General features: G+C 66.1%; 54 protein-coding genes (2 of these 54 only partly in view). 32 read left to right on the forward strand and 22 right to left on the reverse strand.

Annotated elements, in window-relative coordinates; all coding sequences use genetic code 11:
• From AC5P74_RS10140 to AC5P74_RS10160, 5 genes are all read left to right on the forward strand, one after another.
• Positions 1-689 carry the 3' portion of a DUF1295 domain-containing protein gene (locus AC5P74_RS10140; RefSeq protein WP_346607206.1) on the forward strand. The gene continues 97 nt to the left of window position 1, outside the view, so the window shows 689 of its 786 coding nt (coding positions 98-786); the start codon falls outside the window, past its left edge; the stop codon is at positions 687-689.
• Positions 686-1,759 (forward strand): SAM-dependent methyltransferase, encoded by a 1,074-nt coding sequence (locus AC5P74_RS10145; protein ID WP_346607205.1) that lies wholly within the window; start codon positions 686-688, stop codon positions 1,757-1,759. The genes AC5P74_RS10140 and AC5P74_RS10145 overlap by 4 nt, the downstream gene beginning before the upstream one ends.
• Positions 1,760-1,767: 8 nt before the next feature.
• The gene (locus AC5P74_RS10150; RefSeq protein WP_346607204.1) at positions 1,768-2,301 is read left to right on the forward strand and encodes a lipocalin family protein; all 534 of its coding nucleotides are present in this window, start codon (positions 1,768-1,770) and stop codon (positions 2,299-2,301) included.
• Positions 2,302-2,609: 308 nt separating this feature from the next.
• A complete protein-coding gene (locus AC5P74_RS10155) occupies positions 2,610-3,236 on the forward strand; it encodes a response regulator transcription factor (protein ID WP_053496660.1) in 627 nt (208 codons plus the stop codon).
• A complete protein-coding gene (locus AC5P74_RS10160) occupies positions 3,233-5,602 on the forward strand; it encodes an ATP-binding protein (RefSeq protein ID WP_495204910.1) in 2,370 nt (789 codons plus the stop codon). The genes AC5P74_RS10155 and AC5P74_RS10160 overlap by 4 nt, the downstream gene beginning before the upstream one ends.
• Here AC5P74_RS10160 and AC5P74_RS10165 read toward each other — a convergent pair.
• The 9 genes from AC5P74_RS10165 to AC5P74_RS10205 form a co-directional block, all read right to left on the reverse strand.
• Positions 5,559-6,314 carry a SapC family protein gene (locus AC5P74_RS10165; protein ID WP_346607203.1) on the reverse strand — a complete coding sequence of 252 codons (756 nt, stop codon included), beginning with the start codon at positions 6,312-6,314 and terminating at the stop codon, positions 5,559-5,561. The genes AC5P74_RS10160 and AC5P74_RS10165 overlap by 44 nt on opposite strands.
• 110 nt (positions 6,315-6,424) lie before the next feature.
• Positions 6,425-6,697 carry a hypothetical protein gene (locus tag AC5P74_RS10170; RefSeq protein ID WP_005409616.1) on the reverse strand — a complete coding sequence of 91 codons (273 nt, stop codon included), beginning with the start codon at positions 6,695-6,697 and terminating at the stop codon, positions 6,425-6,427.
• 252 nt (positions 6,698-6,949) lie between these two features.
• Positions 6,950-8,986 (reverse strand): elongation factor G, encoded by a 2,037-nt coding sequence (fusA, locus tag AC5P74_RS10175; protein ID WP_053496663.1) that lies wholly within the window; start codon positions 8,984-8,986, stop codon positions 6,950-6,952.
• Between the two features lie 416 nt (positions 8,987-9,402).
• Positions 9,403-10,152, reverse strand: coding sequence for a hypothetical protein (locus AC5P74_RS10180; protein ID WP_053496664.1), 750 nt, complete (start codon positions 10,150-10,152; stop codon positions 9,403-9,405).
• Positions 10,153-10,216: 64 nt separating this feature from the next.
• A complete protein-coding gene (locus AC5P74_RS10185; RefSeq protein WP_346607202.1) occupies positions 10,217-10,978 on the reverse strand; it encodes a heme ABC transporter ATP-binding protein in 762 nt (253 codons plus the stop codon).
• On the reverse strand, positions 10,975-12,018 hold the full coding sequence (locus AC5P74_RS10190) for a FecCD family ABC transporter permease (RefSeq protein WP_053496666.1): 1,044 nt from the start codon (positions 12,016-12,018) through the stop codon (positions 10,975-10,977). Before AC5P74_RS10190 ends, AC5P74_RS10185 begins: the two co-directional genes overlap by 4 nt.
• A complete protein-coding gene (locus AC5P74_RS10195) occupies positions 12,015-13,061 on the reverse strand; it encodes a heme/hemin ABC transporter substrate-binding protein (RefSeq protein ID WP_495204911.1) in 1,047 nt (348 codons plus the stop codon). Before AC5P74_RS10195 ends, AC5P74_RS10190 begins: the two co-directional genes overlap by 4 nt.
• A gap of 51 nt (positions 13,062-13,112) precedes the next feature.
• A complete protein-coding gene (locus tag AC5P74_RS10200; protein ID WP_346607200.1) occupies positions 13,113-14,489 on the reverse strand; it encodes a YncE family protein in 1,377 nt (458 codons plus the stop codon).
• A 122-nt stretch (positions 14,490-14,611) separates the two neighbouring features.
• The gene (locus AC5P74_RS10205; protein ID WP_346607199.1) at positions 14,612-15,640 is read right to left on the reverse strand and encodes an alpha/beta hydrolase; all 1,029 of its coding nucleotides are present in this window, start codon (positions 15,638-15,640) and stop codon (positions 14,612-14,614) included.
• Positions 15,641-15,961: 321 nt separating this feature from the next.
• On the opposite strand from AC5P74_RS10205, the gene AC5P74_RS10210 reads away from it, so the two are divergent.
• Positions 15,962-16,336 carry a hypothetical protein gene (locus AC5P74_RS10210; protein ID WP_005416493.1) on the forward strand — a complete coding sequence of 125 codons (375 nt, stop codon included), beginning with the start codon at positions 15,962-15,964 and terminating at the stop codon, positions 16,334-16,336.
• A gap of 73 nt (positions 16,337-16,409) precedes the next feature.
• Here AC5P74_RS10210 and AC5P74_RS10215 read toward each other — a convergent pair whose 3' ends face one another.
• Entirely contained in the window at positions 16,410-16,781 is a 372-nt protein-coding gene (locus tag AC5P74_RS10215; RefSeq protein WP_026346975.1) for a DUF805 domain-containing protein, read from the reverse strand.
• A gap of 115 nt (positions 16,782-16,896) precedes the next feature.
• Positions 16,897-18,174 (reverse strand): replication-associated recombination protein A, encoded by a 1,278-nt coding sequence (locus AC5P74_RS10220; protein ID WP_227836677.1) that lies wholly within the window; start codon positions 18,172-18,174, stop codon positions 16,897-16,899.
• Between the two features lie 362 nt (positions 18,175-18,536).
• Here AC5P74_RS10220 and AC5P74_RS10225 point away from each other — a divergent pair, with 362 nt between their 5' ends.
• The gene (locus tag AC5P74_RS10225; RefSeq protein WP_206627241.1) at positions 18,537-19,709 is read left to right on the forward strand and encodes a hypothetical protein; all 1,173 of its coding nucleotides are present in this window, start codon (positions 18,537-18,539) and stop codon (positions 19,707-19,709) included.
• 91 nt (positions 19,710-19,800) lie between these two features.
• Here the strand turns inward: AC5P74_RS10225 and lolA are convergent, their stop codons facing one another.
• From lolA to AC5P74_RS10240, 3 genes are all read right to left on the reverse strand, one after another.
• Complete coding sequence (lolA, locus tag AC5P74_RS10230; protein WP_206620603.1) at positions 19,801-20,439, reverse strand: outer membrane lipoprotein periplasmic chaperone LolA; 639 nt, start codon at positions 20,437-20,439, stop codon at positions 19,801-19,803.
• 111 nt (positions 20,440-20,550) lie between these two features.
• Complete coding sequence (locus AC5P74_RS10235) at positions 20,551-22,500, reverse strand: DUF3857 domain-containing protein (RefSeq protein WP_495204912.1); 1,950 nt, start codon at positions 22,498-22,500, stop codon at positions 20,551-20,553.
• Positions 22,501-22,539: 39 nt separating this feature from the next.
• Positions 22,540-24,900 (reverse strand): DNA translocase FtsK, encoded by a 2,361-nt coding sequence (locus tag AC5P74_RS10240; RefSeq protein WP_005416487.1) that lies wholly within the window; start codon positions 24,898-24,900, stop codon positions 22,540-22,542.
• A 233-nt stretch (positions 24,901-25,133) separates the two neighbouring features.
• On the opposite strand from AC5P74_RS10240, the gene trxB reads away from it, so the two are divergent.
• The gene (gene trxB / locus AC5P74_RS10245) at positions 25,134-26,105 is read left to right on the forward strand and encodes a thioredoxin-disulfide reductase (protein WP_005409600.1); all 972 of its coding nucleotides are present in this window, start codon (positions 25,134-25,136) and stop codon (positions 26,103-26,105) included.
• 119 nt (positions 26,106-26,224) lie between these two features.
• Here the strand turns inward: trxB and AC5P74_RS10250 are convergent, their stop codons facing one another.
• The gene (locus AC5P74_RS10250) at positions 26,225-27,733 is read right to left on the reverse strand and encodes an N-acetylmuramoyl-L-alanine amidase family protein (RefSeq protein ID WP_329842979.1); all 1,509 of its coding nucleotides are present in this window, start codon (positions 27,731-27,733) and stop codon (positions 26,225-26,227) included.
• Positions 27,734-27,924: 191 nt separating this feature from the next.
• Between AC5P74_RS10250 and AC5P74_RS10255 the strand changes: the two genes are divergently transcribed.
• The 4 genes from AC5P74_RS10255 to AC5P74_RS10270 all read left to right on the forward strand — a co-directional run bounded on the left by AC5P74_RS10255 (position 27,925) and on the right by AC5P74_RS10270 (position 30,744).
• Positions 27,925-29,049, forward strand: a complete 1,125-nt coding sequence (locus AC5P74_RS10255) for a GNAT family N-acetyltransferase (protein ID WP_049460779.1) — start codon at positions 27,925-27,927, stop codon at positions 29,047-29,049.
• 65 nt (positions 29,050-29,114) lie between these two features.
• Entirely contained in the window at positions 29,115-29,855 is a 741-nt protein-coding gene (gene aat, locus AC5P74_RS10260; protein ID WP_346607198.1) for a leucyl/phenylalanyl-tRNA--protein transferase, read from the forward strand.
• Between the two features lie 86 nt (positions 29,856-29,941).
• Positions 29,942-30,160, forward strand: coding sequence for a translation initiation factor IF-1 (gene infA, locus AC5P74_RS10265; RefSeq protein WP_005409596.1), 219 nt, complete (start codon positions 29,942-29,944; stop codon positions 30,158-30,160).
• Positions 30,161-30,249: 89 nt separating this feature from the next.
• Positions 30,250-30,744 carry a hypothetical protein gene (locus AC5P74_RS10270; protein WP_329842983.1) on the forward strand — a complete coding sequence of 165 codons (495 nt, stop codon included), beginning with the start codon at positions 30,250-30,252 and terminating at the stop codon, positions 30,742-30,744.
• Between the two features lie 72 nt (positions 30,745-30,816).
• Here the strand turns inward: AC5P74_RS10270 and clpA are convergent, their stop codons facing one another.
• Positions 30,817-33,102, reverse strand: coding sequence for an ATP-dependent Clp protease ATP-binding subunit ClpA (gene clpA / locus AC5P74_RS10275; RefSeq protein WP_049460782.1), 2,286 nt, complete (start codon positions 33,100-33,102; stop codon positions 30,817-30,819).
• A gap of 138 nt (positions 33,103-33,240) precedes the next feature.
• On the opposite strand from clpA, the gene AC5P74_RS10280 reads away from it, so the two are divergent.
• On the forward strand, positions 33,241-34,053 hold the full coding sequence (locus AC5P74_RS10280; RefSeq protein WP_346607197.1) for an APH(6) family putative aminoglycoside O-phosphotransferase: 813 nt from the start codon (positions 33,241-33,243) through the stop codon (positions 34,051-34,053).
• 104 nt (positions 34,054-34,157) lie between these two features.
• On the opposite strand, the gene clpS is transcribed toward AC5P74_RS10280, so the two are convergent.
• Positions 34,158-34,484, reverse strand: coding sequence for an ATP-dependent Clp protease adapter ClpS (gene clpS / locus AC5P74_RS10285; protein ID WP_005416477.1), 327 nt, complete (start codon positions 34,482-34,484; stop codon positions 34,158-34,160).
• A gap of 112 nt (positions 34,485-34,596) precedes the next feature.
• Here clpS and AC5P74_RS10290 point away from each other — a divergent pair, with 112 nt between their 5' ends.
• From AC5P74_RS10290 to AC5P74_RS10325, 8 genes are all read left to right on the forward strand, one after another.
• Positions 34,597-35,070 (forward strand): hypothetical protein, encoded by a 474-nt coding sequence (locus tag AC5P74_RS10290; protein WP_005416476.1) that lies wholly within the window; start codon positions 34,597-34,599, stop codon positions 35,068-35,070.
• A gap of 1 nt (position 35,071) precedes the next feature.
• Entirely contained in the window at positions 35,072-35,533 is a 462-nt protein-coding gene (locus AC5P74_RS10295) for an NUDIX hydrolase (protein ID WP_346607196.1), read from the forward strand.
• A complete protein-coding gene (gene mnmA, locus AC5P74_RS10300) occupies positions 35,530-36,672 on the forward strand; it encodes a tRNA 2-thiouridine(34) synthase MnmA (protein ID WP_495204913.1) in 1,143 nt (380 codons plus the stop codon). The genes AC5P74_RS10295 and mnmA overlap by 4 nt, the downstream gene beginning before the upstream one ends.
• Positions 36,669-37,283: a high frequency lysogenization protein HflD gene (gene hflD / locus AC5P74_RS10305; protein WP_005416473.1), complete on the forward strand. Its 615-nt coding sequence runs from the start codon at positions 36,669-36,671 to the stop codon at positions 37,281-37,283. Before mnmA ends, hflD begins: the two co-directional genes overlap by 4 nt.
• 216 nt (positions 37,284-37,499) lie before the next feature.
• Positions 37,500-38,690, forward strand: coding sequence for a methyl-accepting chemotaxis protein (locus AC5P74_RS10310; RefSeq protein WP_005416472.1), 1,191 nt, complete (start codon positions 37,500-37,502; stop codon positions 38,688-38,690).
• 98 nt (positions 38,691-38,788) lie between these two features.
• On the forward strand, positions 38,789-39,004 hold the full coding sequence (locus AC5P74_RS10315; protein WP_053496676.1) for a hypothetical protein: 216 nt from the start codon (positions 38,789-38,791) through the stop codon (positions 39,002-39,004).
• A gap of 135 nt (positions 39,005-39,139) precedes the next feature.
• Positions 39,140-39,604 carry a hypothetical protein gene (locus AC5P74_RS10320; RefSeq protein WP_346607194.1) on the forward strand — a complete coding sequence of 155 codons (465 nt, stop codon included), beginning with the start codon at positions 39,140-39,142 and terminating at the stop codon, positions 39,602-39,604.
• Positions 39,605-39,734: 130 nt separating this feature from the next.
• Positions 39,735-40,241, forward strand: coding sequence for a hypothetical protein (locus tag AC5P74_RS10325; RefSeq protein WP_346607193.1), 507 nt, complete (start codon positions 39,735-39,737; stop codon positions 40,239-40,241).
• A 132-nt stretch (positions 40,242-40,373) separates the two neighbouring features.
• Here AC5P74_RS10325 and AC5P74_RS10330 read toward each other — a convergent pair whose 3' ends face one another.
• Entirely contained in the window at positions 40,374-43,133 is a 2,760-nt protein-coding gene (locus tag AC5P74_RS10330; protein WP_049461077.1) for a bifunctional diguanylate cyclase/phosphodiesterase, read from the reverse strand.
• A 130-nt stretch (positions 43,134-43,263) separates the two neighbouring features.
• Here AC5P74_RS10330 and AC5P74_RS10335 point away from each other — a divergent pair, with 130 nt between their 5' ends.
• Together AC5P74_RS10335 and AC5P74_RS10340 are read left to right on the forward strand one after the other, a co-directional pair.
• Positions 43,264-45,366: a sensor histidine kinase gene (locus tag AC5P74_RS10335; protein WP_032954159.1), complete on the forward strand. Its 2,103-nt coding sequence runs from the start codon at positions 43,264-43,266 to the stop codon at positions 45,364-45,366.
• 3 nt (positions 45,367-45,369) lie between these two features.
• Complete coding sequence (locus AC5P74_RS10340) at positions 45,370-47,142, forward strand: EAL domain-containing protein (RefSeq protein ID WP_005416466.1); 1,773 nt, start codon at positions 45,370-45,372, stop codon at positions 47,140-47,142.
• Positions 47,143-47,235: 93 nt separating this feature from the next.
• On the opposite strand, the gene AC5P74_RS10345 is transcribed toward AC5P74_RS10340, so the two are convergent.
• The 4 genes from AC5P74_RS10345 to flgA all read right to left on the reverse strand — a co-directional run bounded on the left by AC5P74_RS10345 (position 47,236) and on the right by flgA (position 49,920).
• The gene (locus AC5P74_RS10345; protein WP_053496680.1) at positions 47,236-48,456 is read right to left on the reverse strand and encodes an ATP-binding protein; all 1,221 of its coding nucleotides are present in this window, start codon (positions 48,454-48,456) and stop codon (positions 47,236-47,238) included.
• Between the two features lie 91 nt (positions 48,457-48,547).
• Positions 48,548-48,886, reverse strand: coding sequence for a FlgN family protein (locus tag AC5P74_RS10350; RefSeq protein ID WP_014037132.1), 339 nt, complete (start codon positions 48,884-48,886; stop codon positions 48,548-48,550).
• Positions 48,883-49,188: a flagellar biosynthesis anti-sigma factor FlgM gene (flgM, locus tag AC5P74_RS10355; RefSeq protein ID WP_005409579.1), complete on the reverse strand. Its 306-nt coding sequence runs from the start codon at positions 49,186-49,188 to the stop codon at positions 48,883-48,885. The genes AC5P74_RS10350 and flgM overlap by 4 nt, the downstream gene beginning before the upstream one ends.
• Positions 49,189-49,263: 75 nt before the next feature.
• Complete coding sequence (gene flgA / locus AC5P74_RS10360; RefSeq protein WP_005416463.1) at positions 49,264-49,920, reverse strand: flagellar basal body P-ring formation chaperone FlgA; 657 nt, start codon at positions 49,918-49,920, stop codon at positions 49,264-49,266.
• A 165-nt stretch (positions 49,921-50,085) separates the two neighbouring features.
• Between flgA and AC5P74_RS10365 the strand changes: the two genes are divergently transcribed.
• From AC5P74_RS10365 to AC5P74_RS10405, 9 genes are all read left to right on the forward strand, one after another.
• Positions 50,086-51,030: a chemotaxis protein gene (locus tag AC5P74_RS10365; RefSeq protein ID WP_005416462.1), complete on the forward strand. Its 945-nt coding sequence runs from the start codon at positions 50,086-50,088 to the stop codon at positions 51,028-51,030.
• 156 nt (positions 51,031-51,186) lie between these two features.
• The gene (gene flgB / locus AC5P74_RS10370) at positions 51,187-51,582 is read left to right on the forward strand and encodes a flagellar basal body rod protein FlgB (protein ID WP_005409576.1); all 396 of its coding nucleotides are present in this window, start codon (positions 51,187-51,189) and stop codon (positions 51,580-51,582) included.
• Between the two features lie 3 nt (positions 51,583-51,585).
• Complete coding sequence (gene flgC / locus AC5P74_RS10375) at positions 51,586-51,993, forward strand: flagellar basal body rod protein FlgC (protein WP_005416461.1); 408 nt, start codon at positions 51,586-51,588, stop codon at positions 51,991-51,993.
• Between the two features lie 23 nt (positions 51,994-52,016).
• Positions 52,017-52,700, forward strand: coding sequence for a flagellar hook assembly protein FlgD (locus AC5P74_RS10380; protein ID WP_005416460.1), 684 nt, complete (start codon positions 52,017-52,019; stop codon positions 52,698-52,700).
• A 32-nt stretch (positions 52,701-52,732) separates the two neighbouring features.
• Positions 52,733-53,956 carry a flagellar hook protein FlgE gene (gene flgE / locus AC5P74_RS10385; RefSeq protein WP_053496683.1) on the forward strand — a complete coding sequence of 408 codons (1,224 nt, stop codon included), beginning with the start codon at positions 52,733-52,735 and terminating at the stop codon, positions 53,954-53,956.
• A gap of 32 nt (positions 53,957-53,988) precedes the next feature.
• Entirely contained in the window at positions 53,989-54,738 is a 750-nt protein-coding gene (locus tag AC5P74_RS10390; RefSeq protein ID WP_053496684.1) for a flagellar basal body rod protein FlgF, read from the forward strand.
• A gap of 103 nt (positions 54,739-54,841) precedes the next feature.
• On the forward strand, positions 54,842-55,627 hold the full coding sequence (gene flgG / locus AC5P74_RS10395) for a flagellar basal-body rod protein FlgG (protein WP_005416457.1): 786 nt from the start codon (positions 54,842-54,844) through the stop codon (positions 55,625-55,627).
• Between the two features lie 22 nt (positions 55,628-55,649).
• On the forward strand, positions 55,650-56,342 hold the full coding sequence (gene flgH / locus AC5P74_RS10400) for a flagellar basal body L-ring protein FlgH (RefSeq protein ID WP_171956917.1): 693 nt from the start codon (positions 55,650-55,652) through the stop codon (positions 56,340-56,342).
• Between the two features lie 8 nt (positions 56,343-56,350).
• Positions 56,351-56,784, forward strand: the 5' portion of a protein-coding gene (locus tag AC5P74_RS10405; protein ID WP_053496702.1) for a flagellar basal body P-ring protein FlgI. It continues 697 nt past the right edge of the window; only the first 434 of its 1,131 coding nucleotides appear in the window; its start codon is at positions 56,351-56,353; its stop codon lies beyond the right edge, outside the window.

Below are 56,784 nucleotides of genomic sequence, written 5' to 3' on the forward strand. Positions count from 1 at the left end.
TGCTCTGGGCCAAGGGCGTGGGTGCCTCTGCCCTGCTGCTGGCGCTGCTCGGCGATGGCGCGATGTTGCCCCGGATTGCGTTGGGCCTGCTCGGCGGCCTGTGGGGCAGCCGGTTGGCGCTGCACCTGTGGCGCCGGGTCCGTAGCGAACCCGAAGACGGGCGCTACCGCTATCTGCGCGAACACTGGCAGAGCCACCAGGGCAAGATCTTTGGCTTCTTCATGGCGCAGGCGCTGCTGGTCGTGCTGTTCGCCCTGCCCTTCGTTGCGGTGGCAGCCAATCCCCATGCTGGCCTGACACCGTGGACAGTCGCCGCAGCCCTGGCCTGGCTGCTGAGCGTCGGCGGCGAGAGCCTGGCCGACCGCCAACTCGCGCGTTTCCGCGCCGACCCGGTGAACAAGGGCCGCACTTGCCGCGAAGGGCTCTGGCGTTATTCACGCCACCCCAACTACTTCTTCGAGTGGTTGCACTGGTTCACCTATGTGCTGCTTGCCGTCGGCTCCCCCCTGTGGTGGCTGGCGTGGGCCGGGCCGCTGCTGATGTATCTGTTCCTGCGCTATCTCAGCGGTATCCCCTTCACCGAGAAGCAGGCGTTGCGCAGCCGCGGCGACGACTACCGTGCCTACCAGCGCAGCACGCCTATGTTCTTTCCCTGGTTCCCCCGTTCTTCCAAGGAGCATTCCGCATGAGCGCGATCCCGTCACTGAATCCGGCCGAAGATCCGGAAACCGGGCTGATCGCCTGGGCCGAACGCGGGCTGGTTCCCGATGCGGCGCTGCGTGCCGGCATCCGGCGCCTGTGCGCGCAACGCCTGCATGAGGAATCGGCGGGAGGTATCGAGGCACAGTCCGCGCGCTTCAGCCGTCGCATCGCAGAACTGACCGACAGTCCGCTCGCATTGCATACCGACGCGGCCAACCGCCAGCACTACGAAGTTCCCGCGGCATTCTTCCAGGCCTGCCTGGGCAAGCGGCTGAAGTACAGCAGCTGCTACTACCCCACCGGGCGCGAAACGCTGGACCAGGCCGAGGAGGCGATGCTGGAACTGTATGGCCAGCGTGCCGGACTTGCCGACGGCCAGCAGATTCTCGAACTGGGCTGTGGCTGGGGTTCGCTGACCCTGTGGATGGCCGAACGCTATCGGCAGGCCAACATCACTGCGGTGTCCAACTCGCACAGCCAGCGCCAGCACATCATGGCGCAATGCCAGGCCAGGGGCCTGCACAACGTCGAGGTACTGACTCGCGACGTCAACCAGCTTGAGCTGCCCACGGCACGCTTCGATCGCTGTGTCTCGGTGGAAATGTTCGAGCATGTGCGCAACTACCAGCGACTGCTGGCGCACATCGCGCAGTGGCTGAAGCCCGACGGTGCGCTGTTCGTGCACATCTTCGCCCATCGCACGTTGATGTACCCGTTCGAGACCGAGGGTGGCGACAACTGGATGGGGCGCCACTTCTTCACCGGCGGCCTGATGCCGGCCGCTGACACCCTGCTGCACTTCCAGCGCGACCTGCGACTCGATCAGCGCTGGCTGCTGGACGGCACCCACTACCAGCGCACCGCCGACCATTGGCTGGCCAACCAGGATGCGGCCCGCGAGGCGGTGATGCCGGTTCTGGTCGCAACCTACGGCCAGGCGGCGGCGAAGATCTGGTGGCAGCGCTGGCGCATGTTCTGGATGGCCTGCGCCGAGCTGTTCGGCTACGACGATGGCCAACAGTGGCTGGTTGCCCACTATCTGTTCCGTCCCCGTTGAGGTGTGACATGCGCATGCGCTCCCTGCTTCCCCTGCTGGCCTTGAGCCTGTTCGGTTCCGGCTGCAGTTCCAGCGATACCCGTCCCCTGCCCCGCCCGCCCTCGGTGGACGTGCCGCGCTTCATGGGCGACTGGTATGTGATCGCCCACATACCCTCATGGCCGGAGCGCGAGGCCTTCGACGCGGTTGAGAGCTATGCACTGCGGCCGGACGGGCGCATCCAGACGACCTTCACCTATCGCAAGGGCAGCTTCGACGCCCCGCAGAAGTCGATGCACCCGGTTGGGCGGGTGGAGAAGAACGGCAATGGCGCGATCTGGGGCATGCAGTTCGTCTGGCCGATCCAGGCTGAGTATGTGATTGCCTGGCTGGACGACGGCTATGGCCAGACCATCGTCGCACGCAGCAAGCGCGACTATGTCTGGTACATGGCGCGTACCCCGCACGTGTCGGACAGCGACTACCAGCACGCCGTGGAGCGCATCGCCGCCATGGGCTACGACACCGGCAGGCTCAGGCGCGTACCTCAGTCGGTGCGATAGATCGCCAACCGCCACTCGGCTCGCGGGTGACCAGGCACTTCGGCGTGACGCGTCACATTAATACCCCCTCGAAGGGTGCTGGCAGCCCTGCAACCCAGGCCACCTGTACCCAGCGAGAGCGCGCCAGGACACTGCGTCCACACGGCTTTCAACCTGACGATACGTCCAGCCCATGGATCAGCTCTTATCGATGGAGCTCATACATCGATCTTTAGGAATAGTCGTAAAAACGCAACAAATTCGATGTTCGACGCGACAGCGGCGCCAGAATGGCGGCCACGCCCACGGGCGCTGACCACCTCCCGCGCATGAATGGATTTCCTGCACCGCGCCGGCTTCGCCTGGCGCTCCTGGACGATCATGAAGTCGTCCGTCGCGGCACCGCCCTGCACCTGTCAGGCGATCTCCGGTTCGACATCGTCGCCAGCCATGGTTGCAGCGGTGCGCTGATCGACAGCCTGCACCGCTTGCCCGTGGATGTGGCCATCATCGATCTCACGCTCGCCCGTGGCGACCTGGGCGGCATCGAGCTGGTTACGCTGCTCTGTCGCGAATTCCCGCGCACACCAATGCTGGCCTTCGCCACGCTCTCTCCCACCACGAATCTCAACAGCCTGATCGATGCCGGACTCGGTGGGTTCGTCAGCAAGGCCGAACCCCTTGCGGCATTGTCCGACGCCATCGTGCGCGTCTTCCAGGGCCTGATCCGGATTCCGCCGGACGTCAGGCTGGCCGGTGATCGTGGCGAGCTCAGCCGCAACGAGCGGGAGGTACTGGAGCTGCTGCTGGAAGGCCTGACCGTATCGGAGATCGCGCTGCGCCGGCACCGCAGCATCAAGACCGTCAGCACACAGAAGGTCGCGGTGCTGCGCAAGCTGGGATTGCGCAGCGATGTGGAGATCTATGCGCTGCGTGAACGGCTGGAGTCTCCGTGAGGCGCCATGCGCCATTGCGCCCGTGCCTGCTGATCCTCGGGTTGCTGGTGCTGCTTCTCCTTCCCGCTGCGTCGGCGGAAGATATCCGGTCACCACGCTGGCTGCCGGGCAGCAGCGTGCGGGTCTCCACCGCCCCGTCCCTACGCCCCGCGCCCGCGGCGATGGCCGATCCGTCATCACCGCCGACGCTCGCCCATGGCTACGCCAACCTGGTGGCGCGTCACGCCCAACTCAGCTTCCTGGAACAGCCCTACCCGACGACCGCCGCATCAATCCTCGCTGTGTGCCATCACGAGGCCGACCTGGTCATGGTGTTTGGCGGTGCGAGACACCAGAAGCCACCCTGCCCCGACCTTGCCGCGTCCAGCCGCTTCCGGGGCGGCGCCACTCTGCTGGCAGGGCGCGCCGGCGAATGGCTGCCACGGGAGATACGCGAGCTCGACGGCCGGGTCGTAGCCGTGGTTGAAGGCGGGCCCTACGCCGGCTGGCTGCGCGCGCATCACCCTCAGATCCGGCTGCAGCCCCTGCCTGATCGGTACGCAGCATTGGCGGCAGTGCAATCCGGCGTGGCCGACGTGGCGATTGGCCTGGAATCCACGCTGCGCCCGCTGGTTCGACGCCATTTCAACGGCAGCCTGCGCCTGCAGCCATTCGACAGCGACTTCTCCACCGACCTCTACCTGCTCGTCCGCCAGGAAGACCAGCAGCTGCTTGAACGCATCGGACAGGCATTGCGGGAGATCACACTCGAGGAGCATGCGAGCCTGCTCCACCTGTGGGCAGGCCCGACCCTGCCAGCAGCGGCGGGAAACGCACTGGACTGGATGCAGGCCTCGCCCTCGCGCGGCTGGCTGTTGCTGGCCCCTCTGCTGGTCGCCCTGCTGCTGTGGCCCATGACCCGTCACCTGCGGGTACGGGGCGACCGCCGCAGCGCGCAGGCCATCGGGATGATCAGTCACGAGATGCGCAATTCTGCGCAGGCCGTACTGGCCTCGATCGAGCTGCTTGGACAATCGGCACTGCCGAAAGGCGAGCGCGATCTGCTCGCCGCTGCCAGCAGCGCCAGCCAATCCCTGCGCGGCCTGTTGAATCGCGCACTGGATTTTTCGCGTCTCGCCAGCGGCGCTTTCAGGCCGCATGCACAAGCCTGTGATGCGACCCAGCTTTGCCGGCAGGCACTGGAGGCCATTCGGCCACAGGCGCAACGGAAAGGGCTGCAACTGCATCTTGATGCCCCGGCCGAACCTTTGCCGATCATTCTGGTGGACATTGATGCGCTACGCCAGATTGCCAGCAATCTGCTGGCCAATGCGGTGAAGTTCAGTGATATCGGCGGCATCGAGCTGCGCCTGCGGCTGCTTCCAGCAGCGCGGCCGCAAGAGCTGCTGATGGAGGTGATCGACAGCGGGATCGGGATCGCGCCAGCACAGGTAGCCGAACTGTTCCAGCCTTTCCGTCAAGGCAGCGACGGGCATCAGCGTGGTGGTAGTGGCCTCGGGCTTTCCATTGCACGCGAGCTGGCGCGTGCGATGGGAGGCGATCTGACCGTGCACAGCGTCCTCGGTCGCGGCAGCCGCTTCATCCTGCGCCTGCCGGTGTGCACAGCTGACTCTGCCGAGAGTGTCCGGGACATGCCCGTGGAGGGCACGCCACTGGCCGGGCTGCAACTGCTGCTGGTGGAGGACCACGCACTCAATCGCCACGTCATTGCTGAACAGTTGCGGCGCTGGGGCGCCGAGGTATGTGCCCTGGAAGATGCGGCCAGCGCGCTGGCCGAACAGATACGCCACCCCCGCCCTGCCGCGTTGATCGACATCGGGCTGCGTGGCATCGATGGCTACGCATTGGCACGCGAACTGCGCGCCCGTAACGGGCATCCGCTCCGCCTGATCGCCTTGTCCGCCCGCACCGGGCGAGGTCACCACGCACGTTGCCGTCGCTCGGGTTTCGATGCGGTGCTGGCCAAGCCGTTGCGCGCCGCCGAACTGCTCGCTGCTCTGGGCATTCCGGCGCTGGGGAGCCTGGACGCGCTTGAGCCGGCGACTGAAATGGACGCGGCCTACAGCGCCGACATCTGCGATGAACTCAGCAGGATCGAGCGGATTGTCGATCATGCGGACGCATCGGCGCTCGGTCATCACGCGCACCGATTGCAGGGCGCACTACAGATGCTGGGTCAATGCGAGCACGCCGCCGTCGCGGCCGAGCTGGTCGATCTGGCGCAGGACGCCACGCCGGACTGGACCGACGCACGTCGCCTGCTGGGCGTACTGCAGGCCGGACAGGGCGCCCGCGTCGCGGGAACCCTGCCCAACCCCTTGATCACGCGGCCAGACGCTCGACCTGGCGACGGGTCAGGTCATTGAAGCGACCCAGCGACATCAGGTGCTGGTGGATCAGTGCCAGCCAGCCACTGCGGTGCCACTCGACCACGGTTGCTTCCGGCAGCGCCACGAACTTCTCGACGTCCACGACCAGGAAGCCGTTGAGGTTGAACTCCCGGCCATCCGGGATACGCACGGTGGCGTTGCGCTCCACCAGCAGGCCGTTGTCGACCAGGGCCTTGGAGAAGGCCTGGGTCTGTTCGTGTTCGCGGGTGTACTGGCCGCAGAATTCCAGGGCCTGCTGCACCATCTCGGTCGCCTTGCCGTCAACGAACAGCGGCTGGCCTTCCTCGCCCCCGTTGACCACGCGCGGGCTCTCTTCGTCGATGCCCAGCAGGAAATCATTCTCCGCACCGGTGTCGATGAAGATGAAGGGGTGGCGGCGCAGGTAGGCGGGAATGTAGGCCTCGTCTTCCCACAGGCCATCCTTGATGAACAGGTTCTGGTCGGACACGCCCACGGCAGCCATCGGAACCGCGCTCGGGCCGGCAAACAGGATCGGGAAGTGGTGCAGGGCCAGCGAGAACTCGCCCAGCACCAGCGGAATGGCATTGTTGCCGGCGGCGAACTCCAGCTTGCCCGGCAGGATGCGCAGATCGGCATGCACATCGGCCTGCAGCGGCACCGGGCGGGTATAGAACAGGGGGGCGCCGCTCGGCGCCGCTTCGGTGGTGGTGTCGCTGGTGGTGGTCATGTTGGGAACCGTTCGATCATGCGCGCCTGCCATCCCGGGCACGCCAGCGGGAACAACCTGAATCCCGCATTATCAACAAGCTCGATGACAACGGCCACCCCATCGGCGAACTATTTCAGCTGCAGGGGGTAGCGCTGCCAGAGTACGTGGACCAGGAAACCGGCCAGCTCGGTGTCGCGGGCACTGACCGCCGCACGGATCTTGTCCAGCAGCACCATGTCGCTGCAGGAACGCACGTCGGCATGATTGGCCTGCCCTGCCCTGCGCGCACGATAGCGCGCCGCCCGCTGCGCATCGCTCATCGCGTACCCGAACTTGGGCGGACGACCGCGCTTGCGCGGCAGGGTCAGCTCCAAGGTTCCGGGGTCTTTGTCATCACGCATGAGAGGGGTGCGGGCGGCGGCGAGCAACGGGGGGTGCGCAATTTATCGTGAGGCATCACTTTAATCCAGCATTTTCTACAGATTTGTTGCGATGCAGCGCCAATGTTGCCGTGTCGGTGCGGATCCATCCACGCATGGCGTGGATCTACTGCAGAGCTCGCGACCCGGTCACCCGGTAGATCCACGCCATGCGTGGATACGGAAACCCGAACAAAAAAATGGGAGCCCGCGAACGGGCTCCCCTCACCTTGCCTATGCCGCGCGTACTGGCTCATAGCCGTGCAGGTGCGCCTCACTGCTGGCCCGCCCCTGGCTGAGCGAACGCAGCGAGGTGGTGTAACCCACCAACTGCGCCAGTGGCGCGAAACCACTGACCTCGGCACGACCGTCCTGGTCCTCGATGCGGGCGATGCGGCCATGGCGCCGGTTGAGGTCGCCGACCACATCACCCACCGACGCCGACGGCGAATGCACCGTCACCGCCATCACCGGCTCCAGCAGCTGCGTGCCACCCTCGGCCAGCGCCGCCTTGATCGCCTCGGCGCCTGCGCGATGGAATGCCATCTCCGAAGAGTCCTTGGCATGGGTCTGGCCATCGACAAGACTGACCTCGATGCCGACCACCGGATGTCCCTGCGGACCTTCCGACAGCGCAGCACGCACGCCCTTTTCCACCGCCGCGATGAAGCTGCGCGGCACCACGCCACCGACGATGCGGTCGTTGAACACGACAAGGTCGTCGTCGCGCGGCGTCACATCCAGCACCACGTGCGCGAACTGGCCCTGGCCACCGGTCTGCTTGACCAGCCGCCCGACGACACCGGTCATCGGGCGCATCGGCGTCTCCTGGTAGGCCACGCGTGGCGCACCTACGGCCACGTCGACCTTCCATTCGCTGCGCAGGCGCTCGACCATCACTTCCAAGTGCAGCTCGCCCATGCCCCAGACCAGGGTTTCACCCGTTTCCCGGTCCGTTTCCACACGGAACGAGGGGTCTTCCTGGGCCAGGCTGGCCAGTCCCTGCGCCATCCGGATCAGGTCCGCCGCACGCGCCGGCTCCAACCGCCAGGCCAGCACCGGCGCCTGGGCCTGGATGTTCTCCAGCCGCAGCGGCTGCGCACGGCTGCTCAGCGTCTCGCCACTGACCGCATCCTTCCAGCCCAGTACCGCGACGATGTCACCGGCCACGGCCTGCTCGATGTCATGGGTCTGGTCGGCCTGCACCCGCACCAGGCGACTGACACGCCGCCCCTGCGGATGCTGCGAACTGGCCACCGCGTCGCCCACCTTCAAGGTGCCCGAGTACAGCCGCACAAAGCTCAACGCGCCGTGCTGCTGGTGGGTGATCTTGAACAGCAGGCCCGCCAGTGGACCGTCCGGATCCGGCGGCAGCATCACCTCGCCCTCATCGCTTTCGGCGCTGACAGCAGGGCGATCCAGCGGCGACGGCAGGTAATCGACCACGGCATCCAGCAGCGTCTCGATGCCCTTGTCCTTGAACGCAGCACCGGCCAGTACAGGCACGCCTGCACCTGCCAGCGTCGCCCGCCGGATCGCCGCGCGCAGCATATCGGCACCAATCACGCGACCTTCCAGCCAGGCATCGGCCAGTTCTTCGTCATGATCGGCCACAGCTTCGACCAGCGCATCGCGCTGGGCCTGCCATTGGGCGCGCGCCGCTTCGTCCCACGGGGTCACCGTGGTTGCGCCGCCCTCCTGCCACTGCAGCACGCGCTCATCGACCAGATCGACCCAGCCATTGAAGCCGCTTTCGCTGCCCAACGGCACGCCCAGCGCCCACGGCCGCGCGCGCAGCTTGTCCTGCAGCTGCTCCAGCACGCGCTCAAACGAAGCGCCTATGCGGTCCATCTTGTTGACGAAAGCGATCAGCGGCACGCGATGGCGACGCGCCTGGCGCCACACCGTCTCGGACTGCGGCTGCACGCCGTCCACGGCCGAGAAGACGGCCACGGCACCGTCGAGCACGCGCAGTGAACGTTCGACTTCGATGGCGAAATCGATGTGGCCGGGGGTATCGATCAGGGTCAATCGATGCGCCGGCAGGTCGCGCGGTGCCCACTGCGCCTGCACGGCAGCCGCGCCAATGGTGATGCCACGTTCGCGCTCGATCGCCGAGAAGTCGGTGGTCGCATTGCCGTCGTGCACTTCGCCGACGCGATGGATTTCGCCGCTTTTCCACAGCAGGCGTTCGGTCAGCGTGGTCTTGCCGGCATCGATGTGGGCAATGATGCCAAGGTTGCGACGGCGGGAAAGGACTTGGGTGTTCATGAGAAAGGTTCCTGCAAAGCCAACTTCGGGGGCCGCGCACCCCGGTTGGCGACAGGGTGCGCGGCTAGCGTTCGGTCTCGGCGATCTGGTGCATGGCACGTTCTCCTTGCGGTACATCGGGTTACGGGAAATGGAACTGCGGAAACGAAAAGAGCGCCCCGAAGGGCGCTCTGTCGAAGGTCCAGCGATGGCCGTCTCAACGGCCTCGTGGGGCTCCAGGCAGACACGCCCGTTCCGCGCTTGCGCGGGTCAGGGTGAAAAACTTCAGGAGCGGCATCCGGTTCATGGGGCGCATTCTAGACCTGCCAATCTGGCGCGCAAGTGAATATTGCAAACATAAATAGAACGATGAGACCAGCAAAGATCGGGGTCAGATCCCTTTGCCCCTGGCAAAGGGATCTGACCCCTGGCGGCCCTTACTTGCAGCCGTGCAGCTTGCGCGCCTCGGCCACTGTCGCAGCCTGGTCATCGCCCATCGAGATCCAGCCCTTCAGCGACATCGCCGGATCTACATGCGGCTGGCGCGCGCCACCGCGGACCACCACTTCGGTCCAGCTGCCCACCGGCGCCAGCTCGGACAGGCGTGCCGCCTGATCGTCCTCGGTGCTGAACATGTCATCTGGACCCGCCTGCGGCGTGGTATTCACGGTTTCCGTCTTACGGGTCCGGACCCGAAGTGCGCCGTCCGGGAGCCGCTGACTGATCACGTCGTAGCGCTCGATACCGTATGCCCAGCTGTTCTCGCCAACACTGCGGGTCTCGCTACCGTCATCGGCCACGGTTACCACCTCGCCTGCCGGCCCGACAACGCCCGCGACGGCCCCCAGGCCGGACATCAGTGCCTGATAGACGATCATCTGCCGCTGCTCGGTGGTCAATGCTCCGGCCTTGAGCTTGGCGGCAGGAATCTTCAGGTACGCCGCTTCACTGCACAGCACCAGCACCTGCTGGTCGTCCCAGCTCACCGACATTTCCTCGTTGGCAAAGTACTGCGTCTTCATCGACGTCACTGCGGCACCGTCGCCACTGGAATGCCGGGTTTCGATCAGCGAGGCATTCTCGGCCGCGTTGGTCAGCGAAACCTGGGAGGTCGAAGCTGCATGGGCTGCGCAAACGGAAGCAATCATCGCGGCAAGCAGCACGCTGCGGGTAACGGTGCGGAACATGGCATCAGTCCATTGAAGAAAACGAAGCCTCCATGATACCCGGAGCAACCTGGCGGACGTTCGCTCAGGTCACCACCACCAGCGGAACCCTGCGCCGCGGATGCTCCAGCACCACCACATCCTGCTGGTAGACGCGCTGCAGGTTGCCTTCGGTGAGCACCTGCAATGGCGTTCCGTCGGCCGCCACGCCCCCCTGCTCCAGCAGCACGATACGGTCGGCATAGCCGGCCGCCAGATTCAGGTCATGCAGTACCACGATCACGCACGCACCGGCTTGTGCACAGGCACGCACACTGCGCAGCGTGCGCTCCTGATGGCGCAGATCCAGCGCAGCAGTAGGCTCATCCAGCAGCAGCAATGGCGTGTCCTGTGCCAGCACGCGCGCGAACGTGGTCCGGGCGGACTCACCGCCGGACAGCTGCTGCACCTCGCGCAGGCGCAGCGCCTGCAGTTCGGCGGCTTCGATGGCAGCTTCCACCTGCGCGTCGTCCACACGCGGATCCGGCGGATGCGGCAATCGCCCCATCGCCACCACCTCTTCGACGCTGAAGGCAAAACGCACGCCGTGCTCCTGCGGCATCACCGCGCGCTCGCGCGCCAGCGGCCCTGCCTTGTAGCTGGCCAGCGGCCTGCCCAACAGGCTCACCTCGCCCGCATCGGCGCGCAGGTCGCCGGCCGCGACCGCCAACAGCGTGGACTTGCCCGCACCGTTCGGGCCCACCAGCGCGGTCACCGTACCCGGCTCGAACGCCAAGGAAATGCCGTGCAGGATCTCGCGTTGCTGGCGGCGCACCACCACCTCGTGCAGCTTCAACAGCACACTCATGGCACCGCCTTGCGGCGCTGCTGCAGCACCAGCCAGAGGAAGAACGGCGCACCCAGCGCCGCCGAGAACAGGCCCAGCGGAATCTCCGCGGGCGGATCCAGCGTGCGCGCCGCGGTATCCGCCACTACGATCAGCACTGCACCCAGCAGGCCGGACAACGGCAGCAACCAGCGATGGCCGGGACCCACCAGCAGGCGCGCCACGTGCGGCACCACCAGGCCGACGAAGCTGATCGAGCCCGCAAACGCCACCGCCGCCCCCACCAGCAGCGCGCTGAACGCTACCAGTCGGCGCCGCGTGCGGGTCACATCCAGCCCCAGATGCTGGGCCTGGCGCTCGCCCAGCGCCAGCATGTCCAGCGGCGTTGCCAATCGTTGCAATGCGAACACGCCAATCGCAAACAGCGGCACCACCGCCACCACATCGGCCCAGTTGGCACGTGCCAGCGAGCCCATCTGCCAGAACACCAGCGACTGCAGTTCGCTTTCGCTTGCGATATAGGTGAGAAAACCGATCAGCGCCGAACAGAACGCCGCCATCGCGATACCGACCAGCAGCAGCGTCGCATTGCCACTGCCCTTGCCCGGCCGCGCCAGCGCATAGGTCAGGCCGATGGCCAGGGCGCCACCGACAAAGGCGGCAACCGGCACCAGCCAACCGGCGGCACCGGCAGCGCCGAGAACAATGGCAGCCACTGCACCCAGCGCAGCACCCTGGCTGACACCGACGATGCCGGGGTCGGCCAGCGGGTTACCGAACAGGCCCTGCAGGCTGGCACCGGCCATCGCCAGCGACGCACCGACCATCGCGCCCAACAGGGCACGCGGAATACGCAGCTGCCAGACCACCGCCAGATCGCGGCTGCTGACCGCCTGCGGATCAAGCAGGCCCAGCTTCACCGCCAGCGCCTGCATCACCTCCAGCGGCGGCAACCGCAGCGGGCCCACGGCGAACGAGGCCAGCACCGCCCCCAGCAGGGCCAGCAAGGCCACCATCAACATCACCCGCCCGCGACGGCGGCGCTGATCCGCTGGACTCATGCCTTCGGCAACGCTGCCAGGGCCTTGGCGAGCGCCAGCGCGCCCGCACCAGAACCCACGCTGGTGTACTTCAGCTGCACATCCGGCATCACCCAGACCCGGTTGGCCTGCCCGGCCGGGGTCTGCTTCAGCGTCGGGTACGCCTTCCATAGGCCATCGGCACCGCCGAACAGCTGCAGGTCGTGCTCGGTCACCAGGATCACCTCGGGCGCTGCGGCGACCACGCCCTCGTTGCTCAGCTGCGAGTAGTTCTTCACCCCGGCCTCGGTGCCGATGTTGACGCCACCGGCCAGTGCGATCAGCTGCGCCGAGGCGCTGTCGGCACCTGCAACAGTGGGCGAACCGCCAGCACCGGTTGCCGAGACGTGGATCACTCGTGGCGCATGGCCCAGGCCCTTGCCAATCGCTGCAGCCTCGTCGAGCTGGCGCTGCACCTGCGTGGCCAGTGTTTGCCCCGCTTCGGCCAGCCCTAGTGCCGCAGCGACCTTGCGCACCTTGTCCGGCGCCGGCTGCAGGTCATCGATGACCACCGCCGGCTCGCCCACCTCGCGCAGCTTTTTCGCCAGCTCGGTGTGGCGGCGTAGGCTGTTGCCGAGGAACAGCGAGCCCTGCAGGCTCAGCACGCCTTCCACGCCCGTGGTGCGGTTGAACAGGAACTGGTGCGGGGCAGCGAGGCCGGCCTGGGTGGTGGTGTTGGTCGGTGCGGCGAACACCTGCGTGCCCAGTCCCAGCGCCTCGATCACCGCGATGACGTCGTCACCACCGGCAATGATCCGGCTGGTGTCGGATACTTCAATGTCAGCACCGTCATCGGAATGCACTTTGGCCGGCAGCACGGCCCTCTGTTCATGCACCGCTGGCATCTCGGCACCGGCCACGCGCTGCCAGCCTGCCGGCAACGCGGTTTCGGCAGCAGCTGTTGCGGCAGGCGGCTCGGCAGTCTTGTGGCCATCAGACGGCATTGACGAGCCACTGCAGGCGGCCAGCGCCAGCGAAACAGCCAACGGAAGCGCACACGGGCGCAGACGGGACGTGATGTTCATGGACGTTCTCCTTGATGGCAGGGCGACGCGCACGCCGCCCTGCCCTGTGACTTACTGCTTCGGGGTGATGCGGGTGATGCGATCACCCTTCGGATCTTCGGTGCCACGTGACTTGTTCACCGCGAACACGTTGCCCTTGCCGTCGGCACGCACATGGTTCGGAAGGGTGCCGCCATCGAGGTTGGCCACCACCTTGCCGTCGCCGTTCACCACCGTGACCGTACCGGCGCCACGATTGCTGACATAGGCCAGGCCGGAGGCAGCATCGAAGGCGACGTTCAGCGCGCCGGCGCCGACCGGCACGTCATGCAGCACCTTGCCGGATGCCACATCGACGATCAGCAGGTTGTCGGTGCCCTGCGAGGCCACGTACAGGCGGTTGCGTGCTGCGTCGAAGGCCACGCCAGAGGCGCTGATCGAATTGCCCAGGTCGATGACCTTGTCGACCTTGCCGCTGGCCACATCGATCACCGCCGCTTCCGGCGTGCCGATGCTGACGGTGAACAGCTTGCCGCCCTTCTCGTCCAGCACCAGGCTCATCGGGGTGAACTTGCCATCATCCACGCCTGACTCCAGCGTCACCTGCGGCAGTTCCTTGAACGTCTTCGCATCGAACACCGACAGGTGGTCCTCACCCGTGGCCGAAGCGAACACCTTGCCGTGGGTGCCGTCGACCACCACGTCGCGCGCATGCGGCACGGTGTCGACGGGGAACTGGTGGACCAGCGAGAGGTCCTTCTGGCGGTAGACCGCAATCGAGTTCTGCCGGGTATTGGTGACCCAGACATTGCCATTGGCGTCATCCACGCCCACACCGTAGACCGCATAGACCGCGCCGTTGGTGCTGCCCGGCACCTGCGCCGGGGTGATCGCCTTGATCACCTTCAGCGACTTCGGGTCCAGCTTCAGCAACTGCGACTGGGTCACCGGCGGACGGCCCACCGCCGAGGTCACGAACACGGCATTGCTGGCGGCGCTGTAAGCGGACTGATACAGCCCCGGCACCAGCTTGTTGGACTGGGTGGCGAACTGCGCCTGGCCGGACAGCGGCAGCTGCGGCGACACGCGCAGCTTCAGCACCGTGGCCGCAGCCGGCTGGCTGGCGCGCACCACCACCGGGTGGGTGCCCGGCACCGCATCGGCCGGAATGCTCAGCTGGGTCTTGAAGTTGCCGTCGGCATCGACCACCACCGGCTGCGTGTTGAGCACGCTATCGCCACGCAGCAGGCTGACCTTCTGGCCCGGCACGAAGCCACGACCAGCCACATCGGCAGTGCTGCCGGGGACCACGTTCTCACCGCGCGAGACGACCTCACCCTTGAAGGTGGCGTTGGCCGGCTGATCGAACACCGGCTGGGCGGTGGCGGTCACCGCCAGCAGCAGACCGGCGGCGAGAGAGGTAAGGCGGAAAGACGGATGGAACGACATGGCAGGCTCCTTGCACACGTAGGCCGCGCCACGTGGCGCGGGATTCATCGGTTGCCTGGGCCGCTGCACGCCGGCAGCCTCGCCTGGGTAGTGGGGTCGCACGGCATGGCGCGCGAAGGCATTCATTCGGCGGCGCTGTCCCCGCCATTGGGCGCGCCATCGCCGGCGCTGCGGTCGGACACGCCATACAGTTCATGCAGCGCAGCGTGGAACGATGCCGGCAGCATCGGGCCGTGGCCGAGGCCATCGAACTCGCGGTACTGCACGCTCAGGCCCGGCACCTTGCCCAGCCGCTCGGACAACTGCATCGCCGCATCCGGGGTGGCGCCACTGATCCGGCGCAGGTGCGCAACCACGCGCGGGTTGCTCATATCGCGCTTGCCGCGATCACCGACGCGCTCGGCGCCGCCCAGCATCAGCCAGAGCTTGGCCGGCTGGCCGTGCACGTTCTGCACGAACTGCTGCTCCGGATCACCCAGCGCCGCGCCCTGGCTCCACCACAGCGACGGACTGGCTGCCAGATAGGACTGGAACGCGGCAGGACGGGTGAACAGCGCATTGAGCACGAACAGGCCGCCCAGCGAGTGACCCCACAGCGCCTGCTGCTGCGTATCAATGCGTGCGCGACGCTCGACTTCCGGCTTGATGCGGCGCTCGATCACATCCAGGAAGGCCGCGGCACCACCACCGACCGCCTGGGTCGTGCCGCTCTCGTCGTCGGCACGGTCGATCCACGCGGTGTAGTCGCGGGTACGCGCCCTGGAATCGATGCGCAGGTCGTTGTCGTAGCCGATCAGCACCAGTACCGGCGGTGCCTTGCGCGCGGCCAGCTCGGCCAGCAGCGGCTGGTCCAGCACCATGGCCACGGCATTGCCATCAAGCGCGTACAGCACAGGGGATGGGGTCTTGTCGGCCCTGGCCGGAATCGCCAGGTTCACCCGCCAACGGCGCTGCTGGTCCGGGCTGTCCACCACGAAACGTTCAAAGCGATAGCTGGCCGCCGGCTCGTCCAGCACGGTGTGGCCGATCTTCTGCAGCGGATTGCGCTGCTGCGCATTGGCGTAAGGAGTGGCCAGGAGCAGACCCATCATCAAGGCAGCCAGGCCGCGGGCCAATGGGCCACGGCGCGAAGGCAGGACGAAAAGCTTCATCAGTGGCGGCAGGAGCGGCCCAAGGCCGCCGGTTATCAGGGGACCGCAGTCTACCTTAAACGCGAATGATTATCACATCGATCAAACGTCACGCTGTGTATCACGCGCGCGATGCGTTCATTTTCCCGGTTGCGCCGGAAACACCGGATCCACTATTTTGCCGGGCAGCGGGGCGCAGGAGCGCCCTTCCCTCGCAGGGCTGCGGATGGATGGGCAATCGAGCCGCCGGCCGCGCCCTGTCCTTTGCCAAACCCATCCACGCATGGCGTGGATCTACTGACCACCATCCACGGGAATGAATCCCGTGACTGCGAGAACACCTTGAAGCGCACCGCCTTGATCGCCCTTTCCCTCGGCCTGCTTGCACCGCTGGCCGCCCATGCCGCACAGGATCTGCCAACGCTCTACCAGGCCTTTGAAGAGGCCGGCAATTCGTCACTGGGCATGGAAGAACTCAACCAGACGGTGACATTCACTGCCGTTGCCCTGGGCGTCTCCAGCAACCTGGCGGGCGAGCCGCTGATCGAGGCCGGCGACGACCAGGGCAATGTCCTGGCCCGGCTGACCAGCGACGACGAGCACCAGGCGGCCAAGCTGGGCGCGCTGGAAGAAGGCGCGACTTTCACCGCAAGCTGCACGCTGCAGTTCAGCTCGGGAACGGACTACCTGTCCTTCGGCGACTGCAGCATCAAGTAAGAAAGAAGCCGGCGAAACGCCGGCTTCGTTTTCCCGCCCTGTAGAAGTCGAGCCATGCTCGACTCACGCAGTCTCACGGCCCCGCAGGCACCGGGCCGTAGACGTTCTCCTGCGGTGTACCTGGCAGCAGCGCGAACACGAAGATCACCAGGCCACCGAACGGAACGAAGGCCAGCAGGTACATCCAGCCCGACTGGTTGCAGTCGTGCAGTCGGCGCACGGTGACGGCGATGACCGGCACGAACGTGGCCAGCCAGAACACGACGAACAGGATGATCGACGCGATGCCCAGCACGTCGGACTGCATCACCAGCCCGGCGATGAGCGGCACCATCAGCACGGCGGAGACGATCAACAGGAACAGCTGGAACATCCAGTACTCGCGACGGTTGGCACGACCCTCGAACTGGGCATAACGCTTCAACGGCAGAATCATTTCCTGCACGGCATCAATCCATTACCCCTGTAGAGCCGAGCCATGCTCGGCTGCTGTTCCAGGAGGTACCTGCAAGCCCGTGCAAGAGCGGAGTCGAGCATGGCTCGACGCTGCATAAGCCGGCTCAGCGCCCCTTCGCGGCCCTCGCCGCCTCACGTTCGGCGCGCAGCCGATCAAGCTTTTCCTTCAGCTTGATCTCCAGGCCCCGCGGCACCGGGTTGTAGTACACCCGTTCGCCCATCGCATCCGGGAAACCGGTCTGGTCCAGCGCGATGCCCCCCTCGGCATCGTGGTCGTACTGGTATTCGGCGCCGTAGCCCAGCTCCTTCATCAGCTTGGTTGGCGCATTGCGCAGATGCAACGGCACCTCTTCGGTACCGCTCTGGCGCACGTCGGCCTTGGCCTGGTTGAACGCGGCATAGCCCGCGTTCGACTTGGCGGTGCTGGCCAGGTACAGCACCAGCTGGGCGAACGCGAGCTCGCCTTCCGGGCTGCCGAGCCGCTCGTAGATGTCCCAGGCTTCCAGCGCCATGCTCTGCGCGCGCGGATCGGCCAGGCCGATATCCTCGATCGCCATGCGGGTCAGTCGACGTGCCAGGTAGGATGGATCGCAACCGCCATCGAGCATGCGGGTCAGCCAGTACAGCGCGGCATCCGGATTGGAACTGCGTACCGACTTGTGCAGCGCTGAGATCTGGTCGTAGAACTGCTCGCCGCCCTTGTCGAAGCGGCGGGTACGATCGGCCAGCACCTGGGTCAGGGTCTGCGGCGTGATCCGACCGCCCTCCCCACCCGCCAGTTCGGCGGCGATTTCAAGAAGGGTCAGTGCGCGGCGCACGTCACCATCAGCGGCAGTGGCGATTTCCAGCAGCAGCTCGGGCGCAACCTCGATACCCTCCTCGCCCAGGCCGCGTTCGCGGTCGCCCAGCGCGCGCTCCAGCGCCTCGACGATATCGGTTGGCGATACCGCTTCCAGCACATGTACGCGGCAACGCGACAGCAGCGCCGAGTTCAGCTCGAACGACGGATTCTCGGTGGTGGCACCGACGAACAGGATCGTGCCGCGCTCGATGTGCGGCAGGAAGGCATCCTGCTGCGCCTTGTTGAAGCGATGCACCTCGTCCACGAACAGCACGGTGCGCCGGCCCTCGGCGAACCGTTGCGCAGCCTCGGCCAGCACCTGGCGCACTTCCGGCAAGCCGGACAGCACGGCGGAGATGGCACGGAACTCGGCATCGGAGTACTCGGCCAGCAGCAGTGACAGCGTGGTCTTGCCGCAGCCCGGCGGGCCCCACAGGATCATCGAATGCACGCGCCCGGATTCGACCGCGCGACGCAGCGCGCTGTCCGGCGCCAGCAGGCGCTTCTGCCCGACCATTTCGTCGAGGGTGCGCGGGCGCATGCGCTCGGCCAGCGGGCGCAGATGTTCCCGATCAACGCTCAGCAGATCGGGGCCGGGGAAGGAAGTTGAACGATGTCTTGCCACCCGCTCATTGTACCGCGAGAGCGTACCAGCCAAGGTTGGCACCCACCAGGGCGACGGGTCCGTGCATTGGTAGCGCCGGGCCATGCCCGGCGGATCAGGCCGCAGGGATCGGTAGTGCCGGCCGCTGGCCGGCAGCCTAGCAAGGTGTCGGAAATGAGCCGAAGCTGCCGCGGCCAATTCATCGGTAAGCCACTGATTCACATGTGGCGTTCCTTCCCGGGGGTGGTGCACCTCATCAGTAGCGGAGAATTTGGAACTCAACCATTCAGAACCCACTCATGAGAGATCCCGAATCCAATCTCCTTGAGTTCATTGCTGGCTGCGCTGTCGACGAGGACATCTACTATCTGGCTGCCGCCCTTGGCCCCGGGCATGACTACTACGACCCGGATCCAGGCCCACCCACCCGCATGTTCGTCTTTGGCCGCACCCCCAAAGAGGAGTGGTTCTACCATGACCTGCAGGACTTCCAGGTCATGTCCACAGAGCTTGTCCCAGAGGAAGAAGGCGGTCGCCCCCGTCGGGTGCTTGCCCTGGATTTCTATGGGCAGCTGGAAGATTATTCCCGTGCTGGAGCAACGATCGAGTACGTCTCGGCTGAAGGCGCCGACTTCCCCGGAGGTCTTACCTGTTTGCGACTGCTGGGCGACGACCTTTTCTGCGGGGGCACAAGAGGACAGATCCATCATCGCGGCGAAGGCGGATGGCAGCAGCTGCCAACCCAATTCGCGACTGCCTTGTGCGAGGAGGACGACGACGAGTCGGAACTGGATGACTTCGACAGGTGGCTCGACTATTTCAGCCACCTGCTCGAACTCGACGATGTCCCCGCACTTCCTCGAGATCCGATGGAACGCGACGCAGAGCTCCGCAGGAGATTCGCCGATTGGCGCGCATACATGACCGATATCCGGGAGGATGGAGGATTCAACCAGTTACTTGCTGAGTTCCACGTGGGGAGCGTGAACGACCTCTGCGGAACAGGCTTTGCTGACCTCTACGCAATCGGCTCCCATGGTCCTATTGCGCACTGGGATGGCTCGAGCTGGACCGTGCCCGAACAAGTCACCCCTGCGGAGCTGTTTCATGCCTGCAGGACTGACCAGGGCCACCTCGTCTTTGTAGGAATGCACGGCACCATCGTTACGGGCGACATCTCCACTGGATTCGAGTGCTTGCACCACGACGTCAGCGAAGGCATCAACTTCAACTCTGTGTGCCAGTACAAGCAACAGGTTTACATCGGCTCGGAGAATGGCGGCCTCTACGTCTACAGTCTAGAAACCGGCGTAGTTGAACCCTTGCTGGAAGGCATCCCCGAAGAACTGAGAGATGCAACGATTGTTGATATCAGTTCCGTCGGTAGCGTGCTGTGGGTGCTGACGCCCTGGGACCTGATTCGATTTGATGGCACCGCGTGGCGGGTGATCGTTCATCCGGACAACGGATGAGCCGGCCGCTGGCCGGCAGATCCCAAGCGTGCCAACCAACGGTTGACACCCACCGGAGCAGGTAGCGCCGGGTCATGCCCGGCATCCTCGGTCAATTACCGATGACGTCCGTGCCCTTCGGCGGGGTGAAGCTGAAGGTGCCGGCAGCAAAGCCTGGATTGCGCTTCCAGCCACTGAAGCTGATCACGGTGCGCTGTCCGACCGCGTCGGTGATCTCCATCTTGGCCAGGCCCTGTGCATTGAAGCCCAGCGCGGCGTACTGGAAGCTGGCTTCGGTCTCGCGCTTCGGCGACAGCGACAGCCACTGCAGGCCATCACGCTGCGCAGCCTCTTCACTGACGTCGTACTGCTGTTCCAGCAGCGCCGGGTTGATCAGCGCAGTCAGCGGGCTGTTCTGCTCTTCCTTGCCCTGCTCGCGCACGGTGACCTGCTCCAGGTCCGGCTCGTACATCCAGACCTTCCTGCCGTCAGCCACGATCAGCTGATCGTGCGGGCGCACGTATTCCCAGCGGAACAGGCGCGGCGCCGACAGGGCCACGCGGCCACTGGTCGATTCCTTCACCTTGCCGCGGCTGTCGAACACCTGCTGGCTGAACTGGCCATCCAGGCCCTTCAGGCCACTGGTGAAAGTCTTCAGGTCATCGCGGGCACCGGCCCAGGCACTGCCGGCAGCGGCACAGGCGACGGCCAGGGTAGTCGTGGCAAGGAAACGGCGGAAGCGGAAGTTCATGCGGAAATCCTGTGGGCGCGGGCGCCAGGAAAGGTGGTTGCCAGTGTGCCCGGGGGAAGATGAATGGGCGATCAGGGCGACATTATGCCGCCCTGATCGTCCATCGGCGATTCAGCCGCCAGATGCCGGCAGCTTGCCGTACAGCACCTGGCCGCGGAAGCCGCGACGCACTTCGCGGTACAGCGCGCGGAACGCCGGATAGTCCTGCGGCTGGCACAGCGCCTCGGGGCCACGCACCGCGTTCTGCTGCAAGCGGTGGTGCACGATCACCTCCTGGCCCTCGCGGCTCCAGTCCACCCGGTATTCGCCAGCGGCATTGGTAAAGCGCTGGCTGGCCGGAATGGCGATGATCGGCGCATTGGCCGGGAACTGCAGGCGATAGGTTTCCTCGCGCAGGCTGGCATTGCAGTAGAACGGCGTCTCGTTGGCCGGCGCCGAGGCGGTGGCGTACAAGCCACGCACCGACTCGCCACCCGGCGGGTCCGGCACGGCCATGCCACCGGCCACGCTGAAGTCGGCGTAGTCCTCGGCCTGGAAGGCCATGCGGTAGCCGAACGGCCGGGTCAGGTCGACCGGTACGCCCTGGATCTGCAGCTGCCCTCGCCCATCGAAACCTGAGGCGGCCATGATCTGCTCCTCAGCGCGCGCACGGTTCTGCGCGTTGAGCTGTGAGAACTGCGCGCGCATGCCGATCTCGGCGTTCTCGCCCAGCTTCGGAATCGTTTCGCCGCGCAGGTTGCCGTTGGCATCAAACGTAAAACGCACTTCCATCGACGTCGCATTGCGCTCCGGCGTATTGGCCGGGGTACGCGCCAGCGTAGCGTCGCGGGTACGCATCACCGGCGCACCCAGGTCACCTTCCGGCAGCTGCCCGAAGCGTGCCCACGCGGTGGTCGAATCCAGGTAAAGATCAAACTCGGGGATATAGGTGATGGCGTGGTTGAAGCGGCCCAGCACCGGAATCTTCGGCAGCGTCGGGCCGCCCCCCGCACCGATCAGCACCGGCGAGCTGGCGATACCCTTGGCCGCCAGCAGCGCCTCGAGGATCGTCACGTGGTCCTTGCAGTCACCATAGTGATTGTCGAGGATGCTCTGCGCGCTGTTCGGCTCCAGGCCGCCGTTGCCCAGGTACACCGCCACATAGCGGATGTTCTGCGCGACCCAGCGATACAGCGCATCAGCCTGTTCGCGGCGGTCGCTGATGCCGGCGGTGATCTCATCAGCGAGCGCCTGCAGCGCCGGGGTCACCTGGGCCGCCGGGCCCGCCTTGAGCTGGTAGGCGCGCCCCATCTGCGACCAGTCACGATACGTGCTGGCCATGATGTTCGGGCCGAACTCCCAGCCCGCCGCCGACCAGTTCTGCGCCGGCATCGCCTCGCGGCGCTGGTAGCGCCAGCGCCATTGCGCCTGGCCATTCTTCACTGTCGGCCGGTCACTGCCCTGCACGCCGCGGCTGTCCACGAACATCGGCAGGTGGGCCGGCGCACTCAGGGTGACCTCGGCGTCCTCGTACTCGGTGAAGACGTTGAAGGTCTCCCACAGGCCGAAATAGCCCGGGAAGTACGGCGTAGCCTGGGTGCGACGCACCTGGTAGTACAGGCGCGTGCCCGGGGCCAGGTTCGGGAACACGATCACCCGCACCTTGCGGTCGGCATACATCGCCGCCGAGGCGCTGGAGTAGCTTTCCTGGGTGTAGATGCGGTCGGCCGGCACGTCGCGGCGCTGGCCGTCGGCGGTGATGGTGTAGGCGCCAAGCACCTCCAGCGTTTCCATCTTCTCGCTGTAGCTCAGCCGCACCTGGCTGAACTGCTCGACCGAGGCCTTGGTCTTGAGCAGGACCTCGTAGGTTTCGGTCTGCACATTGCCCGCATCCGGCCGGACCTGGTAGTCGGCGCGGTAACGGACAATGCTGAAATTATTGCTGGCTTCGGTATCGCCGCTGGTGGAAGGCGGCGCCGTGGCGGGCGCGGAGGTGGCGGTTTCTGCCAGTGCCGGGCCGGCAGCCATCAGGGCAGCCAGCGCCAGCGCCAGCGCCAGCGCGCTTGGTACGGGGTGAAGCATGCGTCGGTTCCTTGGACGTCGTGGGGGATACGTCGGGTCTTACTTCGGCGGCGGCGGTGCCAGCACCGTGCGGTCGCCGTTGTGCTCGGGCGGGCTGACCACGCCGGCCGCTTCCATGGCCTCGATCAGTCGCGCTGCACGGTTGTAGCCGATCTTCAGCCGGCGCTGCACGCCGGAAATCGAGGCACGGCGGGTCTCGGTGACCACCCGCAGCGCTTCGTCATACAGCGGGTCGGACTCGTCGCCGGCCGCACTGGTCTCGGGCAGGCCAGTGGCGCCGACGACCACGCCGTCGCCCATCGTCTGCACTTCGTCCAGCACGCCGTCGACATAGTCGGCCGGGCCCATCGCCTTGAGGTGCTCGACCACGCGATGTACTTCGTCGTCGGACACGAACGCACCATGCACGCGCTCGGGCAGCGCGGTGCCCGGCGGCAGGTACAGCATGTCGCCGTGGCCCAGCAGGGTCTCCGCGCCAGACTGGTCGAGAATGGTGCGCGAGTCGATCTTGGAGCTGACCTGGAAGGCGATGCGGGTCGGGATGTTGGCCTTGATCAGGCCGGTGATCACATCCACCGACGGGCGCTGCGTGGCCAGGATCAGGTGGATGCCAGCCGCACGCGCCTTCTGTGCCAGGCGCGCGATCAGCTCTTCCACCTTCTTGCCGACGATCATCATCATGTCGGCGAATTCGTCGATGAAGATGACGATGAACGGCAGGGTTTCCAGCGGACGCGGCGCCTCGCCCAGCTCCGGGTTCGGCTTGAACAGCGGATCCATCAGCGGCTGGCCGGCGTCCTGGGCTTCCTTCACCTTCTTGTTGAAGCCAGCCAGGTTGCGCACACCCACCGCGCTCATCAGCTTGTAGCGGCGCTCCATCTCGGCCACGCACCAGCGCAGGCCGTTGGCGGCCTCCTTCATGTCGGTAACCACCGGCGCCAGCAGGTGCGGAATGCCCTGGTAGACGCTCAGCTCGAGCATCTTCGGGTCGATCATCAGCATCCGCAGGTCTTTCGGCGACGCCTTGAACAGCAGGCTCAACACCATCGCGTTGACCGCCACCGACTTGCCCGAACCGGTCGTACCGGCCACCAGCAGGTGCGGCATGCGCGCCAGGTCGGCCACGGTCGGGCGGCCGGCGATGTCCTTGCCCAGCGCCAGGGTCAGCACGCTGGCCGATTTGTCATATTCCTTCGAGCGCAGCAGCTCGGACAGAAAGATCATCTCGCGGGTGACGTTGGGAATTTCCAGGCCGATCACCGACTTGCCCGGAATGACGTCGACCACGCGCACCGACTTCACCGACAGGCCGCGCGCGATGTCCTTGTCCAGCGAACTGATCTGGCTGACCTTGATGCCCGGTGCCGGCTCGATCTCGAAGCGGGTGATCACCGGGCCAGGGTTGGCGCCGACCACCTGCGCATCGATGCGGAAGTCCTTCAGCTTGAACTCGATCTGCCGCGACAGGGTCTCCAGTGTCTCTTCGTCGTAGCCCTTCGGCTGCGGCTTGGGATCATCCAGCAGCGCCAGTGGCGGCAGGTCGGAACCATCGCCGTTGACGCCACGGAACATCGGAATCTGGGTATCGCGCTTGGCGCGATCACTCTTCTCGATCACCGGCTCAGGGCGCGGTTCGATCTTTACCGGCTCGCGCTTGGCGCGCACCTCGGCGTCGGCCTTGCGCACTTCCTGGCGCTCCTCGCGCATCACCCGGGTCTGCTTCCACTCGCTGACTTCTTCCTTCTTGCGCTCCAGCAGCGGTGCCAGCGACATCACGCCACGGCCGATCTTCTCCATCACCGTGAACCAGGACAGCCCGGTGGCCAGGGTGATCGAGGCCAGCAGCAATACCAGCACGAACAGGTTCGCCCCCAGCGCACCGAAGCCCACCGTGAGCGAATTGCCCACCAGCTTGCCGAGAATGCCGCCGGCACTGGCGACATCGCCACTGAACAGGCGCACGTGCAGGAAGCCGGTGCCGGCGATCAGGAAACCGACCAGACCGACCAGGCGCAGCGCCGGGTCCAGATCGTTCTCGCCCTTGCTCTCGCGCTTGAGGCCGAACATGGCGATCCACGCCAGTGCGCCGAGCACCACCGGCAACAGGAAAGCGATGTAGCCGAACAGCTGCAGCAGCACGTCGGCAATCCAGGCCCCGGCGCGGCCGCCGAGGTTATGCACCGGCGCGACCACGCTGCCGGTATGCGACCAGCCCGGGTCCGTGGCTGAATAGGTGAACAGACTGGCCGCCAGGTACAGCAGGGCCGGCGCGATGGCGATCAGGCCCAGATCGCGCCAGAGGCGCTGGCGGCGTGGATTGTCGGTCGTCGCCGCCGCGGCCGTGCGACGTGACGCCTTGCTGTCGTCCGACTTGGAGCGTTCAGGGACCTGCTTCGCCACCTTAGACCATACCTTTGGAATGCGCTGTTAGTGATTGATAATAAATGAGACGGCGTCAGTTTTCAGTTATGCGACGTCCGGCAAGGCAATCCGAGGCCCGGAACCACCGCTGGATGACGGCGTTCTGTTCATCGGCTTGAATCGCCCTGCCCCAGCCGCCACTCTATGAGCAGCCATGGATGCTGCGCAAACATCGCCAGCGCCTTGTCCCATCTACCTTTTCGCGAGTTTACATGAGCACCAGCCTGCCCTCCCGCCACCAGCGCCTCGTCATCCTCGGTTCCGGCCCGGCCGGTTGGACCGCCGCCGTCTACGCCGCCCGTGCCAACCTGAAGCCGGTCGTCATCACCGGCCTGCAGCAGGGTGGCCAGCTGATGACCACCACCGAGGTGGACAACTGGCCGGGTGACGCCCACGGCCTGATGGGCCCGGACCTGATGGCGCGCATGCAGGCGCACGCCGAGCGCTTCGAGACCGAGGTCATCTTCGACCATATCCACACCGCCGACCTGTCGCAGCGCCCGTTCAAGCTGATCGGCGACAGTCACGAGTACACCTGCGACGCACTGATCATCGCCACTGGCGCCACCGCCAAGTACCTGGGCATCCCGACCGAAGACGAGTTCAAGGGCCGCGGCGTGTCCGCCTGCGCCACCTGTGACGGCTTCTTCTACCGCGACCAGGACGTGGTCGTGGTCGGCGGTGGCAACACCGCCGTGGAAGAGGCCCTTTACCTGTCCAACATCGCCCGCAAGGTCTACCTGGTCCACCGCCGCGACACCCTGAAGGCGGAAAAGATCATGCAGGACAAGCTGTTCAAGAAGGTGGCCGAAGGCAAGATCGAGACCGTCTGGCATCACCAGGTGGAGGAAGTACTGGGCAACGACGCCGGCGTGACCGGCGTTCGCGTGAAGTCCACCCTGGACGGCAGCACCCGCGACATCGACGCACACGGTTTCTTCGTGGCCATCGGCCACCATCCGAACACGACCCTGTTCGACGGCCAGCTGGCGATGAACAACGGCTACCTGGAAATCCGCTCGGGCCTGGGCGGCAACGCCACCCAGACCTCGGTGGAAGGCGTGTTCGCCGCCGGCGACGTAGCCGACCAGCACTACCGCCAGGCGATCACCTCGGCCGGCTTCGGCTGCATGGCCGCGCTGGACGCCGAGCGCTACCTGGACGCACAGGGCAAGGCCAGCTGAAGCGCTGATTATGCTCTGTAGAGTCGAGCCATGCTCGACTCAGGCAAGGCCGACGCGAAAGCGCCGGCCTTTGTGCTTTCAGTAGTGCCAGGCCATGCCTGGCAGACCGAAGCCTGCTCTCACGTCCGTACGCACGCCTGCGAAAACTCGACAGGTGCCGACGCAACCCCGTCTGCGTCCCTTAGGAGCGCACTCCAGCGCGCGACGCCCGTGCCGATGCCATTGCAGGCAAGATTGATCACCACCGGCTGCATCGGATCGTCAAAAGTCTGCGTCGACGAAGAGCACGCACCCGCCTCGGAACAGGTCGTCAGCGAGAGCTCCACCGACAGCGGGTATTGGGGATTCCCGGCATAGCGGACTTCGATGTCACGGGCCGATTGAACCGGCACATTGGTATCTGGGATCGGATGCAGGACCAGCGGCTCGCAGGTCTTGCCTGCTGCCCACAGGCGATAGCCCTTCTCGACGCCTTTCATGGAGGCAGTGCGGAAGACGGGATCCTGGAGGGCCTTGGCATCATCCGGATTGGTATGAAAAGCTGTCTCAACGATGATTGACGGCATCTTTGCCTCACGATTCTCCCCTTTGTTTTCAGCGTGGGGAGCAGGGGCTACCGTAAAATCGGCATACACCGGAACCGAGTGAATCAGCTCCTTCATCGAGCACAGGACACTCTCTGCAAGAGCAGCATCCATCGGCCTACCAGGTTGCACGATCACACGAGTACCGCGCGCGGCCCCTGAGGGTTCTCCATTGCTGTGCAGATGAATCGCCACCTCAGCTCCGTGGTGGTTTGCGAGAAGCGGCCGACTGTTGATGTCTTCACGCTCCTCCCGATCCCAAAGCGTACTGCCTGCGTACGTGTTCCATATCTTTGTCTCGGCCGGATACTGCTCGGCAATCGCGTAGCGCGCAGCTATGGTCCACCACTCCTCACCACTCGGAGGATGAGTCGTTCCCGTGATCTGAACGCGCGGGCGGATGACAGGCATTTGGCTCCTTTGCTCGATCATCGCCTTCAGGTCCGCGGCGTACGACGGAGTCAACAGCCCCTCCGAGACGCCATTCCATTCATCCCTTGAGGTCACCCACCGGTTGTCCTTGTAGCTGTAGAAATACCCATGCCCGGCTGCGACAAACGCCATCCCGGACCCAGGCGTTCCACGCGTCCGCCGCAGCGCTTCCCCCGCTTCCCGCGCCGCATCGTCCGCAGCCTTTATCTCAGGAAAGTAGTATTCGATCTCTTTCCCGTCATACAGAAAAACGACACGACTGAACGGAGCCGCCTGCTCGGCCCAATGCAGTAGTCCAAAACTGATCTCGCTTCGCTGATCCTCGAACGACGGCCCGTAATCGGCAGGAAGGAAGACCCGATCCAGCGCCACGGTCACTACACCGTTGGCGATATCTGTTGATACCTCAACCCGGCGACTGCGCGCCTGGCCATCTACAAGACGAACGCGCTCCAGAATGTCGCGCGCCTTCTGGGTCAAGAGGATGTCGAGCCCAGTGTCCTGCTCCACCGCACGAGGAGCGTCAACGGCCTGCGCGGGGCTGATCAACAGTCCGCCGCCCACAAGAGACAGCAGAACAGAAAGGGATCCAAGGCGAAGCTTCTGGTTCATTTTGGCTACTCCATGCAAAGAGTGAATGCACCGCTCCAGCGGCGCAGCTCACTCTGTCCTTTCGAATTCAGGCATTCCGCAACCCAGCGCACACGGATGGACAATTCAAACTTTCCTCATCCCCAACCAGAACAAACCAACCCAGCCCCGCCAACACCATTCGTGATCCACCTGGCCTATCCTTGCCAACCATGCCCTCCCCCCGCTTCCTCGACTCCCTGCAGTCCATTCCCGCCACCGACTGGGACGCCCTGCACGACGGCCAGAATCCGTTCGTCAGCCACGCCTTTCTCTCAGGCCTGGAACAGCACGGCTGCCTGCGCGAGGACTGGGGCTGGCAGCCCCGGCACTTCACGCTGTGGGAGGGCGAGCGCCTGATCGGCGCCATTCCGGGCTACCTGAAGACCAACTCCCACGGCGAATTCGTGTTCGACCATGCCTGGGCCAACGCCTATGCCCGGCATGGCCGCGACTACTACCCGAAGTGGCTGGGCGCGGTGCCGTACTCGCCGGTCACCGGGCCGCGCCTGCTGGCCCGTCACGATTCAGATCGCACCGCATTGCTGTCGGTGTTGCGTGATGCACTGCCAGCACTGGAGGTGTCATCGGCCCATATCAATTTCCACACCGCAGCGGACGAGGCGCTGTTCGGCGATGACTGGCTGCTGCGCGAGGACGTGCAGTTCCAGTGGCAGAACCCGGGTGACTGGGCGACATTCGACCAGTTCCTCGGCGCGATGAACCACAAGCACCGCAAGAACATCCGCCAGGAACGGGCCAAGGTCACCCGCCAGGGCATCACGTTTCGCGTGGTGCATGGCGACGAGGCCAGCCGCGCCGACCTGCAGGCGATGTATCGCTTCTACCTGCAGACCTTCCTTGAGTACGGCAATGCCCCGGCGCTGACCGAGGCTTTCCTGCGCCATCTGGCCATTTCATTGGGACGTGGGCTGGTGCTGTTCCTGGCCGAGCAGGAAGGCCAGCCAATCGCCGGCGCACTTTGCCTGCGCGGTGGTGACACGCTGTACGGTCGCTACTGGGGTGGCGCCACATTGCCCGGCCTGCATTTCGAAGCCTGCTACTACCAGGGCATCGAATACTGCCTGCGCGAAGGGCTGAGCCGTTTCGAGCCGGGCGCACAGGGCGAGCACAAACTGGCGCGAGGCTTCCTGCCGACGCTGGTACGCAGCCGGCACTGGGTGGCCGACGCGGATTTCGCCGAGGCGTTGCAGGAGTGGTGCAGGCAGGAGCGGCGCGATGTGCGGCGGTACCGGCAGGAGCTGCTGGGGCACAGCCCATTTCGCGCGGACGGGTGACCAGCCAACCAGGGTTGGCATCTACCGCGGCATTCGCGCGGGGCCGCGACAACTACAATGCCGGCATGACCCGCCAGCTGCCCTGGCGCCTGGCCGATGCGCCGGACGCCCCCTTCCCTCCGGCCGAGACCGCCCTGCGCCAGCCCGACGGCCTGCTCGCGGTGGGCGGCGACCTGCATCCGGTGCGACTGCTCAACGCCTATGCCGGCGGCATCTTTCCGTGGTTCAGCGAGGGCGAGCCGATCCTGTGGTGGTCGCCTGATCCGCGCATGGTGTTCCGCACCGACGGCGTGCACCTGTCCAGCCGCTTCCGCCGCCAGCTGCGCAGTAGTACGTGGGAGGTCAGCGCGGACACCGCCTTCAGCCAGGTGATGCGCGCCTGTGCGGCGGCACCTCGGCCCGGCCAGGACGGCACCTGGATCAGCCCGGCCATGGTCGAGGCCTACAGCCAATTGCACGACCTCGGCTTCGCCCATTCCTTCGAAGTCTGGGACCGTCAGTCGCTGGTCGGCGGCATCTACGGGGTGGCCATCGGGTCAATGTTCTTCGGCGAGAGCATGTTCAGCGGCGCCAGCGGTGGTTCCAAGGTCGCGCTGGCGGCACTGGCGTCCACGCTTCACGGCTGGGGTTGGGAGCTGATCGACGCCCAGGTGGAAAATCCGCACCTGCTGCGGATGGGCGCCGAACACCTGCCGCGCGCGGAATTCCTGCAGCACGTGCGCCAGGCCGTGCGCCGTGACAGCCGTGAAGGCTCGTGGACACAGGCCGTCGGACGCTTGCCAGCCCAGCATTTGGCCGGCAGTTAACACAAACTTTGCAAGCTGGGCCGGTCACGCGTAAAATACCGCGCCTTAGGCCCAGCGTGGCCGTTTTCTGAACCGCACAGGACTACATGTCGAAAGACGATTCCATCGAGTTCGAGGGCACCGTCAGCGAGACGCTGCCGAACACCACTTTCCGCGTTCGTCTGGAAAATGGGCACGAAATCATCGCCCACATCTCCGGCCGCATGCGCAAGAACTACATCCGCATCCTCACCGGTGACCGGGTCAAGGTTGAAATGACCCCGTACGACCTGACCAAGGGTCGTATCACCTACCGCATGAAGTAAGCGGTCGGCGCGCTGCGCCACTTCGACAAGGCCAGCCCTGGTTGCTGGCCTTTTGTCATGCCTGCAATCCGGCCCTGCCGGAGGTCATCGTGACCGAACTCACCGTGACGTCGGTCAGCCCTGCTTGCGGCAGATTCGCATCTGCATCGGTGGCGGCATCGTGGGACCCGATCCAGTCCGGATCGCCATCCCCCTGCCCCGCCATGAACATGCTCCCGCTGACCGCTCTGCTCGTCGCCGTTGCCGTGTCCGCCAGCGCAGCGCCCGTGCGCGCCGCCGACACTCTTTCCACCTCCAGTGACTGCGTCCAGCTGGGCAGCGACCAGCAACTGGTGCGCGCCGGCGCTTCGCGCAACATCCTGCTGCGCAATGGCCAGGACCACTACGTCGTGCATTTCCAGGACGACTGCTCGGCGGCAGGCTACTCGCGGAAACTGAGCTTCGCCACGGACGGCCAGCAGGGTCTGCTGTGCGCTGCCGGCCGCAGCCAGCTGCTCACCGATTCCAGTCGCTGCATCGTGTCGCAGATCGAGCCAGTCGACGAGGCCACCTTCAAGAAGAAGGCCCGCCAGCGCAGCCGCTGACGGGGCACATGACAAGGGCGGCCGAAGCCGCCCTTGTCATGTCAGGTCCGCCGAAACCGGCCGGGGGTCAGTTCATTCCACGGTGACCGGCAGCAGGCGCTCCGGTTCGGCCTGGGTTTCGACCACCAGCTCGTCGTCGCGCACATCGATGCTCACCTTGCCGCCGTTGACCAGCTTGCCGAACAGCAGCTCGTCGGCCAGCGGACGCTTGATCCTGTCCTGGATCACGCGGGCCATCGGACGCGCACCCATCAGCGGGTCGAAGCCGTGGTGGGCCAGCCAGTCGCGCGCGGTTGGCGTGGCCGACAGGCTGACGTGCTTGTCCTGCAGCAGCATCTCCAGCTCGATCAGGAACTTGTCGACTACGCGCAGGATGTGCTCGAAGCCCAGCGCCTGGAACTGCACCACCGCGTCGAGGCGGTTGCGGAATTCCGGAGTGAAGCTGCGGCGGATGGTCTCCATCGCGTCGGTGGCGTGGTCCTGCTTGGTGAAGCCGATCGAGCGCCGCGAGGCCTGCGCCGCACCTGCATTGGTGGTCATCACCAGCACCACGTTCTTGAAGTTGGCCTCGCGACCGTTGGTATCGGTCAGCACGCCGCGATCCATTACCTGCAACAGGATGTTGAAGATGTCCGGGTGCGCCTTCTCGATTTCGTCCAGCAGCAGCACGCAGTGCGGTGTCTTGACGATCTTCTCGGTCAGCAGGCCGCCCTGATCGAAGCCGACGTAGCCTGGAGGGGCACCGATCAGGCGGCTGATCGAATGCGGCTCCATGTATTCGGACATGTCGAAGCGGACCAGCTCGATGCCCAGCTGCAGCGCCAGCTGCTTGGTCACCTCGGTCTTGCCGACACCGGTCGGGCCGGCGAACAGGAAGTTGCCGATCGGCTTTTCCGGATTGCCCAGGCCCGAGCGGGCCAGCTTGATCGCCGAGGACAGCGTCTCGATGGCCGGGTCCTGGCCGAAGATCACCATCTTCAGGTTGCGCTCCAGATGCTGCAGCACATCCTTGTCGGTGGCACTGACCTGCTTGGTCGGGATGCGCGCCATCTTGGCGACGATCGCCTCCACTTCCTCGACGTCGATCAGCTCCTTGCGCTGCCCTTCCGGCAGCAGGCGCTGGCGGGCACCGGCCTCGTCGATCACATCGATGGCCTTGTCCGGCAGCAGGCGGTCGCCGATGTGCTTCACCGACAGGTCAACCGCCGCCTGCAGCGCCTCGTCGGAGTAGGTCACGCCGTGGTGCAGCTCGTACTTGGACTTCAGGCCCTGCAGGATCTCGTAGGTCTCGCCAACGGTCGGCTCGACGATGTCGATCTTCTGGAAGCGGCGGGCCAGTGCCCGGTCCTTCTCGAAGATGCCGCGGTATTCCTGGAAAGTGGTCGAACCGATGCAGCGCAGCTCGCCGGAGGCCAGGGCCGGCTTGATCAGGTTGGACGCATCCATGGTGCCGCCCGACGCCGAACCGGCACCGATGATGGTGTGGATCTCGTCGATGAACAGCACCGCGTTGGGCACCTTCTTCAGTGCGGTAAGCACGCTCTTCAGGCGCTTCTCGAAGTCGCCACGGTACTTGGTGCCGGCCACCAGCGCGCCCAGGTCGAGCGAATAGATCACCGCGTCGGCAAGCACGTCGGGCACCGAGCCCTCGACGATGCGGCGGGCCAGGCCCTCGGCGATGGCGGTCTTGCCCACGCCGGCCTCGCCCACGTACAGCGGGTTGTTCTTGCGGCGACGGCACAGGACCTGGATGGTGCGCTCGATCTCGTCACCACGACCGACCAGGGGATCGATGCGGCCGGACCGGGCCTGTTCGTTGAGGTTGCTGGCGAACTCGGTCAGGGCATCACCCTTCGGCTCACCCTCCCCGCCTTCCATGCGGCCCTCGCCGTCGGAGGAGGAGGACGGCTGCTCGCCTTCCTCGCCCAGCTTGGCGATGCCGTGGGACAGGTAATTGACCACATCCAGCCGGGTCACATCCTGCTGGTTGAGGTAGTAGACGGCGTGGGAGTCCTTCTCGCCGAAGATGGCGACCAGCACGTTGGCGCCGGTGACCTCCTTCTTGCCCGAGGACTGCACGTGGTACACGGCCCGCTGCAGCACGCGCTGGAAGCCCAGGGTCGGCTGTGTATCGCGGCCGTCATCTTCGGCCAGGCGCGACACGGAGGCCTCGATGGCCTGCTCCAGCTCCTGGCGCAGGCGTTCGGCGTCGGCACCACAGGCCTTCAGTACGGCCTGGGCGGACGGGTTGTCGAGCAGTGCCAACAGCAGGTGTTCGACCGTCATGAACTCATGCCGGGCCTCACGGGCGCGCTTGTAGCACTGGCCGATGGTGTGTTCGAGGTCTTTGCTGAACATGGATTACTCCGGCGGCAGATGGGAACAATATGCGGCCTGACTACGCGATTTCCATCACCCTAGCGGATTGCTGCGTTCAGATGGCGTTAGCACTGCAGAACGCTTGATCTTCGTTCACTCCAGAAGACCTCAACCGGCATGAGCGAACCCTACCTGAGCCGCTGGCGATTGCGGCGTGATGGCCCGGCCATCGAAACGCCCCATGCCCGGCTCTGGCCGGTGCTGACCGCTGCCGGCACGCCGGCGATGCTGAAGATCAGCAGCGAAACCGAGGAGCAGAACAGCCACCGCCTCCTGCGCTGGTGGGACGGCGACGGCGCTGCCCGCCTGCTGGCCCACGCCGGGCCGGCGATCCTGATCGAACGTGCCGGCGGCGACTCGCTGAGGCAACGCTCGATCGAGGGCGACGACGAGGCCTGCACCACGATCCTGTGCCAGGTCCTGCAACGGCTGCACCGACCACGGAGCGCGCCGCCAGCGGAACTGGTCTGCCTGCGTACATGGTTCGCCGATCTGCTGCAGCCAAGGGCCGCGCTGCCGCCACTGCTGGAACAGTGCAGATCACTGGCGGAGGTGTTACTGACGGAAGAACGCGAGGTCCGGCCCCTGCACGGTGACCTGCACCACGACAACGTGCTGGATTTCGGCAGGCGCGGCTGGCTGGCGATCGATCCGAAGCGGCTGCTGGGCGACCGTGCGTTCGACTACACGACGATGTTCAGCAATCCGGATCTCTGTGGCCCGGGCATCCACGTGGCCACGCGGCCGGAGCGGTTTGCTGCCCGGCTGGAACAGGTCAGCGCACTGGCCGGCCTGGAGCGCACGCGCCTGCTGCGCTGGATCGCGGCCAGCATGGCGCTGTCGGCAGTGTGGTTCAGGGATGACGGCGACCCGGCCGAGGTCGACGAGGCGGTGGCGCGGATGGCGCTGGAGGCGTTGGCGGAGGCCTGATCCAGCTGTAGAGCCGAGCCTGCGCTCGGCTGCTGCTGGCAGAGATCTGGATGCCTGGGTGAACAGCACCCGAGCGTGGGCTCGGCTCTACAGGTCGGGGGCGGTCAGGCCTTTTCCATCGTGCACAGCAGCGGATGCTGGTTCATCCGCGAGTACTCGTTGACCTGGGCAACCTTGGTCTCGGCCACTTCGCGGGTGAAGACACCGCAGACGCCGCGGCCGCGGGTATGAACGTGCAGCATCACTTGGGTGGCCTTGTCCAGGTCCATGCTGAAGAACTGCTGCAGCACATCCACCACGAAATCCATCGGGGTGTAGTCGTCGTTGAGCAGCATCACCTGGTAGAACGGCGGCGGCGCCACTTCCGGGCGCGCGGGCTCGACGGCAACGCCGTGCTCGTGCTGGGAATCGGGGGAGGACTCATGGGGCATCCATCCATTATAGGGGCTCGGGCAGGCCTGCGTCGGCCCGCCGCAGATTGGACGGCACGCACGCCCACCGTCACAATTGCACCCTCTCCCAACACTGTTTCACAGGATCTTCATGAAAAGGACCCTTCTTCCCGCCCTGCTGATCGCGCTGGCCGCTGCCGGCTCTGCCACTGCCGCAACCAGCGCCGACAAGTCCGTGGCCCGCCATCTGGACAAGCTGGGCTATACCTACGAAGTCGACGAGGATGGCGACTACCGCATGGTGTTCGACGTCGAGGGTGACCGCACCCAGATGGTCTACGTGCGCTCGGCGGTGGAGGATTTCGGCAGCCACAACATCCGTGAGATCTGGTCGCCGGCCTACAACGCCAAGACCAAGCAGTTCCCGGTGGCCGTGGCCAACCGCCTGCTGGAGGATTCGCAGGACGCCAAGATGGGGGGCTGGGTAAAGCAGGACACCACCGCCATGTTCGTGGTGAAGATCGACGCCGATGCCACCCCGGACCAGCTCAGCGACGCCATCGATGCGGCCATCCGCACCGCCGACGCGATGGAGCTGGAGCTGACCAAGAAGGACGAGTTCTGAGTTGAACGCCACGCCGGACCCGCGCTGGGCACCGCACGCCACCGTCGCCACGGTAGTGGTTGACGGCGGCCGCGTGCTGCTGGTCGAAGAGACCATTGAAGGCCGCCAGGTGCTGAACCAGCCGGCCGGCCACCTCGAGCCAGGCGAAAGCCTGGCCGAGGCAGCCCTGCGCGAGACCCGGGAGGAAACCGGCTGGACCGTGCAGCTGACCCATTTCATCGGCTGCTACCAGTGGACTGCCGGCGACGGCACCGCCTTCCTGCGCTTCTGCTACGCAGCACACCCGGTCTCGCACGACCCGGCCCAACCGCTGGACACCGGCATCGACCGCGCGTTGTGGCTGACCCCGGCCGAGCTGCAGGCCGCCGGCGAGCGCCAGCGCAGCCCGCTGGTCTGGCAGGTGGTGGCGGATTACCTGGGTGGCCAGCGCCATCGGCTTTCGCTGGTCCGGGAGGTCGCATGAGCACGCCGCGCGTGATGGTGGGCGTCTCGGGTGGTGTCGACTCTTCGGTCGCCGCCTGGCGCTTGGTCCAGCAGGGCGAGGCCGTGGCCGGCCTGTTCATGCAGAACTGGGCCGACGACGGCAGCGGTGACTGCCGTGCCGAGGATGACCGCCGCGATGCGGTCGCCGTATGCGGCCTGCTCGGTATCCCGTTCCACTTCCGGGACTTTTCCAGCGAGTACTGGCAGGGCGTGTTCGAGCACTTCCTGGCCGAATACGCCGCTGGCCGCACGCCGAACCCGGACGTGCTGTGCAACCGCGAGGTGAAGTTCAAGCATTTCCTGGATGCCGCCCGCGAGCTGGGCGCCGAGCGCATCGCCACCGGCCACTATGCGCGGGTGACCCAGCGCGGCCACCACTGGCTGCTGCTGCGCGGTGCCGACCGCTCCAAGGACCAGAGCTACTTCCTGCACCAGCTGGGCCAGGAGCAGCTGGCGGCCACCCTGTTCCCGATCGGCGACCTGGAGAAGACCGACCTGCGACGGATTGCGCGCGACGTCGGCCTGCCGACCCACGCCAAGAAGGATTCCACCGGCATCTGCTTCATCGGCGAGCGGGATTTCCGCGAATTCCTCGGCCGCTACCTGCCGGCCAGGCCCGGCCAGATCCTTGACCCGGCCGACGGCAGCGTGATCGCCGAACATCCGGGCGTGTTCTATTTCACCCTGGGCCAGCGCGAGGGCCTGAACATCGGCGGCGTACGCGGCCGCCCGGCCGCACCGTGGTACGTGGTCGGCAAGGATGTGGCCAGCAACGTGCTGTACGTCGACCAGGACCGCGACAGCCCATGGATGCTGTCCGAGCGCCTGCGATCGGAGCCGGCGCATTGGATCTCGGGCTCGCCACCCGCGCGACGCTTCGAATGCACCGCCCAGACCCGCTACCGCCAGCCCGATGAGCCGTGTACGGTCGACGTGCTGGACGATGGCAGCGTGCTGGTCACCTTCGCGCGCCCGCAGCGTGCCGTTACCCCCGGTCAATCGCTGGTGCTGTATGACGGTGATGTGTGCCTGGGTGGCGCGGTGATCGCCGCCACCGATGCGCCGCTGGAACAGCGCCTGCGCACCACCCCCTCCCCTTTTGAGGTAATCGCTGCATGAGTTTCACTGTCGACGACCGCGTCCTGGCCTTGGCCGGCATTGCCCAGGCCCTGCAGCAGGTACGCCGCATCGCCGATACCGGCCATTCCGACGCCGCCGCCGTGCGCACCGCCGTGGACAGCGTGTTCCGTGTCGATGCGTCCTCGCCGCAGGCGGTATTCGGTGACCGCCATGCACTGAAGGCCGGGCTGCGCCTGCTGCACAACTATTTCCGCAACCAGGGCCAGGATCCGATCCTGCCGAAACTGGCGCTGTCGGTGCTGCAGCTTGAGCGCCGCTTTGTTCAGGATGGCGCCACCGTGAACAAGGTTGCTTCGGGCATCGAGCGTGCCCAGCGCCAGGCCACCGAACTGGGCGACAGCGGCCACCCGGATGTGCTGGCCAGCCTGGGAAGCCTGTACGCGGACACCATCAGCCACCTCAAGCCGCGGGTGATGGTGCAGGGCAACCCGCACTACCTGGGCCAGGCCGGCGTGGTGGCCGAGATCCGTGCCCTGCTGTTGGCCGCGGTGCGCTCGGCAGTGCTGTGGCGCCAGCTGGGCGGCAGCTACTGGGACTTCCTGTTCGGCCGCAAGGCGATGATCGAGGCCGTGGACCGGCAGCTGGCGTAAGGGTGTGGGGTCAGAGCCCTTTTCCATGAAAAGGGATCCGACCCCGCCGCTGCCTACCCAAGGGTCGGATCTCTTTCCGGCACGGAAAGGGCTCTGACCCCGAAGCCGCCAAGCGCAGGAAAACCGGCGCATTCAGAATGCACTTGCAAGCACATCGACGTTAAAGAGAAAGGGGGTACGGCCGATACATCCTCCGTGCACCTCCCGAGAACGTCCATGTACTCACGCATTTTCATCCGTCTGGCCGCCCCCCTGGCTCTGACCCTGCTGCTCCCCTTCGCCATCGGTTTCGAATGGCCGGCCGCCCTGCGCTGGGCGATCCTGACCACGATGACGCTGAGCTGGCTCGGCTTTGCGTGGTGGACCACCCGCGCCCAGGCGCATCGTTCCCCGGAACATGCCCGTGTCCTGCGTGAGCAGGACCAGCTGCTGACCGAACTGCGCAACTTCGTCGGCAACGAAATCGACGGTTCGCGTGGTGAAGTGGAACGCGCCCGCGACCTGATCCGCCAGGCGGTCTCCAGCCTGGGCGGCAGCTTCGATGCGATGAACCGCAAGTCGCGCCAGCAGAGCCAGGCGCTGTCGCGCATCGTCGACCGCGCCGGCGATGAAGGCAATGCCGGCCTCGACGTTGCCCGTTTCGCCCAGCACGCCAGCCACCGCATGGAACAGCTGGTGGAAGCGCTGGAACAGGTGAGCGGCCAGAGCAGCACCACCGTGCAGCACATCGACCAGATGGCACAGCACCTGGATGGCATCTTCGCGCTGCTGGAAGACGTCAAGTCGATCGCCGACCAGACCAACCTGCTGGCGCTGAACGCCGCCATCGAAGCCGCGCGTGCCGGTGAAGCCGGACGAGGCTTCGCGGTGGTCGCCGACGAAGTGCGCAACCTGTCCGAGCGCTCGACCACCTTCAACGAGCAGATCCGCAAGCTGGCGCACAGCTCCAAGGACGCCATCGCCAAGGTGCGCGAGACGGTCTCGCACATGGCCTCGCGTGACATGGACCGCTCCCGCGAAGCACGCCAGGAAGCGGCGGCAATGCTCGACAATGTCGCGCAGATCAATGCCTCGCTCGGCGACGGCATGCGCGAAGTCTCCGAGTGCGCACGTGCGATCGATGGCAGCGTGGCCGAAGCCGTGCGCGCCCTGCAGTTCGAAGACATCGCCACCCAGGCGCTGGGCGGCGTGCACACCCACCTGGACCGCCTGACCGCGATCAACCGTGAAGCGGTGGCCCTGCAGGAACTGCTGCACCGCAATGGCGGCGTGTTCGACGAAGAGATCGCCACGGCCCTGCAGCGCACAGGCAACCGCCTGCGCGAACTGCGCAGCGAATGGGAACGCCCGCCGCACAAGCCGGTTGCCCAGCAGAGCATGGGTGCCGGCACGGTAGAGCTGTTCTGATCCTGATGTCCGCTGCCCTCGCCGGCAGCCCGCAAGGCCCCGGTTCGTCCGGGGCCTTTGCCTGTGACCCGCCGCTGGATGCATCCTGTACGCGCACCATGACCCTGATCCGCGCCCTGCCCTCCCTCACCGACACCGAGCGCCCGCGCAACGCGAGCGTGCGTGAGCAGCTGCAAAAGCTGGAAGAGGTCGCCCGCGAGGAAATCTGCGAGCTGCAGCAGCTGGCGGACGCGCGCCCGGCGCCGTCGCCGGCGGACGAGGAACTGCTGGGGCTGGCGTGGGACCTGGGGTTGGATGGCGAAGCGCTGAAGTAGATCCACGCCATGCGTGGATGGACGACGCGATACCTGCAACCTCTGCTTTGCCTGTCGCCCTTTAGGATTTGTTGTATAGGCTGAGGAAGGGGAAGAGGACATACTGCCGCCCTCCCCCGTCTCTCTGGCCTCTGAATGACGTTCAATCTGGAAGAAGCCCGCGAGGCTTTTGAGCACTTCCTGATGTTGATGGACGGCCAGATTGAATGGCTGGTCGCGCAGGCTCAAATGCATGGCATTGAACTGGATTGCAGCCTCGAAAGCCTCGACAGGCTGGAACACCTCCATGACTTGATGGCAGCCACGCTGTCTGAGGATGAGCGGGACTCTCTGAGGGTCGTGTTCGCCCGATATCTAGGGGAGACCGTCAGGCTGGCACACGGTGGGAAGTGGACCCTGCCACTTGATGACCCAAAGGACATCAGTTTCAACATGCCCGTTATCGTGGGACACTCATCCTGCCCGTGGTTGGAATTCAATCCCATCCATACGATGCGAGCCTATTCACTTCGGGCCAAGCCCGGAATGATCCGAGGCATCGTAGCGCACAGTGTTGCTCCACAGATTCTGGATCTCAGCGATCTGGTGGAAGAGGACTGACGCCAAGAGGCTGCTTGAGTCGCTGGGCGGCCCACCCGGATGGTGGCTCGGACCGCCTGCCATCCACGCATGGCGTGGATCTACTGTTCGGGCAGTGGCATGATCCACCGGTCCCGTTCATGGAAGACCGATGGCCATCGCTCTGATCGCAGTACTCCTGATCGAAACGGTCCTTCTGATGGCCTGGGTGGCCGGCTATTTCAGCTGGGGCATCACCCTGTTCAACGAGCGCATTGCGGCGTCACCGGCCATGCAGGCCCGCCTCTCGCTGGGCAGCCTGGAACGTGACCTGCCACATGACAACTGGCTGCGACTGGCCTTCCATGCGCTGCCCGATGGCAGCATGGCGTTCCGCGAGAGCTTCGCGCCGAGCTTCGGCCTGCGCTACTTCCCGGTGATGCGTGGACGCATCGTGCTCAACGCACGGCGGCACGAGGTGCGGGTGATCGGCCTGTGCAGCTGGTTCGTGGCAATGCTGTCGCTGCTGCTGTTGCCACTGGTGGCGATGCGCCCGATGGTGGCGCCGATGCTGCTGGTACTGCCGCTGTTCCTGGCCAGCTATCTGGTCCAGAAGCGCCGCTATGCCGCCATCGTCGAGGCGCTGCGCATGCAGTTGAAGGCGGATTTTCCGAGGTAGATCCACGCCATGCGTGGAGGGTCGCATGTGCAGGCATTGGTGCCGACCAAGATCCATGCCCACGAGGGTGGGGTTACGCCGAGCGCAGGCATTCGTGCCGACCAACGGTCGGCACCTACCAGCGTCGGGTGGTCAGCGCACCAGCACCGCTTCGCTGCTGGCGTCGGTGCGCATCGGTAGCGGACGCTGCTGCCGCAGCCATTGCGCCAGGTCACGCGGGCTGAGCGGGCGCGAGTACAGGTAGCCCTGGATCTCGTCGCAGCCCTGGCGGCGCAGCATGTCTTCTTCCTGGTGCGTCTCCACGCCCTCGGCCACCACCTTCATGCCCAGCGCGTGGCCCAGGTGCACGATGGCCTGGGTCACTTCGGCCGTGCCGGAGTCGTGCAGCATGCCCTGCACGAAACTGCGGTCGATCTTCAGGCGCCCCACCGGGAAGCGGTTGAGGTAGTTGAGGTTGGAAAAGCCGGTACCGAAGTCGTCCACCGCCAGCGGCACGCCGTGCCGTTCGAGCACGTCGAAGCAGTGGCGCAGGATGTCGGTGTCACGGATCAGCGCCGATTCGGTCAGCTCCAGCTCCAGCCGCTGCGGCGGCCAGCCGTGGGCATGGCAGATCTCGATCACACGTTCGGCGAAGCCACGGTCGCGCAGCTGCACCGCCGATACGTTGACCGCGATGCGGTCGAAGTGCAGTCCAGCCCGGTCCCAGGCGGTTGCCTGACGGCAGGCTTCGTTCAGTACCCAGTCGCCGATGCGTACGATCTCGCCGCATTTCTCGGCGATGGGAATGAACTCGGCCGGGCTGCAATAGCCGATGCCGGGGCGATGCCAGCGCAGCAGTGCTTCGATTGCCGGCGGCTCGCCCTGGTGGGCATGCAGCAGCGGCTGATAGGCCAGGCTGAACTCCTCGCGCTCGATCGCACCGTGCAGCGCGTGCTCAAGCTCCAGCCTGCGCTGGATGCGGGCCAGTGCGTCCTGGCTGTAATACTGGTAGGTGTTGCGTCCGGCTTCCTTGGCCGCGTACATCGCAGCGTCGGCAGCGCGCAGCAGTGAATCGAAATCGGTCTGCGCATCGCCCAGCATCGCGATGCCGACACTGGCACCGACCTTCAGCGTGGTCTCGCCACGGCGCAGCGGCTCGGCCAGCGAGGCGATCAGCTTGCGGGCGACATGTCCCGCATCCTCGGGCTCAGCCAGGTCGCGCAGTACGACGATGAACTCGTCGCCGCTGAAACGGCCAAACAGATCATTGTTGCGCAGGTTCTGGTGCAGGCGGGTGGCGGCAGCCTTCAGCAGCGCATCACCCGTGGCGTGGCCGAAGCTGTCGTTGATGGTCTTGAAGCCGTCCAGGTCGATGAACAGCATCGCCAACGAGGTGCCACGATCACGCGCCTCCTCGATGGCCTCGGCGGTCTGTTCGCCGAGCAGCACGCGATTGGGCAGGCCGGTGAGCAGGTCGTAGTGGGCCAGCAGTTCAATGCGCTCGTTGGCCTCGCGCTCGCGGGTGATGTCACGGAACAGCACCACGAAGCGCGGCGGCAGTCCGTCACGACGATCCAGCTCGATCAGCACCTGCACCCAGACACGCAGGCCGGACTGGCGGTAGAAGCACAGGTCCAGCTGCTCGGGCAGGCCGCCGTTGGCGATGCGGGCCAGTGCCGCCTCGAACGCATCGCGCGAGTCTTCGGTATACAGCGCCATCGCCTGATCGAGGGTGATCGGCTCCTTGCGCAGGCCGTGGATGCGATAGCATTCCTCGGTCCATTGCATGCTCCGGGTCTGCACCTCGATCTCGCAGCCGCCGATGCGGCCCAGCGCGGAAACCCGGTTCAGCAGTTCGGTGCGCCAGCGAATCAACGCGTCGGTCTGGTGCTGTTCGGTGATGTTCTGCACCTGGCCGAGCAGGCGCTTGGGCTGCCCGTCCATGTCCAGCAGCGGCTGCATCCACAGCCGCAGGTGCTGCGATGGCTCATGGCCACGGGTCAGCTCCAGCTCGAGATTGGCGGCACGACCATCGCGCCACAGCCGCCGCCATGCCGCACGCAACGCGCCACGCGAGCGCGGATGCAGCTGCTTCAGCCAGCGCCGCTGGCCGGGCACGGCGCCGTGCTCCAGCGCCAGCAGCGAGCGCAGTTCCGGCGACCACCAGAAGTGCCCGCTGTTGGGGTCGAACGACCAGCTGCCCATGCTGGCGATGCGCTGGGCCTCGCTCAGGTGCAGCTGCTGTTCCTGCAGCAGCGATTCGAGCTGCTTCTGCTGCTCGATATCGGTATGCGTGCCGACCATGCGCAGCGGCTGGCCATCGGCGGTGCGCGCGACCACGCGGCCGCGATCCAGCACCCAACGCCACTGGCCATCGGCCTGGCGGAAGCGGAACTGTGCGCTGTACTGCTCGCTGCGCCCGCGCAGGTGCTCGTCGAGCGCGGCACGCACCTGGTCGATGTCCTCGCTGTGCACGCGCGACAGCAGTTCGGTGGCCGTCTCGTCGCCCAGCGCCGGCGTGCGCGCCACCCGGTCACTGGGGATGTCCCAGTCCCAAAGGCTATGACCGGCGCTGTCCAGTGCCAGTTCCCAGCGCCCACCCCCATCGACCGGCACCGGCTCGGGAATGCTCAGGGTGAACGCCAGCAGGTTGCCGGCACCGTCATGCACGGCGCGCAGGTGGCCGTCGTAGTGGCCGCGCGGGCCGCCCGGCAGCGTGCAGGGCACGATGCCGCCATCGGCGGCCATCAGGCGTAGATCTTCCAGCATTGGCGCATAGGCAGCCACGGTGGCCGGCAGGCCATGCTCGCGCGCGGCCGGATTGGCCGCCAGCGGGCGCCCGGTACGGTCGACGATGACCAGCGCCGACGCAAGCGGGTGCTGCAGCAGGCTGGCGATGATCCCTTGGTCCACGCGATCTTGCTCCGGATGACTCGCCCGTCAGCGGGGCACGCAGTGGTTAACGGCGCCTGCGGCGGATAATTGAGTGGTGACGGCACGCTGCGGGGTAAGATGACCGGCGCCCCTTTCACCCACCCCGTCCATGCCCGCAGAACCGACCGGCAACGCCCCAGTTCCCGACCCGCGGATGGCGCAGGCACTGAGCCGTGACCGGCGGCGGGTGGTGTTGAGCTACCTGGTGATGGCGCTGGCCTGGATGATCTCCACCGACAGCGTGGTGCAGGCGCTGGTGCCCGATCCGCAGCAGGCGGCCCTGTGGCAGGGCCTGAAGGGCTCGTTCTTCGCCCTGGCCAGCGCGGGCCTGCTGTACCTGCTGCTGCGCCCGCTGGCCGAGCACGTGCTGCATACCCACGCCCGCCAGCAGGCCTCGGAGCTGCGCCTGCGGCAGATGTTCGAGGGCAACCCCGGCCCGATCCTCGTCTATGACCTGGATACATTGGCGATCCTCGACGCCAACCCAGCCGCCTGCACCGCTTTCGGCTGGGAGCGCGATGAGCTGCTGGAACAGACCATCGACGCCTTGTGGCCACCCGGCCAGGGCCAGGCGCTGCAGGCCAAGCTGGAGGCGATCCGCGAGGCGCCCGACGAGCTGTGCATCCTGCGCGCGCAGCTGCAGCTGCGCGATGGCGCGCTGCGGCAGATGGAACTGCGCTCCAACGCGATCAGTTACGACGGTCACAATGCGCGCCTGCTGATCGCCATCGATCGCACTGCCGAGGACCTGGCCCAGCTGCGTCGCGACCAGGCGCTGGCACGGGTGGAAGAAGCCCACGAACTGGCCCGCATCGGCGCCTGGGAGCTGGACCCGTCCACCGGGCTGGGCCGCTATTCCAACCAGGTCTATCGCCTGCTCGGCCGCCGCCCGCCCGAAGCCCGCCGCTGGCACCGCTTCGACGAACTGCTGGTGCCGGCCGACCCGGCCACCGCCACCCAGACCGAGCAGCTGCTGGCCGAGCTGTGCTCCGGCGAGCCGGTACAGGTGGACGTGCTGCTGCCGCTGCTGTCGATGGACGGGCGCGCGCTGATGGTGCACCTGCGCGCCGCCAGTGGTCTCGATGAGGCTGGCCGCAACCGCGTGCTGGGCACGCTGCAGGACGTGACCGAACGCGAGCAGTCGCGGCGACTGCTGCGCGAGCGCGAGGAGCAGTTCCGCGAGCTGGTGCGGGTACTGCCCGACGGCGTGGTGATCCTCTCCGACGAACATGTGTTGTACGCCAACGCCTGGGCCGCCGGCCTGTTCGGCTACGGCAGCCATACCCTGCTGGGCGAGCCCTTGTCTGCGCTGGTCGCTGCCGCAGACCTGCCGCGGGTGCGCAGCCAGCTGCGTGCCGGCCAGCCGCACCTGGGACCGGGCCACAGCAGCGTGGTGGCCATGCAGCGCGGCGACGGCCGCAGCTTCCATGCCGGCCTGGCGGTGGGCGACGTGCGCTACGGTGGCCGCGACTGCAAGCTGCTGATCGTGCGCGACCTCAGTGATTCCGAGCGCATCCGCAGCGCGCTGGAAACCAGCAACCGCGAACTGCAGGCGATGGCCGGGCGGCTGTTCTCGCTGCAGGAGGACGAACGTCGTGCGATTTCGCGCGACCTGCACGATGACATCGGCCAGGCCATCACCGCGATCAAGCTGTCGGCGCACGCCGCGCTGGAAGAGGACGATCCGCAGCGGCGTGGGCAGGATCTGGCGCAGATCGTCAGCCTGGCCGACACCACCGTGGCCAAACTGCGCGACATCTCCACCCTGCTGCGCCCCCCGCAGCTGGATGCGCTGGGCCTGGAGGCAGCGCTCAGCTGGCAGGCGCGGGTTCTGTTCCGCTCCTCGCCGGTGGAGCTGCTGGCCGAGATCGAGCCGCTGCCGCATCGCCCCGACAACAGCATCGAACAGGCCTGCTTCCGCATCGCACAGGAAAGCCTGACCAATGCGCTGCGCCATGCGCGCGCCAGCCAGGTCCTGCTGCAGCTGCGCGATGTCGGCCAGCGCGGCCTGCACCTGCAGATCCGCGATGACGGCGAAGGCTTCGATCCGGACGGCCCGCGCGGCCTGGGCCTCATCGTGATGCGCGAGCGCGCACAGAGCGTCGGTGGTCACGTGCGGATTGAATCCGCGCATGGCGAAGGCACCCTGGTCGATGTCCACCTCCCCTACCAGGCGGCCAGCAGGGCTGCCGTCGATTCACCGGAATACTGAACCATGTGGAATCCCAACCTGCCCCCGGTCAGCATCGATGACGCTCCCGACCGCCTTGGCGCCGGCAACCCCGAGCTGCAGGCAATGGTTGCCGAGGCAGCCTCAGGCGGCATCGCACTGATGCTGATGCACGTGGACATCGACCATTTCGCATCGGTCAACGAAAACATGAGTGCCGAAGTGGGCGACCAGGCGCTGGTGCTGGTGGCACAGCGCCTGCAGTCTTACCTGCGCGGGCGCGGCAAGTTGTGGCGACATGGCAGCGACGAGTTCCTGATCGCGGTGCCGCGCACCGCTGATCTGCCGTTGCCGGAGGATTTCGCCGAGGAGATCCGCCAACAGATGGAGCTGCCGCTGTCGGTGCTGCCGTACACGTTGTTCATGACCGGCAAGCTGGGCGTGAGCCTGTGCCCGGAACATGCCAGCAGCACCTCGCGCCTGCTCGACCATGCCGAGGATGCGCTGTACCAGGCCGCCCGCGAAGGCGGCAATGCCGTGCGCATCCATGCGGTGGACACCCCGCCAAGCGCGCACAGCGAGAGCATCATCGCGCGCCAGATCGTCGATGCCATTCCCAATGGCGAGCTGAAGCTGCGCTACCAGCCACTGGTAAGCGCGCGCGACGGCCACGTGGTGGGCATGGAAGCGCTGCTGCGTTGGCAGTCGCCGACCCTGGGCATGCTGGTGCCGGAGCGCTTCATGCGCACCGCCGAACGCCTGGGGATCATCGTGCAGATCGGCACCTGGGTGCTGGAAGGCGCCTTGAAGCAGGCACGGCTGTGGCGCGACCAGGGCTTCGATGACTTCACCATCGCAGTGAACGTGTCCACCCTGCAGCTGCTGCGGCCGAACTTCTTCGCCGAAGTGATGTCACTGCTGCAGGCGGCGGGCGTACCGGCGCACATGCTGACGCTGGAGATCAACGAGAGTGCGCTGACCAACAACGTCAATTTCGTCCACGAAACGCTGGCCAACCTGCGCAACGAAGGCATCAGCCTGAGCCTGGACAACTTCGGTACCGGCGACTCCAGCCTCAGCGCGCTGGTACGCTACCCGGTGGACAAGCTGAAGATCGACCGCAGTTTCATCAAGAGCGCGCCGGCCGGCAATCGTGAAGCGGCCATCGCCCGCGCGATCATCGCCATGGGCCACCAGCTGGGCATGACCGTGATTGCCAACGGCGTGGAATCGCAGGCGCAGCTGGGCTTCCTGCGCCGCAACGACTGCGACGTGTTCCAGGGCTACCTGTTCGGCGAACCGATGTCGGCCGATGCCGCCGGCATGACCCTGCGCCGCCGCTACCTGCGCCCGGAAGCCTTCGCCGAGACGCGCCCGGACCGGACGCTGCTGCTGCTGGATGACGAGGAGAACGTGCTGCGCTCGCTGGTGCGCCTGTTCCGCCGCGACGGCTACCGCATCCTGGCCGCCGGCAACGTGCGCGATGCGTTCGACCTGCTGGCGATCAACGACGTGCAGGTGATCCTGTCCGACCAGCGCATGAGCGACATGAGCGGCACCGAGTTCCTGGGCCGGGTGAAGATGCTGTACCCGGATACGATCCGCCTGGTGTTGTCGGGCTATACCGATCTGAACACGGTGACCGATGCGATCAACCGCGGCGCGATCTATCGCTTCCTGACCAAACCGTGGAACGACGACGAGCTGCGCAAGCACATCCACCAGGCGTTCCGCACGTACGAGGAACAGCGCCGCAGCAATGCCGGCCCGGCGCCGGTGGAGAGCGGAGATGGCGGCGAGGATCGCCCATTGCGGTAACCCTCCCCTCTGGTAGAGCCGGCCGCTGGCCGGCTGCTCTGGATATCGGGTTCAATGAGGTTGCCGGCCAGCGGCCGGCATTGCCAGAAGCGGTCAGCGCGGCTGCTTGACCGGCAGCACCACACGGAAGCGCGAGCCCACGCCGGGCGTGCTGTCCAGGTCGATGCGGCCGTGGTGCTTGTTGATGATGCTGTAGGAGATCGACAGGCCCAGGCCGGTGCCACTGCCAACCGGCTTGGTGGTGAAGAACGGATCGAAGATGCGCTGGCGCAGTTCCGGCGAGATGCCACCGCCGGTATCTTCGAACTCGACCCAAACGTGATCGCCATCAACGCCGGTACGCACCGTGATCGTGCCGCGCTCGGCGATGGCATGGCCGGCGTTGAGCAACAGGTTCATGTAGACCTGGTTCAACTCCGATGGCAGGCACTCCACCAGGGGCAACTGGCCGAACTCGCGCACCAGGGTGACCTTGTACTTGAGTTCGTTCCAGATGATGTTGATGGTCGATTCCAGGCCCGCGTGCAGGTCGACCAGCTTCCACGACTCGTCGCGGCCGGAATACGAGAAATCCTTCAGGTCGCGCACGATGCGGGTGACCCGCTCGATGCCTTCGCGCGATTCCGCCATCAGCTGCGGCAGGTCGCGGCTGATGAAATCGATATCCAGACGGTCACGGATATCATCGATTTCCGGAATCAGCGCTTTCGGGTCCGGCGCGCGCAGGGCGCGCTCGTAGGCTTCGATCACGGTGAACAGGCTGCGCAGGTATTCCTGCAGGCTGCCCAGGTTGGAGTGCACGTAACCGATCGGGTTGTTGATCTCGTGCGCGACGCCGGCGGCCAGCTGGCCGATCGACGCCATCTTCTCCGACTGCAGCAGCTTTTCCTGGGTGCCATTGAGGCGCAGGTAGGCCTGGCGCAGTTCGGCATGGCGCTGCTGCAGCTCGCGTTCGTAGTCTTCCTGCCCTTCGATGTGGCGGAACAGGGCGAGGAAATGCCCCTGGCCGACCGGACCATGGTGGTACAGATGGGCGATGACCACGCCCTCGCCCAGCGGCAGGCTGCCATTCCAGTGACCATGCTGGCGAGCCTGTTCCAGCGCATCGGGCGGCAGCAGTTCGCGCAGGCGCTGCGGCGGCGGCAACCCGCCGTCCTCGCCACTGGCCAGCAGGTTCTGTGCGGCCGGATTGGCCAGGGCCACCCGCCCGTCATCGGTGAACAGCAGCAGGCCTTCGCGCAGGCGCTCAAGCAGGGCCTGCAGCACCGGCTGCGGCGGAAGGGGGGCGGTAACCAGGGCGTTGGCAGCGGACACGGCGACTCGGGACGTTCGAACAGGCGCCCAATATACGCGGTCATGCAGCGGGCTTCAGCCCGCCGGGAGGGGTTATGCGACCGCCGTCGCCTCAGGCGACGGCGAGGGGCCGGCCGATGCTGACCGTGTGCGACTGGCCCTTGGCATCGTAGGCCGAGGCGTCTTCGGTGCGGCCGAGCTGGCGCAGCGCCCAGTTCACCTCGCGGCGGCGGCGCGACAGCAGCACGCCGTTGGCCCGGTTGCGCTCGGCCAGTTCCTGCAGCTGTTCGCCCTCGCCCACCGGTGGCGCGCCTTCCAGCGCACGCAACGCTTCCAGCTTGGCGCCGGTAGCCCGGATCAGGGCGTGCACGTCGTGCTCGACCAGGGCCTGGCGTTCAACGTCCAGGGCCTGGGCGAGACGCTGCAGCGGCTCGCTCATCGCCGCAGTCATCCGTGCAGCTGCTGGTCCAGATCGAGCATGCGCGATGCGATCGCGTCCGGATTGATCTTGTAGGTGCCGTTCTGCAGCGACTCGCGCACGGCGGCCACGCGCTGGGCGTCGATCGCCGGGGCGGTGGTCAGCTCGCGCTCGATGGCCTGCAGATTGGTGGCCTCGCCGGTCAGGCGCAGGCTGTCGGCCGCCTCGACCGGGCGCGCCGCCGCATCGGTGCTGACACCGGGCTTGTTGGCCGGGGTCGTCACGCTGCGCAGTGCCTGGGGGACCTGCAGGTTGCCGTCGATTTTCTGGCTCATGGGGTGTCCTGGAGTTGCCGTTCACAAGGGATAACGGCCGCAGGGCCGTGATCTTTAGGGATATTTTGCGGTAATTCAACGCGCCACGATTACGTCACCTGCGGCGTCGACCGTGCCTTGCACGATCCGCCGCGAGGACAGGTTCTCGACCGAGACCCGTTCGTTCTCACCGGCATCACCCATCGCACGGCCGGCAATGCGGACCTCGACCGAGCCGCGACGCGACACCAGGGCCACATTGTCTCCTCGCTTGATGAGACGCTGCACCACCAGATCGTTGTTCGACAGCAGGGCTCCGGCCTGCAACGGACGGCGGGCGACGCGGCCGATCGCTGCATTGGGATCGGACAGCACCGCGCCGGCAATCCGGGCAGCGTCACGCTGGGCAGTGGTGATATCGGCGGCAGTGAGGGTTTCTCCAGTACCGATTCCGCGGTTGAGCACCAGTACGGTCTGGTTGCGCCGCACCTTTACCGGCACGAACAGGCGCCAGCCGCCCGCATCCGGACAGCTGACTTCCACCGTGGTGTTGGCGGTGGGCTGCACCTGTAACGCCCCCCCGCACTTCGGCAGGCGCAGCGCATCGGCCACCTGGGCCTCGCCCTCGCTGCCCGCCGGCAGCGTCGACAAGGCCGCCGCGCGGATGCTTGCCACCGGCTGCCAGTCGGCGGCAGCCGCCCACGGCGAGGCCACGGCCAGCGCGATGGCGAATAGAGATGTGACCCGGCACATGGCGCCTCCTTCAATCGGCAAGAGCTGGCCCAGGTGCGTGCAAGGGGTGTGCCAGAGGGGCAGAGCTGCCTCGGTCGAACATGGCGCGACACCACAATTGCGGTGTGGAGCGCGCAGTGGCAGAGCGCCCTCAAGTTTGGCGCCCAACGCGCCGATACAGCAGCCATGTCCCATGACCTGCTCAACCGGATCGACCAGCGGACCCGCCTGGCCGGCCACAACCGCCTGGCGCTGCTGCTGTTCCGTCTCGGCGGACGTCAGCTTTTTGGCGTCAATGTCTTCAAGGTGCAGGAAGTCCTGCGGCGCCCGGAGCTGTTCCAGGTACCCGGCCTGCCCAGCCAGTTCGCCGGCGTGGCCGACGTGCGCGGCCGCTCGGTGCCGGTGCTGGACCTGGGCCTGGCCATCGGCCACCCCGAACGTGAGCCCGATGCCGATACCTCGCCGGGTTACCTGGTCGTCACCGAATTCAACCGCTCGATCCAGGGGTTCCTGGTCAGCGGCGTCGAACGTATCGTCAACATCGCGGTGGAAGACATCCACCCGCCGCCGGAGCTTGGCGCCGAGTCGAGCTACCTGACCGCGGTAACCCGTTTCCAGGGTGAGCTGATCCAGGTGATCGACGTTGAAAGCGTGCTGGCCGATATCGCCCAGGTCCGCGGTGACGCCGTACTCGATCCGGCGATGGCAATGCCCGCCGATGGCCCCCAGCTGCAGGTGCTGGTGGTGGACGACTCGCGCGTGGCCCGCCAGCAGATCCGCAGCGTGCTGGATCAGCTGGGCGTGGGTGCCACCCTGCTTTCCGATGGCAAGCAGGCTCTCGACCACCTCTTGCAGATCCAAGCCTCGGGCGAAAACCCCGCCGAACGCTATGCCATGGTCATCTCCGACATCGAGATGCCGGCCATGGACGGGTACACGCTGACGACGGAAATCCGGCGCCATCCGGGCCTGGCCGGCCTCTACGTGCTGCTGCACACCTCGCTGTCGGGTGTCTTCAACAACGCCATGGTCGAGCGTGTCGGCGCCAACGCCTTCGTCGCCAAGTACTCGCCGCACGAGCTGGCTGACTTCGTGCTGGACCGCCTGCGCAAGGTGGCGATGGCGGCGTAAGGCCGCGTCACGGGTCTCCGCCGGGCATGGCCCGGCGCTACCACAACCTCCCCCACCCCTGGGGTAGCGCCGGGCCATGCCCGGCGGACGTGATGTCGCGCGCACTTTGGCACACCCCTTGCAGCTTCCCGGGCAACGTTCCCGTGGGAGTGCACCGTGCGCAACCTGATTACCGACTACCTGGGCGTCCACGCCCAGGCCATGCCGTTGCGCGAACAGCGGATGAAGCTGATCGCCAGCAACCTCGGCAATGCCGACACGCCCGGCTACAAGGCCCAGGACCTGGACTTCGATGCCGCCCTGCGCCATGCCCAGGGGCAGGATGCCAACGGCCTGATGGCCACCACCCATGAGCAGCACTACGAAATCAGTAGTGGCCTGAACCCGTTCCAGATCGCGCGCGAGGGCGTGCAGCCCAGCCTGGACGGCAACACCGTCGATCCCGATGCCGAGCGTGCCGCCTATGGCCGAGCCGCGCTCGAGTACCGCGCCTCGCTCAGCTTCGTCGAGAGCAAGGTGCGTTCCATGCTGACTGCGATCACGGGGCAATAAGCCATGAGCAACCTGCCGATCTTCGATATCGCCGGCTCCGCGCTGCAGGCGCAGTCGGTGCGCATGAGCACCATCGCCTCCAACCTCTCCAATGCCGACACCGTCGCCGGTTCTGCCGACGCCGTGTACAAGCCGCTGGAGCCGATCTTCCAGGCCGTCACCAGCAAGAACGATCCCAACATCACCTCGGTGAAGGTGAAGGAGATCACCCAGAGCGAGGCGGCGCCGATCAAGCGCTACGAGCCGGGCCACCCACTGGCAGACGCCGATGGCTACATCTACCAGCCCGACGTCGATCCGGTGGCGCAGATGGTCAACCTGATCTCGACCTCGCGCAATTACCAGGCCGGCGTGGAAATGTTGACCACCGCCAAGGAACTGGCCCTGGCCACCTTGACCATGGGCCGCTGAGGCCCGCAGCACCGGATACCGCCATGACCACCGCCGTCAACAACCAGACCAGCCAGGACGTCTATTCCGCGCTGGGCCTTAACGCCCCCAACAGCAACGCCACGAAAAAGAAGAACACGCTCGACCAGGCCGACTTCCTGCGCCTGATGACCGAGCAGCTGCAGCACCAGGATCCGCTGAAGCCGATGGACAACACGCAGATGGTCGCGCAGATGGCGCAGATGTCCACCGTGCAGGGCATCACCGATCTGAACAAGACGGTGAAGGGCTTCCAGGAATCGATGGCCAGCGACCAGGTGCTGCGTGGCGCAGCGCTGGTCGGCCACCAGGTGCTGGTGCCATCGGAAAAGCTGGTGCTGGAGAAGGAAGGCAGCGTCGAGGGCACGGTGGCCGCGCCGTCGGCCGGCATCATCACCGTGGATATCACCGATGCCACCGGCGCCAAGGTCACCTCGCTGAGCGTGGAAGCCAAGGCAGCAGGCGAAACCGCCTTCCAGTGGGACGGCAAGGACGCCAACGGCAAGCGCATGGAACCGGGCAAGTATTCCATCGTTGCCAACCATGTCGATACCGCCGGCAAGAGCACCAAGCTGTCCACCTATGTGCAGGCGCCGGTGGAAAGCGTGACCGTCGGATCCGACGGCCTGTACCTGAACCTCAAGGGCCTGGGCACGGCCCCGATCGACTACGTGCTCCGCGTCAGCTGAGCCGCACATCCCGCATCAACCAGGAGCATCCCATGGGCTTCAATGTCTCGCTGTCCGGCATCAATGCCGCCAACACCGACCTGAGCGTCACCGCCAACAACGTCGCCAACGTCAACACCACCGGCTTCAAGCAGTCGCGCGCCGAGTTCGCCGATCTGTTCGCCTCCACCAGCTACGGCCTGTCGAAGAACCAGACCGGCTCGGGCGTGCGCGTCTCCAACGTCGCCCAGCAGTTCATCCAGGGCCACAACGAGCAGACCGGGCGCAGCCTGGACATGGCCATTTCCGGTGAAGGCTTCTTCACCATGAACATGAATGGTTCGCGCGTGTACTCGCGTGCCGGCAACTTCCAGACCGATTCGGCCGGTTACGTGGTCAATCCGCAGGGCGCGCGCCTGCAGGTGTTCGCGCCGAATGCCGATGGCACCAACTTCGATGCCGGCCGCCTGGTCGACCTGCAGTTGCTGACCACCGACAGCCCGCCGAAGCAGACCAGCGAAGTGAAGGTGGGCTTCACCCTGCCGGCCAACGCCAAGCAGCCGACGGTGGCGACCTTCGACCCGGCCGATTCGAACAGCTACAACCACTCCAGCGGCGGCATCACCGTGTACGACTCGCTGGGCGTGAGCCACATCCAGGTGTCGTATTTCGTGAAGGGTGCCAACCCGAACGAGTGGACCGTACGCAACTACGTGGATGGCCAGCCGGCCGGCGCGCCGACCCCGGTCACCTTCGACAACAGCGGCAAGCTCACCGCGCCGGCCAACGGCAAGGTCAGCCTCGGCACCTTCACCCCGACCACCGGTGCCGGCGTGCTGAACATGACGCTGGATGTGAGCGGCTCGACCCAGTACGGCGAAAAATTCGCGCTGCGCAACACCCAGCAGGACGGCTATGCCGCCGGCAAGCTCAACGAAGTGACCGTGTCCGAATCCGGCGTGGTCTACGCCCGCTATTCCAACGGCGACGACAAGCCGCTGGGCCAGGTCGCACTGACCACCTTCAACAACACGCAGGGCCTGGAATCGAAGGGCAACAACCTGTGGGTGGAGACCTTCGAATCAGGCACGCCGCGCACCGGCATGCCGGACACCTCCAACCTCGGCAAGATCCAGGCCGGCTCGCTGGAAGCGTCCACCGTCGATCTCACCGAGCAGCTGGTCAACATGATCACCGCGCAGCGCAACTTCCAGGCCAACGCGCAGATGATCACCACGCAGGACCAGATCACCCAGACCGTCATCAACATCCGTTGATGAGCTGCTGACCCTGTCACGGAACTCCCCGCATGGATAAAGCCCTTTACGTGGCGATGACCGGTGCCCGCGCCTCCCTGCAGGCGCAGGGAACGCTCAGCCACAACCTCGCCAACTCGGACACTCCTGGCTTCAAGGAAGCGCTGGCCAACACCGAAGCCTTCCCGATCAAGGGTCCGGGCTTTGCCTCGCGGGTGGATGCGCTGCACGTCGACGCCGGCTTCAACCGCCGGCCCGGCGCGCAGCACATCACCGGCAAACCGCTGGACCTTGCACTGCAGAGCGGCACCTGGCTGGCGGTGCAGGCGAGCGATGGCAGCGAAGCGTATACGCGTGGCGCAGCCCTGTCGGTGACGCCGAACGGCCAGCTGGTGACCTCCAGCGGCCGTCCGGTACTGGATGACAACAACAACCCGATCGCCATTCCGCCCTACCAGGCGATGGAGATCGGCGCCGACGGCACGATCTCGATCATCCCGCAGGGCGAAGGCCCGCAGACGATGGCACAGATCGGCCGGATCAAGGTGGTGCAGGCGCCGGACGAGCGCCTCGAGCGCGGCCTGGATGGCCTGTTCCGCAACACCGACCCGCGCCAGCCGTTCGCACCGGCACAGGGCACCGCCGTGCACAGCGGGCAACTGGAGGGCAGCAACGTCGATGCCGCCGGTGCGCTGGTGCAGATGATCCAGCTGCAGCGCCAGTACGAAATGCAGGTTCAGGTGATCAAGCACGGCGACGACAACGCGCGCAGCGCCAACAGCCTGCTCCGCCTGGGCAGCTGACGGATTTCCGGCGCCGCCCGGGCGCGGCGCTGGCACACCGCTTGCACACCCGCTACCAAGGGCCGCATTGCGCGGCCGGCTTCACCCAGACAGGACTCCGAAGATGAACCAGGCATTGTGGATCGCGAAAACCGGACTGGATGCGCAGCAGATGCGCATGTCGGTGGTTTCCAACAACCTCGCCAACACCAACACCACCGGCTTCAAGCAGGACCGCGCCAGCTTCGAGGACCTGCTGTACCAGCAGGTGCGGCAGCCGGGCGGCTCTTCGTCGGCGCAGACCCAGCTGCCGACCGGCCTGCAGCTGGGTACCGGCGTGCGCGTGGTCGCCACCGCCAAGAACTTCGAGCAGGGTGGCCAGCAGCAGACCGGCCGCGCACTGGACGTGATGGTCAACGGACGCGGCTTCTTCGAAGTGCAGATGCCCGACGGCAGCTCGGCCTACACCCGTGATGGCTCGTTCAAGATCAACCAGGACAGCGAGCTGGTCACCAACAGCGGCTACCCGGTGCAGCCGGGCATCCAGATTCCCGAGGGCGCGCAGTCGGTCACCATCGGCAGCGACGGCACCATCAGCGTGAAGATGGCCGACAACGCCGCGTCGGTGGAAGTCGGTGCGCTGACCCTGACCGACTTCGTCAATCCGGCCGGCCTGCAGGCGCGCGGCGAGAACCTGTTCCTGGAAACCACGGCCTCGGGCCCGGCACAGAACGGCAATCCCGGCCTGAACGGTCTCGGCACCGTGGTGCAGGGTGCGCTGGAAGGCAGCAACGTCAATGTCGTGGAAGAGCTGGTGTCGATGATCGAAACCCAGCGCGCCTACGAAATGAATGCCAAGGCGATCTCCACCACCGACTCGATGCTCGGCTATCTCAACAACAAGATCTGACCGGCCCAACCGGGAAACCGCCATGTCGCCCATTTCCAACCTCGCCCGTACTGCCCTCTCCTGCACCGTGGTCGCCCTGCTCGGTGGCTGCGTGATCGCGGGCGACGTGCGCCCCTATCCGGCGATGGCACCGATCCAGCCGATCATGCCGCCGCAGGCCGCGCCCACCGCCGGTGCGATCTACGCCGCTGGCCCGACCCTGCAGCTGTACTCGGACCGCCGCGCACGCGATGTCGGCGACCTGCTGACGATCACCCTGCTGGAAAACACCACCGCGCAGACCAGCGCCAACACAGCCACCAACAAGGAATCCAACCTGAGCCTGGGCACGCCGTCCATCCTTGGTGCGCCGGTCACCCTGGGCGGCAAGGACATCCTCAGTGCCACCGCCAAGGGCGCGCGTGATTTCACCGGCAAGGGCAACAGCGCGCAGAGCAACCGCCTGCAGGGCAGCGTCACGGTCACGGTGATCCAGCGCCTGCCCAACGGCAACCTGGTGGTGCAGGGGCAGAAGAACCTGCGGCTGAACCAGGGCGATGAACTGGTGCAGGTGCAGGGCATCGTGCGCCCGGGCGACATCAGCCAGGACAACACCATCCCTTCCAGCCGCGTGGCCGAGGCCCGCATCGTCTACGGCGGCCGCGGCCCGGTCGCGCAGTCCAACGCGATGGGCTGGCTGAGCCGCTTCTTCAATTCCGGCCTGACGCCGTTCTGAGTATGGCCATGAACTTCTCCTTCTCTCCTTCCTGGCAGCGGCGCGTGGCGTTGATCGCGTCGCTGATGCTGCTGATCGTGGCCGCCCCGGCCAGCGCCGAGCGCATCAAAGACCTCGCCCAGGTCGGCGGCGTGCGCGGCAATGCGCTGGTGGGCTATGGCCTGGTGGTCGGCCTGGATGGCAGCGGCGACCGTACCAGCCAGGCGCCCTTTACCGTGCAGAGCCTGAAAAACCTGCTTGGCGAGCTGGGCGTGAACGTGCCGCCGAACGTCAATCCACAGCTGAAGAACGTGGCCGCCGTGGCGATCCACGCCGAACTGCCGCCGTTCGCCAAGCCGGGCCAGCCGATCGACATCACGGTGTCTTCGATCGGCAACGCGGTGTCGCTGCGCGGCGGCTCGCTGCTGATGGCCCCGCTGCGCGGCGCCGATGGCCAGATCTA

The sequence above is a fragment of the Stenotrophomonas sp. YJH_SMC_94-11 genome (genome assembly GCF_059370435.1).

Bases quoted from the DNA above. Each gene is read 5' to 3' on its own strand.
- AC5P74_RS10145 (WP_346607205.1), top strand. From the start codon at position 686: ATGAGCGCGATCCCGTCACTGAATCCGGCCGAAGATCCGGAAACCGGG.
- AC5P74_RS10150 (WP_346607204.1), top strand. From the start codon at position 1,768: ATGCGCATGCGCTCCCTGCTTCCCCTGCTGGCCTTGAGCCTGTTCGGT.
- AC5P74_RS10155 (WP_053496660.1), top strand. From the start codon at position 2,610: ATGAATGGATTTCCTGCACCGCGCCGGCTTCGCCTGGCGCTCCTGGAC.
- AC5P74_RS10165 (WP_346607203.1), bottom strand. From the start codon at position 6,314: ATGACCACCACCAGCGACACCACCACCGAAGCGGCGCCGAGCGGCGCC.
- AC5P74_RS10170 (WP_005409616.1), bottom strand. From the start codon at position 6,697: ATGCGTGATGACAAAGACCCCGGAACCTTGGAGCTGACCCTGCCGCGC.
- fusA (WP_053496663.1), bottom strand. From the start codon at position 8,986: ATGAACACCCAAGTCCTTTCCCGCCGTCGCAACCTTGGCATCATTGCC.
- AC5P74_RS10180 (WP_053496664.1), bottom strand. From the start codon at position 10,152: ATGTTCCGCACCGTTACCCGCAGCGTGCTGCTTGCCGCGATGATTGCT.
- AC5P74_RS10185 (WP_346607202.1), bottom strand. From the start codon at position 10,978: ATGAGTGTGCTGTTGAAGCTGCACGAGGTGGTGGTGCGCCGCCAGCAA.
- AC5P74_RS10190 (WP_053496666.1), bottom strand. From the start codon at position 12,018: ATGAGTCCAGCGGATCAGCGCCGCCGTCGCGGGCGGGTGATGTTGATG.
- AC5P74_RS10195 (WP_495204911.1), bottom strand. From the start codon at position 13,061: ATGAACATCACGTCCCGTCTGCGCCCGTGTGCGCTTCCGTTGGCTGTT.
- AC5P74_RS10200 (WP_346607200.1), bottom strand. From the start codon at position 14,489: ATGTCGTTCCATCCGTCTTTCCGCCTTACCTCTCTCGCCGCCGGTCTG.
- AC5P74_RS10205 (WP_346607199.1), bottom strand. From the start codon at position 15,640: ATGAAGCTTTTCGTCCTGCCTTCGCGCCGTGGCCCATTGGCCCGCGGC.
- AC5P74_RS10220 (WP_227836677.1), bottom strand. From the start codon at position 18,174: ATGCGCCCGCGCACCCTCGACGAAATGGTCGGGCAGAAGCGCCTGCTG.
- AC5P74_RS10225 (WP_206627241.1), top strand. From the start codon at position 18,537: ATGAGAGATCCCGAATCCAATCTCCTTGAGTTCATTGCTGGCTGCGCT.
- lolA (WP_206620603.1), bottom strand. From the start codon at position 20,439: ATGAACTTCCGCTTCCGCCGTTTCCTTGCCACGACTACCCTGGCCGTC.
- AC5P74_RS10235 (WP_495204912.1), bottom strand. From the start codon at position 22,500: ATGCTTCACCCCGTACCAAGCGCGCTGGCGCTGGCGCTGGCGCTGGCT.
- trxB (WP_005409600.1), top strand. From the start codon at position 25,134: ATGAGCACCAGCCTGCCCTCCCGCCACCAGCGCCTCGTCATCCTCGGT.
- AC5P74_RS10250 (WP_329842979.1), bottom strand. From the start codon at position 27,733: ATGAACCAGAAGCTTCGCCTTGGATCCCTTTCTGTTCTGCTGTCTCTT.
- AC5P74_RS10255 (WP_049460779.1), top strand. From the start codon at position 27,925: ATGCCCTCCCCCCGCTTCCTCGACTCCCTGCAGTCCATTCCCGCCACC.
- aat (WP_346607198.1), top strand. From the start codon at position 29,115: ATGACCCGCCAGCTGCCCTGGCGCCTGGCCGATGCGCCGGACGCCCCC.
- infA (WP_005409596.1), top strand. From the start codon at position 29,942: ATGTCGAAAGACGATTCCATCGAGTTCGAGGGCACCGTCAGCGAGACG.
- clpA (WP_049460782.1), bottom strand. From the start codon at position 33,102: ATGTTCAGCAAAGACCTCGAACACACCATCGGCCAGTGCTACAAGCGC.
- AC5P74_RS10280 (WP_346607197.1), top strand. From the start codon at position 33,241: ATGAGCGAACCCTACCTGAGCCGCTGGCGATTGCGGCGTGATGGCCCG.
- clpS (WP_005416477.1), bottom strand. From the start codon at position 34,484: ATGCCCCATGAGTCCTCCCCCGATTCCCAGCACGAGCACGGCGTTGCC.
- AC5P74_RS10290 (WP_005416476.1), top strand. From the start codon at position 34,597: ATGAAAAGGACCCTTCTTCCCGCCCTGCTGATCGCGCTGGCCGCTGCC.
- mnmA (WP_495204913.1), top strand. From the start codon at position 35,530: ATGAGCACGCCGCGCGTGATGGTGGGCGTCTCGGGTGGTGTCGACTCT.
- hflD (WP_005416473.1), top strand. From the start codon at position 36,669: ATGAGTTTCACTGTCGACGACCGCGTCCTGGCCTTGGCCGGCATTGCC.
- AC5P74_RS10310 (WP_005416472.1), top strand. From the start codon at position 37,500: ATGTACTCACGCATTTTCATCCGTCTGGCCGCCCCCCTGGCTCTGACC.
- AC5P74_RS10315 (WP_053496676.1), top strand. From the start codon at position 38,789: ATGACCCTGATCCGCGCCCTGCCCTCCCTCACCGACACCGAGCGCCCG.
- AC5P74_RS10320 (WP_346607194.1), top strand. From the start codon at position 39,140: ATGACGTTCAATCTGGAAGAAGCCCGCGAGGCTTTTGAGCACTTCCTG.
- AC5P74_RS10325 (WP_346607193.1), top strand. From the start codon at position 39,735: ATGGCCATCGCTCTGATCGCAGTACTCCTGATCGAAACGGTCCTTCTG.
- AC5P74_RS10335 (WP_032954159.1), top strand. From the start codon at position 43,264: ATGCCCGCAGAACCGACCGGCAACGCCCCAGTTCCCGACCCGCGGATG.
- AC5P74_RS10340 (WP_005416466.1), top strand. From the start codon at position 45,370: ATGTGGAATCCCAACCTGCCCCCGGTCAGCATCGATGACGCTCCCGAC.
- AC5P74_RS10350 (WP_014037132.1), bottom strand. From the start codon at position 48,886: ATGACTGCGGCGATGAGCGAGCCGCTGCAGCGTCTCGCCCAGGCCCTG.
- flgM (WP_005409579.1), bottom strand. From the start codon at position 49,188: ATGAGCCAGAAAATCGACGGCAACCTGCAGGTCCCCCAGGCACTGCGC.
- flgA (WP_005416463.1), bottom strand. From the start codon at position 49,920: ATGTGCCGGGTCACATCTCTATTCGCCATCGCGCTGGCCGTGGCCTCG.
- AC5P74_RS10365 (WP_005416462.1), top strand. From the start codon at position 50,086: ATGTCCCATGACCTGCTCAACCGGATCGACCAGCGGACCCGCCTGGCC.
- flgC (WP_005416461.1), top strand. From the start codon at position 51,586: ATGAGCAACCTGCCGATCTTCGATATCGCCGGCTCCGCGCTGCAGGCG.
- AC5P74_RS10380 (WP_005416460.1), top strand. From the start codon at position 52,017: ATGACCACCGCCGTCAACAACCAGACCAGCCAGGACGTCTATTCCGCG.
- flgE (WP_053496683.1), top strand. From the start codon at position 52,733: ATGGGCTTCAATGTCTCGCTGTCCGGCATCAATGCCGCCAACACCGAC.
- AC5P74_RS10390 (WP_053496684.1), top strand. From the start codon at position 53,989: ATGGATAAAGCCCTTTACGTGGCGATGACCGGTGCCCGCGCCTCCCTG.
- flgG (WP_005416457.1), top strand. From the start codon at position 54,842: ATGAACCAGGCATTGTGGATCGCGAAAACCGGACTGGATGCGCAGCAG.
- flgH (WP_171956917.1), top strand. From the start codon at position 55,650: ATGTCGCCCATTTCCAACCTCGCCCGTACTGCCCTCTCCTGCACCGTG.